This is a genomic window from Pradoshia sp. Z4_20, from assembly GCF_058216035.1.
Genome location: NZ_JBZAJD010000004.1, coordinates 172,645 through 230,315 on the forward strand (window position 1 = coordinate 172,645; position 57,671 = coordinate 230,315).

Annotated in this window: 54 protein-coding genes, 1 other RNA gene and 1 pseudogene (2 of these 56 only partly in view); 15 read left to right on the top strand and 41 right to left on the bottom strand. The window is 35.5% G+C overall.

Annotated elements, in window-relative coordinates; translation table 11 throughout:
- The 4 genes from AC4BHP_RS12220 to AC4BHP_RS12235 all read right to left on the bottom strand — a co-directional run.
- A protein-coding gene (locus AC4BHP_RS12220; RefSeq protein WP_490552470.1) for a PH domain-containing protein crosses the window boundary here: on the bottom strand, positions 1-476 show its 5' portion. 967 nt of this gene lie to the left of the window's left edge; 476 of the gene's 1,443 nt are visible here — the first part of the coding sequence; its start codon is at positions 474-476; its stop codon lies off the left edge, out of view.
- A complete protein-coding gene (locus tag AC4BHP_RS12225; RefSeq protein WP_490552472.1) occupies positions 473-991 on the bottom strand; it encodes a PH domain-containing protein in 519 nt (172 codons plus the stop codon). The genes AC4BHP_RS12220 and AC4BHP_RS12225 overlap by 4 nt, the downstream gene beginning before the upstream one ends.
- 157 nt (positions 992-1,148) lie before the next feature.
- On the bottom strand, positions 1,149-1,994 hold the full coding sequence (locus AC4BHP_RS12230; RefSeq protein WP_490552474.1) for an aldose epimerase family protein: 846 nt from the start codon (positions 1,992-1,994) through the stop codon (positions 1,149-1,151).
- Between the two features lie 138 nt (positions 1,995-2,132).
- Entirely contained in the window at positions 2,133-5,231 is a 3,099-nt protein-coding gene (locus AC4BHP_RS12235) for an efflux RND transporter permease subunit (RefSeq protein WP_139892234.1), read from the bottom strand.
- A gap of 111 nt (positions 5,232-5,342) precedes the next feature.
- On the opposite strand from AC4BHP_RS12235, the gene AC4BHP_RS12240 reads away from it, so the two are divergent.
- Positions 5,343-6,176, top strand: coding sequence for a TetR/AcrR family transcriptional regulator (locus AC4BHP_RS12240; RefSeq protein ID WP_490552477.1), 834 nt, complete (start codon positions 5,343-5,345; stop codon positions 6,174-6,176).
- Between the two features lie 180 nt (positions 6,177-6,356).
- Positions 6,357-6,989 carry a YesL family protein gene (locus tag AC4BHP_RS12245; protein ID WP_139892232.1) on the top strand — a complete coding sequence of 211 codons (633 nt, stop codon included), beginning with the start codon at positions 6,357-6,359 and terminating at the stop codon, positions 6,987-6,989.
- 139 nt (positions 6,990-7,128) lie between these two features.
- On the opposite strand, the gene AC4BHP_RS12250 is transcribed toward AC4BHP_RS12245, so the two are convergent.
- From AC4BHP_RS12250 to AC4BHP_RS12260, 3 genes are all read right to left on the bottom strand, one after another.
- The gene (locus AC4BHP_RS12250) at positions 7,129-7,950 is read right to left on the bottom strand and encodes a carbohydrate ABC transporter permease (protein WP_139892231.1); all 822 of its coding nucleotides are present in this window, start codon (positions 7,948-7,950) and stop codon (positions 7,129-7,131) included.
- Positions 7,951-7,966: 16 nt separating this feature from the next.
- The gene (locus AC4BHP_RS12255; RefSeq protein ID WP_066106306.1) at positions 7,967-8,845 is read right to left on the bottom strand and encodes a carbohydrate ABC transporter permease; all 879 of its coding nucleotides are present in this window, start codon (positions 8,843-8,845) and stop codon (positions 7,967-7,969) included.
- A gap of 70 nt (positions 8,846-8,915) precedes the next feature.
- Positions 8,916-10,211 carry an extracellular solute-binding protein gene (locus tag AC4BHP_RS12260; protein ID WP_490552480.1) on the bottom strand — a complete coding sequence of 432 codons (1,296 nt, stop codon included), beginning with the start codon at positions 10,209-10,211 and terminating at the stop codon, positions 8,916-8,918.
- 138 nt (positions 10,212-10,349) lie between these two features.
- Between AC4BHP_RS12260 and AC4BHP_RS12265 the strand changes: the two genes are divergently transcribed.
- Together AC4BHP_RS12265 and AC4BHP_RS12270 are read left to right on the top strand one after the other, a co-directional pair.
- Positions 10,350-11,549 (top strand): ROK family transcriptional regulator, encoded by a 1,200-nt coding sequence (locus AC4BHP_RS12265; protein ID WP_066106300.1) that lies wholly within the window; start codon positions 10,350-10,352, stop codon positions 11,547-11,549.
- Positions 11,550-11,627: 78 nt separating this feature from the next.
- Positions 11,628-13,235: a glycoside hydrolase family 43 protein gene (locus tag AC4BHP_RS12270; RefSeq protein WP_490552559.1), complete on the top strand. Its 1,608-nt coding sequence runs from the start codon at positions 11,628-11,630 to the stop codon at positions 13,233-13,235.
- A 237-nt stretch (positions 13,236-13,472) separates the two neighbouring features.
- Here AC4BHP_RS12270 and AC4BHP_RS12275 read toward each other — a convergent pair whose 3' ends face one another.
- Positions 13,473-14,171 (bottom strand): DUF3862 domain-containing protein, encoded by a 699-nt coding sequence (locus AC4BHP_RS12275; protein ID WP_490552481.1) that lies wholly within the window; start codon positions 14,169-14,171, stop codon positions 13,473-13,475.
- A gap of 183 nt (positions 14,172-14,354) precedes the next feature.
- Between AC4BHP_RS12275 and AC4BHP_RS12280 the strand changes: the two genes are divergently transcribed.
- Positions 14,355-15,056 (top strand): hypothetical protein, encoded by a 702-nt coding sequence (locus AC4BHP_RS12280; protein WP_490552483.1) that lies wholly within the window; start codon positions 14,355-14,357, stop codon positions 15,054-15,056.
- Positions 15,057-15,204: 148 nt separating this feature from the next.
- Positions 15,205-15,843 (top strand): hypothetical protein, encoded by a 639-nt coding sequence (locus tag AC4BHP_RS12285; RefSeq protein WP_490552485.1) that lies wholly within the window; start codon positions 15,205-15,207, stop codon positions 15,841-15,843.
- A gap of 156 nt (positions 15,844-15,999) precedes the next feature.
- On the opposite strand, the gene AC4BHP_RS12290 is transcribed toward AC4BHP_RS12285, so the two are convergent.
- Positions 16,000-16,848 (bottom strand): SAM hydrolase/SAM-dependent halogenase family protein, encoded by an 849-nt coding sequence (locus tag AC4BHP_RS12290; protein WP_066106884.1) that lies wholly within the window; start codon positions 16,846-16,848, stop codon positions 16,000-16,002.
- 659 nt (positions 16,849-17,507) lie between these two features.
- Here AC4BHP_RS12290 and AC4BHP_RS12295 point away from each other — a divergent pair.
- The gene (locus AC4BHP_RS12295; protein ID WP_139892228.1) at positions 17,508-18,431 is read left to right on the top strand and encodes an aldo/keto reductase; all 924 of its coding nucleotides are present in this window, start codon (positions 17,508-17,510) and stop codon (positions 18,429-18,431) included.
- A 145-nt stretch (positions 18,432-18,576) separates the two neighbouring features.
- Here the strand turns inward: AC4BHP_RS12295 and AC4BHP_RS12300 are convergent, their stop codons facing one another.
- The 4 genes from AC4BHP_RS12300 to AC4BHP_RS12315 form a co-directional block, all read right to left on the bottom strand.
- Positions 18,577-19,449: a hypothetical protein gene (locus AC4BHP_RS12300; RefSeq protein ID WP_490552489.1), complete on the bottom strand. Its 873-nt coding sequence runs from the start codon at positions 19,447-19,449 to the stop codon at positions 18,577-18,579.
- Positions 19,450-19,797: 348 nt separating this feature from the next.
- Positions 19,798-21,150 (bottom strand): TniQ family protein, encoded by a 1,353-nt coding sequence (locus AC4BHP_RS12305; protein ID WP_490552491.1) that lies wholly within the window; start codon positions 21,148-21,150, stop codon positions 19,798-19,800.
- Between the two features lie 2 nt (positions 21,151-21,152).
- Positions 21,153-22,349, bottom strand: a complete 1,197-nt coding sequence (locus tag AC4BHP_RS12310; RefSeq protein WP_490552494.1) for a TniB family NTP-binding protein — start codon at positions 22,347-22,349, stop codon at positions 21,153-21,155.
- Positions 22,350-22,363: 14 nt separating this feature from the next.
- Positions 22,364-25,162, bottom strand: coding sequence for a TnsB C-terminal domain-containing protein (locus tag AC4BHP_RS12315; RefSeq protein ID WP_490552496.1), 2,799 nt, complete (start codon positions 25,160-25,162; stop codon positions 22,364-22,366).
- Positions 25,163-25,488: 326 nt separating this feature from the next.
- Here AC4BHP_RS12315 and AC4BHP_RS12320 point away from each other — a divergent pair, with 326 nt between their 5' ends.
- Positions 25,489-25,974: a helix-turn-helix domain-containing protein gene (locus AC4BHP_RS12320; RefSeq protein ID WP_490552498.1), complete on the top strand. Its 486-nt coding sequence runs from the start codon at positions 25,489-25,491 to the stop codon at positions 25,972-25,974.
- On the opposite strand, the gene AC4BHP_RS12325 is transcribed toward AC4BHP_RS12320, so the two are convergent.
- Positions 25,969-27,300: a TniQ family protein gene (locus AC4BHP_RS12325; RefSeq protein ID WP_490552500.1), complete on the bottom strand. Its 1,332-nt coding sequence runs from the start codon at positions 27,298-27,300 to the stop codon at positions 25,969-25,971. The genes AC4BHP_RS12320 and AC4BHP_RS12325 overlap by 6 nt on opposite strands.
- 324 nt (positions 27,301-27,624) lie before the next feature.
- Between AC4BHP_RS12325 and AC4BHP_RS12330 the strand changes: the two genes are divergently transcribed.
- Both AC4BHP_RS12330 and AC4BHP_RS12335 read left to right on the top strand, forming a co-directional pair.
- On the top strand, positions 27,625-27,933 hold the full coding sequence (locus tag AC4BHP_RS12330; protein ID WP_490552502.1) for a hypothetical protein: 309 nt from the start codon (positions 27,625-27,627) through the stop codon (positions 27,931-27,933).
- A gap of 48 nt (positions 27,934-27,981) precedes the next feature.
- Entirely contained in the window at positions 27,982-28,233 is a 252-nt protein-coding gene (locus AC4BHP_RS12335) for a hypothetical protein (RefSeq protein WP_490552504.1), read from the top strand.
- Between the two features lie 374 nt (positions 28,234-28,607).
- On the opposite strand, the gene AC4BHP_RS12340 is transcribed toward AC4BHP_RS12335, so the two are convergent.
- From AC4BHP_RS12340 to AC4BHP_RS12380, 9 genes are all read right to left on the bottom strand, one after another.
- Positions 28,608-29,504 carry a hypothetical protein gene (locus tag AC4BHP_RS12340; protein WP_490552505.1) on the bottom strand — a complete coding sequence of 299 codons (897 nt, stop codon included), beginning with the start codon at positions 29,502-29,504 and terminating at the stop codon, positions 28,608-28,610.
- Between the two features lie 328 nt (positions 29,505-29,832).
- A complete protein-coding gene (locus AC4BHP_RS12345; RefSeq protein WP_490552507.1) occupies positions 29,833-30,369 on the bottom strand; it encodes an RNA polymerase subunit sigma in 537 nt (178 codons plus the stop codon).
- Between the two features lie 199 nt (positions 30,370-30,568).
- Positions 30,569-31,000, bottom strand: a complete 432-nt coding sequence (locus AC4BHP_RS12350) for a hypothetical protein (protein ID WP_490552509.1) — start codon at positions 30,998-31,000, stop codon at positions 30,569-30,571.
- Positions 31,001-31,132: 132 nt separating this feature from the next.
- Positions 31,133-31,477, bottom strand: a complete 345-nt coding sequence (locus AC4BHP_RS12355; RefSeq protein WP_490552511.1) for a cupin domain-containing protein — start codon at positions 31,475-31,477, stop codon at positions 31,133-31,135.
- 160 nt (positions 31,478-31,637) lie between these two features.
- Positions 31,638-32,555, bottom strand: a complete 918-nt coding sequence (locus AC4BHP_RS12360) for a sigma factor regulator N-terminal domain-containing protein (protein WP_490552513.1) — start codon at positions 32,553-32,555, stop codon at positions 31,638-31,640.
- Positions 32,555-33,046 (bottom strand): RNA polymerase sigma factor, encoded by a 492-nt coding sequence (locus AC4BHP_RS12365; RefSeq protein WP_490552515.1) that lies wholly within the window; start codon positions 33,044-33,046, stop codon positions 32,555-32,557. The genes AC4BHP_RS12360 and AC4BHP_RS12365 overlap by 1 nt, the downstream gene beginning before the upstream one ends.
- Positions 33,047-33,352: 306 nt before the next feature.
- Positions 33,353-33,706, bottom strand: a complete 354-nt coding sequence (locus AC4BHP_RS12370; RefSeq protein ID WP_490552517.1) for a hypothetical protein — start codon at positions 33,704-33,706, stop codon at positions 33,353-33,355.
- Between the two features lie 154 nt (positions 33,707-33,860).
- Positions 33,861-34,238 carry a hypothetical protein gene (locus AC4BHP_RS12375; RefSeq protein WP_490552519.1) on the bottom strand — a complete coding sequence of 126 codons (378 nt, stop codon included), beginning with the start codon at positions 34,236-34,238 and terminating at the stop codon, positions 33,861-33,863.
- A 164-nt stretch (positions 34,239-34,402) separates the two neighbouring features.
- Positions 34,403-34,996 (bottom strand): DUF2441 domain-containing protein, encoded by a 594-nt coding sequence (locus AC4BHP_RS12380; protein WP_490552521.1) that lies wholly within the window; start codon positions 34,994-34,996, stop codon positions 34,403-34,405.
- Between the two features lie 258 nt (positions 34,997-35,254).
- Here AC4BHP_RS12380 and AC4BHP_RS12385 point away from each other — a divergent pair, with 258 nt between their 5' ends.
- Positions 35,255-35,806: a hypothetical protein gene (locus AC4BHP_RS12385; protein WP_490552523.1), complete on the top strand. Its 552-nt coding sequence runs from the start codon at positions 35,255-35,257 to the stop codon at positions 35,804-35,806.
- A 622-nt stretch (positions 35,807-36,428) separates the two neighbouring features.
- On the opposite strand, the pseudogene AC4BHP_RS12390 reads toward AC4BHP_RS12385, so the two are convergent.
- From AC4BHP_RS12390 to secG, 16 genes and pseudogenes are all read right to left on the bottom strand, one after another.
- Positions 36,429-36,596, bottom strand: a pseudogene (locus tag AC4BHP_RS12390) (DNA polymerase III subunit beta); the annotation flags it as partial.
- 217 nt (positions 36,597-36,813) lie between these two features.
- Complete coding sequence (locus tag AC4BHP_RS12395; protein WP_490552525.1) at positions 36,814-37,014, bottom strand: hypothetical protein; 201 nt, start codon at positions 37,012-37,014, stop codon at positions 36,814-36,816.
- Positions 37,015-37,697: 683 nt separating this feature from the next.
- Positions 37,698-38,441: a hypothetical protein gene (locus AC4BHP_RS12400; protein WP_490552526.1), complete on the bottom strand. Its 744-nt coding sequence runs from the start codon at positions 38,439-38,441 to the stop codon at positions 37,698-37,700.
- 122 nt (positions 38,442-38,563) lie between these two features.
- The gene (locus tag AC4BHP_RS12405) at positions 38,564-40,597 is read right to left on the bottom strand and encodes a hypothetical protein (RefSeq protein ID WP_490552527.1); all 2,034 of its coding nucleotides are present in this window, start codon (positions 40,595-40,597) and stop codon (positions 38,564-38,566) included.
- Positions 40,598-40,854: 257 nt separating this feature from the next.
- Complete coding sequence (locus tag AC4BHP_RS12410; protein ID WP_490552529.1) at positions 40,855-41,196, bottom strand: hypothetical protein; 342 nt, start codon at positions 41,194-41,196, stop codon at positions 40,855-40,857.
- 71 nt (positions 41,197-41,267) lie between these two features.
- Entirely contained in the window at positions 41,268-42,239 is a 972-nt protein-coding gene (locus AC4BHP_RS12415) for a hypothetical protein (protein ID WP_490552531.1), read from the bottom strand.
- Between the two features lie 113 nt (positions 42,240-42,352).
- Positions 42,353-43,837 carry a hypothetical protein gene (locus tag AC4BHP_RS12420; RefSeq protein WP_490552532.1) on the bottom strand — a complete coding sequence of 495 codons (1,485 nt, stop codon included), beginning with the start codon at positions 43,835-43,837 and terminating at the stop codon, positions 42,353-42,355.
- Between the two features lie 6 nt (positions 43,838-43,843).
- Positions 43,844-44,923: a nucleoid-associated protein gene (locus AC4BHP_RS12425; protein WP_490552534.1), complete on the bottom strand. Its 1,080-nt coding sequence runs from the start codon at positions 44,921-44,923 to the stop codon at positions 43,844-43,846.
- A 20-nt stretch (positions 44,924-44,943) separates the two neighbouring features.
- On the bottom strand, positions 44,944-45,120 hold the full coding sequence (locus tag AC4BHP_RS12430) for a hypothetical protein (protein ID WP_490552536.1): 177 nt from the start codon (positions 45,118-45,120) through the stop codon (positions 44,944-44,946).
- 580 nt (positions 45,121-45,700) lie between these two features.
- Positions 45,701-46,063, bottom strand: a transfer-messenger RNA (tmRNA) gene (gene ssrA, locus AC4BHP_RS12435).
- Between the two features lie 138 nt (positions 46,064-46,201).
- Complete coding sequence (gene smpB, locus AC4BHP_RS12440; RefSeq protein WP_066106290.1) at positions 46,202-46,666, bottom strand: SsrA-binding protein SmpB; 465 nt, start codon at positions 46,664-46,666, stop codon at positions 46,202-46,204.
- 69 nt (positions 46,667-46,735) lie between these two features.
- Complete coding sequence (locus AC4BHP_RS12445) at positions 46,736-47,113, bottom strand: RidA family protein (RefSeq protein ID WP_066106287.1); 378 nt, start codon at positions 47,111-47,113, stop codon at positions 46,736-46,738.
- A 137-nt stretch (positions 47,114-47,250) separates the two neighbouring features.
- Positions 47,251-48,633 carry an L-cystine transporter gene (locus AC4BHP_RS12450; protein WP_148630672.1) on the bottom strand — a complete coding sequence of 461 codons (1,383 nt, stop codon included), beginning with the start codon at positions 48,631-48,633 and terminating at the stop codon, positions 47,251-47,253.
- A 202-nt stretch (positions 48,634-48,835) separates the two neighbouring features.
- A complete protein-coding gene (gene rnr / locus AC4BHP_RS12455) occupies positions 48,836-51,211 on the bottom strand; it encodes a ribonuclease R (protein ID WP_490552539.1) in 2,376 nt (791 codons plus the stop codon).
- 41 nt (positions 51,212-51,252) lie between these two features.
- A complete protein-coding gene (locus tag AC4BHP_RS12460) occupies positions 51,253-51,993 on the bottom strand; it encodes an alpha/beta hydrolase (protein ID WP_490552541.1) in 741 nt (246 codons plus the stop codon).
- Between the two features lie 141 nt (positions 51,994-52,134).
- Positions 52,135-52,353: a preprotein translocase subunit SecG gene (gene secG / locus AC4BHP_RS12465; RefSeq protein ID WP_373925489.1), complete on the bottom strand. Its 219-nt coding sequence runs from the start codon at positions 52,351-52,353 to the stop codon at positions 52,135-52,137.
- Positions 52,354-52,530: 177 nt separating this feature from the next.
- Between secG and AC4BHP_RS12470 the strand changes: the two genes are divergently transcribed.
- Entirely contained in the window at positions 52,531-53,064 is a 534-nt protein-coding gene (locus AC4BHP_RS12470) for a hypothetical protein (RefSeq protein WP_490552543.1), read from the top strand.
- Between the two features lie 91 nt (positions 53,065-53,155).
- Here AC4BHP_RS12470 and AC4BHP_RS12475 read toward each other — a convergent pair whose 3' ends face one another.
- A complete protein-coding gene (locus AC4BHP_RS12475) occupies positions 53,156-53,761 on the bottom strand; it encodes a nitroreductase family protein (protein ID WP_066106273.1) in 606 nt (201 codons plus the stop codon).
- A gap of 42 nt (positions 53,762-53,803) precedes the next feature.
- Positions 53,804-54,652 (bottom strand): VOC family protein, encoded by an 849-nt coding sequence (locus tag AC4BHP_RS12480; protein ID WP_490552546.1) that lies wholly within the window; start codon positions 54,650-54,652, stop codon positions 53,804-53,806.
- A 174-nt stretch (positions 54,653-54,826) separates the two neighbouring features.
- Here AC4BHP_RS12480 and AC4BHP_RS12485 point away from each other — a divergent pair, with 174 nt between their 5' ends.
- From AC4BHP_RS12485 to AC4BHP_RS12495, 3 genes are all read left to right on the top strand, one after another.
- Positions 54,827-55,162 (top strand): winged helix-turn-helix transcriptional regulator, encoded by a 336-nt coding sequence (locus AC4BHP_RS12485; RefSeq protein ID WP_139892222.1) that lies wholly within the window; start codon positions 54,827-54,829, stop codon positions 55,160-55,162.
- Positions 55,163-55,473: 311 nt separating this feature from the next.
- Positions 55,474-56,940, top strand: a complete 1,467-nt coding sequence (putP, locus tag AC4BHP_RS12490; protein ID WP_139892221.1) for a sodium/proline symporter PutP — start codon at positions 55,474-55,476, stop codon at positions 56,938-56,940.
- Between the two features lie 277 nt (positions 56,941-57,217).
- A protein-coding gene (locus AC4BHP_RS12495) for an aldo/keto reductase (RefSeq protein ID WP_139892220.1) crosses the window boundary here: on the top strand, positions 57,218-57,671 show its 5' portion. 389 nt of this gene lie beyond the right edge of the window; only the first 454 of its 843 coding nucleotides appear in the window; the start codon lies at positions 57,218-57,220; its stop codon lies off the right edge, out of view.

Genomic DNA, 57,671 nt, shown 5'->3' on the forward strand with positions numbered 1-57,671 from the left:
TCTTCTTTTGCTTCATCTAACCGATTGGAATTTTTCCTGTATACTAAATCAAGGATGCGATCCGCTTCCTCTGAACTAACAGCCTCAAAGATTAGAGTCGATTCGTCATCCGTAGTCCCGGTTTCAAGTTTAATCGTTGTTAGCCCAAGCAGCTTATGAATAAAGTTTGTTTGAATATGATGGTCCTGAATTCGTTCATAGGTTGTTGTACGCAGCTTTTTAACCAACACACCCTCATGAAGAACGATCGCTTCTTCGTTCAATTCATAGGTATTTGAATACCATTTTAATGGAATGTATATAAGGGCCCAGGCAACAACAGCCCAAAATGCATATCGCGCCCATACAACCCAACCGGTCTCTGTGCCAGCATTTAAAATAAATAGGAAGATGATAATAAATAAGAGACTTTTAATAAATGAAACGATTTCTATAAGAATCCAGGCAGGATGCTGTCTTTTTTTAGAGTGATTCATAACTCCTGCTCCATTCCTTTTTCATCACGGTCTTTAACCTTCGCGAATATCGCAATTTGCTCCCTTAAAGCGATCGCTTGTTCAGCTGGTATCGCTGGAATCGTATGATTTGTAGTTGTGGTTCCTATTTCAACATCATAAAGCTGATACTTTCGTAAGAAGGGGCCTTGATGTGTCGATACATATTCTACTTTTGCCATCGGAATCACAATGTGCTCTACAATAAAATGGCCACGCTTCAATTGAACGTATTCCTCGTCAATCTCGTATCTCCAGGTTTTATATTTATAGTACGGTTCAAATAAAATTTCATAAATAGCTGAAAGCACTGTCAAACCTATAAGCACGATTATAGTATAGGTGATCCACGTTTTCCATTCATACATTTCAGATAGATACCATAATACCCCAGCTACGAGGATAGTGGCTCCATGCCCAAGTGTTTTGGACAGCCTCCAAACCAATATACTGTCCTTCGATATTCTCTGCGTCGGTTCTTGAATCTGTAAATACATTGCTCCACATCCCTGCCTATCTTTTACTATCTATACGTGAGGATAGATAGTTACTCTGTAATGCTCCTATCCCTTATTTCGACAAAAAACCTTCTATTCCTTTCAATCAGACAAAAAAACCCGGTAACTAGCCTTACCGAGTTGTATCCTTCCAGGTTTATCCCAGCTTGATTGAGATACTGCATTTAGCCTGTAACTCTTCATGTGCAGGTAAACGAACAACACCTTCCATTTGTTCAAATCCACCAGGTAATGCCATCCATGGTTCAAGACATACATATTGATCGGGCCGTTCTGACCACACAACAATGGTAGTAAAATCGTTACTATACTCAACTTCTATAATGTCTTGATTATTACTTAGTCTGGATATCCCTTCAGATACCGGATTGAAATTCTTTGCATCCTGAATAGGTAAATCTTTTAGATTTTCTTCGTACTTTTTTGTTATGCCATCTTCATTATCAACATATTGAGTTGCTGGAATTTCATAACGACTGTTTGGATGATTCGCATTAAAATAAGGATGAAAACCAGCATAGAATGGCATGGTTTCTGATGATAAATTTTTGTAGGTTTGGTAGATACTTAGTTTTCCGTCTTCCAATTTATACGTAAATTCTAGAGAAAAATGAAAAGGGTATTGTTTAAAGCTTTCTTCATCATCCTGCAGTTGTAAAGTAGCCCAATTTGAAGCTTGATCGATTACTTTCCAAGCTTTATTCCGGGCAAATCCATGCTGTCGCATTGTATATGTATGTCCGTTTAATTGATATTCATTGTTTGGTAATGGACCACAGATTGGAAACAGAACCGGGTTTCCTCCGCGGATATTTTTTGCTGGATCCGCAAACGTTTCCTCTTGTAAATATAAAATGTCCTTTCCATGAAGAGTTAGCTGAATTAAGATGCCCCCTCTTTCCGGACATAAAACCGCTCTTGAATCTGTGGCTTTTTCCGTAAGAACGATTACGTTATAACCCGCCATTACTTCCATCGTCATTCCGTTCACTCCTTAAACCTAAATTGATTTATATTTGTGAATTATACCACAATTCATACTCATATTGATTAATGGCTAGACAAAAAAACACAGTTTCGTTAGCAAACTAGGTTGCTAGGAAACTGTGTTTTTAGTTGTTTAGTCTTCTACTATATCCTTACGATTCTTCTTAAGCATTTTAGAAAGTACCTCATAAACAATCGGTACTACTACTAAAGTTAATAGCGTGGAACTAATCAAACCGCCAATAACGGTAATAGCCAGGTCTTTTGAAACAAGACCTCCACCGCCGCCATCACCGAGTGCCATTGGTATCATTGCACCAATTGTAGCAATAGCAGTCATGAGAATTGGGCGCAATCTTGTTGCTCCAGCCTCAAGAATGGCTTCACGCATCTTCATTCCTTCACGTTCCATGTGAATGATACGGTCAACTAACACTATGGCATTTGTAACAACAATACCAATTAACATTAACAGACCCATCATAACAGATACAGAAATGGTTTGATCAGTTAGATATAATCCAACAAATGAACCTATTACTGCAAATGGCAAGGAGAACAGAATGGCAAATGGCGCCAATCCTTCACGGAATGTGACAACTAGGATAAAGTAGACAATTGCAACTGCTGCAATCATGGCCACCCCTAGCTGTGTAAATGTCTCAGTCATATCTGCTGCAACGCCCGCAACTCCCGTCGTTACACCCTTAGGTAGATCGAGTTTATCCACTTCTTCATCTGCTGCAGTTGAAGCCTTGGATACATCTTCACCGATAATGGTTGCAGACACAGTCGCATAATACTCACCTTCAGAACGAGCTAATGTGTTGAGTGTTGTGCCTTCTTCAACTTTTACTAACTCGGATAAAGGCATTGCCGTACCCTGTGCAGTTGGTATTGGCGTTTTCAGTAAGTCATCCATTGATTTCGGATCAGCTTTCGCTTCACGTTGAACGACTACCTCTATATCATTGCCATCATTTTCAACTGTCGTTAATACTTCTTTTTGATCAGATGCATTTAGTGCCATAACAATTTGGCCAGTAGTTAAACCATATTGCAGGACATCCGCCTGATCCACATTTAATACGTGCTCAACATATGGATCCTCGGCATCAGAAGTCACATCTTCAACTTCATCCACATTACCGAGAGCGCCTTCCACTTGTTTAACAGCATTCTGCAGATCATCCAAGTCCTTACTGTAAATCGTGTAGCTTACTTCATTGGATGACATGCCGCCCATAGCTGCAAAGTCTTGCAGCTTCCATTCACCTGATTGGCCGATATTAAGTAAATATTCTTCAACTTCTTCTTTTGCCTCACTGAAGTTTTCCATATCAGGATCAAAGATGAGGAACATTAATGCTCCGCCAGCACCGCCGCCCATAGCCATAGATGCTGCCATATCAGCAGAATCAGAATCGTTTACGGATATCTGGATTGTATCTATATCTTTCCGATCCATTAACTTCTCTTCGACTTGCTCAATGTTTTTCAATGTATCTTCCTGTAACTCACCAGTAGCTGGTGTGTACGTAATATACATTGTTTTCTCTTCCTGTGATCCCATAAAGCTGAATCCAATTAACGGTGTTAAGGCTATTGAACCAACTAGCAGAACAACAGCGATAATGGAGGTGATGATTTTATGGTTCAGCACCTTCGCCAATACACCTTTATACCATAATGCTAGTTTACCTACTTCTTTATGCTGACCTTCTTTTCTTTCACCATATATTCCTTTACGGAATAAGAAGTGAGATAGTGCCGGAACAATTGTAATGGCCACGATTAACGATGCAATCAAGGCAAATGACATTGTTAAGGCGAATGGCATGAACAATTCTCCTACCATACCACCAATGAAGACCATTGGGGCAAATACTGCTATCGTTACTAATGTTGAAGACAATATAGGCTTGAACATTTCAAGCGTTGCTTCACGAATCAGTGCACGCCCTCTAAGCTTCTCTTCTTTCAAGTGCATTCTTCGATAAATATTTTCCACAACGACAATGGAGTCATCAATTACCCGTCCAATCGCAACCGTAATCGCACCAAGTGTCATGATATTTAAAGTAATATCCATCCAATTCAAGAGCAACAATGCCATGAAAATGGATACTGGTATAGAGATAATGGATATAATCGTAGATTTGATATCCCGTAAAAATAACAAGATAACCAGAATCGCAATTAATCCGCCAAATAAAGCTTTTTCAATCATCGTAAATACAGAGTCTTCAATTGGTTTACCCTGGTCAAGCGTAACATCGATCTTCAATCCATCGATTGCCTTCTCCTGGTCATCAATTAAATCTTTAACAGCATTCACGACTGTCACGGTATTTGCTTCCTGCCCTTTAACGATTTGAATCGCTATGGCATCCTTACCGTTCGTACGTGAAACGGATTCTACTTTACCAACCGTTTCAATTTTTGCAATGTCACTCAATTTCACAAATGGCGTTGGATTTTCCGCAGACGGTGTAACTGGAATGACCATGTTTTTCAGGTCATCAACTGTTTTTAGTTTACCATCTACATAAACCGCTTCTTCGCCTTCCTCAAACTCATAAAGACCGAGTGAAAGCTCCATATCACTCGCCTGAATCATTTCCTTCACTTTGTCTTCAGTCAGTCCCAATTGCTTCATCTTTTCCTGATCGTAACTGAAGTTTACTTCTTCTATATGCTGTCCTGTGATAGTTGCAGAAGCTACACCATCAATATCTTCAATCTTAGGCAGGATTGTATCTTCAACAGTCGAGGTTAAATCTACAATGTCCTCTTCCTCACTGCTGATGGATAAGGATAGAATCGGCATCATATTCATACTGATTGCCATAATAGATGGTTCTTCAGCATCCTCCGGCATTTTTACTCCGTCAATAGCTGATTCAAGCTGACGCTTTTTCTCATCCATATCTACTCCGTACTCATACTCTACCTGAACCTGAGATACACTGGATGATGAATTGGAATATACGGCATTGACATCTTCAAGTCCTTCTATTGCCTTCTCCATTGGAATGGAGACTTCATTCATTACTTGCTCTGGAGCAGCACCGGGATATACACCCATTACAATTAAGTAAGGAATAGATATATCTGGAATTGACTCCATTTTCATTCTTGTACCTGAATAGATTCCTGATGCTGTAATAATAATCGTTAATAGCCACACGGCCAGTTTATTTCCTAAAACAAAGTTGACTAACCCCTTCACCCTTACACCTTCCTTTAACTAAAAAAATTCAAACAATTGACTCAATTCCTACAATTAATTATAATAATGACTGGTTGGTCAGATGTCAACTAAATGAACAGGGGTGTCGGCATGGTTAAAAAACAATTAATAATGGAAAGGGCCTTTGAGCTTTTCGCAAAGAATGGAATTGAAGCAACATCTGTTCAACAAATAACGGAAGTATGCGGAATCTCAAAAGGCGCATTCTACCTATCTTATAAATCTAAGGATGAATTAGTTTATGCACTTATTGATTACTTCCTGAGCGATATGGCAGCGAATATTGAACAGGCGGTCAGTGAATCTAATTCAGACCATTCACTGCTTTATCATTTTTATTTTAATATTTTTAGTTCGTATCAAAGCCATTCCAACTTTGCAAAGGTTTTAATAACAGAACAATTTACCTCCTGTAGTATGGAATTATTTGAACAGTTATCAAAATATGATCAATTTATGAACTCTATTATATTCTCTATTGTTGACCGACAATTTCCAAATGTGGATGATTCGATGCGACCAGATTTGGTTTATACCATTAAAAGTTTCTCTAAACTATATGCAGAGCTATTCATATCAAATTATCCTTTTGAGCTTGATACAGTATGCAAATCGTTAGTTGAAAAGGTAACCACTCTAGCTAACCAGGCAGACATTCCGCTTATTTCAGCAGAATATTTAACCTATACAAGCTCAAAATCTATCATTCCTACCAAGGGGGAACTGGTGGATTTGCTCACTGCAAAAAAGGATGAAATATCAGATCAAACCATACAGCAATCATTAGAGCTATTAAAAGATGATTTATTGAACCCCCAATATCCAGGAGTCATCATTCAAGGGCTACTAAAAAACTTAAAGGCAAATTCCCACACTAAATGGACTGCTTATTTATATGAAACATATTTGGAGACATTACAATAAATTTCAACAACCGGAATTATTCATAAATCCCAAACGCAGAAAATGCCTGGGATTTTATTTATACTTATTGATAGTTCCATATCAAATATTCTATTTATTCTATTAATATTTATTACACCCTGCGATATTGCAGTATAATAAATAGAATAAGATGATTTCACCAGGGAGGGGTTTTCGTAATTGAAGGATTTAGGAAACAGCCTTTATACCATATTGGAATGGGTTATGAGGTTTGCTTATGTAAATATATTATGGATTTTATTCACGCTGGCCGGTGTAATTGTTTTAGGGATATACCCCGCCACCACAGCCATGTTTTCTGTAATGAGAGAATGGTTGAGAGGGAATTCGGATTTACCTGTGTTCAATACTTTTTCGTCCTATTACAAAAAAGACTTTTGGAAAAGTAATCATTTAGGAATTTATACATCCATTATCTTTTTATTGATAGGTATTGATCTTTTTTACATACAGAGCGAGGCAAGCAAGCTTATGACCTGGACTCATATCCCGATATTTGCTTGCATTCTATTTTTTATCTTTTTACTTTTTTACCTGTTTCCTGTGTTCGCTCATTATGATTTAACGGTACGATCCAATTATAAACAAGCATTCTTCATTATGTTAATTAGCCCAATCCAAATTATCATGATGGTCATTTGCCTTGTTGCATTTTCAATCATCTCGTTCATCTTCCCTGCACTTGCATTTATTTTTGGTTTAAGCTTTTATTCCTTTATTACATCATGGTTAGCCTCTTCCTCTTTCAAACGTTTAGAGGCAAACAACAAAATCAAACAGACTGATTTATAACTCTGTCAGTTAATTAAAACGCAAAGCACAAATGCTCCTTTATCGCACTTGTGCTTTTATTGATTTCATTGAATAAATTCCTTAACCATAAAAACGACATACTCCCCATGCCAGGTGTATGTCGCTTTGGTTTATCCTATTATCCTTTTACTGCGCTAGCTGATAATCCTTCAATTACTTTATTACTAAAGAAAATAAAGGCAAGCAATAATGGTAGGAAACTGATAATTAATGTGGCACCGATGGCACCCCAGTCAGTCATATACTGTCCAATAAAATTCTGAATGCCGACTGTTAAGGTTTTATATTTATCAGAGCTGATAAACGTATTAACAAAAACGAATTCATTCCAATTGTAAATCATATTGATGATGACTGTCGTAGAAAGAATAGGCATGGACATTGGCAGGACAATCCGGAAAAACATCCGGTTGATTGAGCTTCCATCTATGATCGCAGCCTCTTCAATTTCTCTTGGCAATGTAGTATAGAAGCCAAGCAGAATCATCATCGTAATCGGTAAATTATATGCAGTGTAGGTAAGAACAATCGACCATGGATTATCAATTAAGTTTACGTTCAAAAACATATTGAACAATGGAATTAATGCTGAGTGAATTGGAATCATCAACCCAATCATAAACAAACCAAGCACCAGCTTACTGAATTTCCAATGCATCCTCGTAATCGCATAAGTTGCCATACTTGCAAAAAGAACTGTCAAAATAATGGCTACTCCTGTAATCCAAATACTATTAAAAAAGTATAATCCTATGCCTCCATCCCAAACCTTCAAATAGTTTTCCCATCTAAATTCGGAGGGAAGAGCAAAGGGCGAACCCGCAAATATCTCCTGATTGCTCTTTAATGAAAACAGGAAAAGCCAAATAATTGGGAACACCTGAAAGACCGCAACAACTGTCAAACAAATATATAATACTATCTTTCCAAAACGAGCCATTCTTTTCCTCTCCTCTCTAATATTGGATTTCTTCCTTGGATGCAGTCAGTTTATTGATAATAAACGTCACAATTAACGTAATGACCAGTAACAGGAAGCCAATTGCACTGCCGTAACCAAAATTAGAGGATGAGAAAGCCAGCTTATACATATAGGATGCCATTACTTCACTGGATCCGTTCGGACCTCCGCCTGTCATAACATAAATAAGATCGAAATATTTAAGTGAACCAACAATAGCCAGTACAATTGTAACTTTTACAACTCCCATGATCAGCGGCAATTTAATCTTCATGGCAATCTGCCATGGAGTAGCACCGTCTATTTTTGCTGCTTCAATTAAAGATTCAGGTATATTTTTTAGGGCTGCATAATAAATCAAAATATAAAATCCTGCATACTGCCATAGGATGGGGATAAAAATAGCATATAAAACGATAGATGTATCAGATAACCATAATGGTGGATTTTCAACCCCAAACCAAACCAATATCGTATTTAATATTCCGTTCGATGGATTGAACACTTTAATCCAAAGCTGCGCAATAGCCACTGAAGATAGTAGCATTGGAATCAAATAAATTTTCCTTAATAAATTTGCCCCTTTTATTTTGGAAGCAAGAATGAGAGAAATAGCTAAATAGATAACTAAACTCAATGTTGAAAAGATAGCCAGTAAAATGGAATGCCAGGCACTATCCCAAAATTTCGCGTCCTGGATTGCATTTATATAGTTCTCCAATCCAATAAACTTCATGGCTCCAATGCCATCCCAATCCATAAGTCCATAATAACCTGTCAAAATAAGCGGGATAAAAATCAGTACACTGACCAATAACAAAGCCGGCAGAATATACATAGCTATAATCCACTTATTGGACATCACCTTATTCATAAAAACCACCTCATCTGTATGTAGGAAAAGGATTCATCGTATCAGGATGAATCCTTTTTCCTTTGTCGTTTTACTTTGAAGAAAGCGCCTTTTCATGCTCTTTTGCAAATTTCTCTGGAGTTGTTTCCTTGCCGAATAAAGCTTGAATTTGATCTAAGTGAACCTGTGCTGCATCGGAGCTTAATTGTACATCCGCATATAAGGTAATATTAGTTGCTTTATTTAATTTCCCTAAAACATCTACATACATTTGCGGCAAATCTAGCTTCTCAGCATCAATTTTAGTAGCTGGTATTACGCCGGCATCCGTGACAGATTTTTCTCCCCACTGCTGAACAAAGTAAGATACGAAATCCTTCGCCTCTTCTTTTACTTTAGAGTCTTCAGAAACAAACAATCCTACTCCAGGTCCACCAACATAACTGTTCATATCCCCTTTTCCATCAACAGATGGGAAGTCAAAGAAACCAACCTGATCTTTAAATTCCTGAGGTACATCTGGATTTGTTGTGTAGTTTGGCAAATCCCATGTAGCAATTAGATACATAGCGGCTTGGCTGTTCATGAACATACTTTTTGCTTCTTCATCAGATAAACCGTTGAATCCGTTTACAAATCCATTTGCATCAACTAATTCCTGTACTTTTTCAGCGGCAGATACAAGCGCTGGATCTTCGAAAGAACCTGAACGATCAATGGCACCTTTCAATGCTTCAGTCCCGCCAATTCGATCTGCTAAATACATATACCATAATGAACCAGTCCATTTATCCTTATTACCTAGCGCAATTGGCTCAACTCCATTTTTATCAAGCGTTTTTGCGGCCTTTACTAACTCATCAAATGTTTTTGGAGCTTCTAAGCCATTATCCTTAAACATTTTCTTATTATAGAAGACAGAGGCTATATTAAGCTCCAGTGGCAGACCGTACGTTTTACCATCGATTTGGTAAGCTTCCGAAGTACCAGCTACAAAAGAATCCTTTAAATCTCCTTCTAGAATGTCATCCAGCGGCGCAAACTTTTTGCCATCCACGTATGGTTGGAGGTATCCTGCTGACCATGTCATTCCCACATCAGGAAGTTCATTGGAAGCAGATAAAACTTTAATCTTATCCTTGTATTGTTCATTGCTAAGTACTTCAAGCTCAACCTTAACATCCTTATGTTCCTTCTCATAATCAGCAACGATTTTCTGAACAATTTCATGATGTTGTTTAGAGCTTCCTTCCGGCCATAGGTGCATAAACTTAACAACTTTCTTTCCATCACTGTTTGACTTTTCAGTTTCTGACGAACATCCCGCTAGAACTAAAAATAAGGCCAAGAACCCAGCAAGAAATGAAAACGCTTTCTTTTTAAGCATAATTAAACCCCCAATAGTTAATTTTACTTACTATTAAACTTAAATTTAGAATATCATGGAATACTTTGTTTGTCTACTAGATAAACAAAGTATTAGATGTTACTATTATAGTAAATGTGATAGAAATGAGGCGGACCATTGAAAACGTATAATCAGCAGGTTGTAAAAAAAGAAAATAAATCTTTGGTCATGCATGTTATTAAGGAATCTCCTCCTTTATCACGCACAGATGTGGCCAATAAAACCGGCCTTAATAAAGGAACAGTCTCTTCATTGGTTTCCGAGCTTATAGAGGAACAGCTCGTATCTGAATCCGGACCTGGCAAATCCAACGGTGGCCGACGGCCAGTTATGTTATTCTTCAATGAAAATGCAGGCTATTCCATAGGAGTTGATCTTGGAGTTAACTATATTTTAGGAATCGTAACCAACCTACAGGGGAAAATCCACAAAGAAAAACTGGAAAAATTCCAGGAACTAACCTATGAAGATATTAAAAAAAGACTGTATGAAATGATTGATTGTATGATTGCTTCCATTCCTGATTCACCATATGGTTTAGTCGGGATTGGTATTGGTGTACCGGGCACAGTTGATACAACTGGAAGAATTTTAATGGCTCCCAATTTAAACTGGAAAAACATCGATTTGAAAAATATGGTCGCAAAGAAATACTGTGTACCTGTTAAAGTTGAGAATGAAGCAAACTGTGGGGCATATGGCGAAAAAAAATTCGGTGTCGGAATAAACTTCACCAACATGATATACATCAGTATTGGGTTTGGAATCGGCGGCGGCTTAATCCTGAATAACCAACTTTATCAGGGCAATAATGGACTTTCAGGGGAGCTGGGTCACATGACAATCGAAAGAAGCGGAGAAAAATGCCGCTGTGGAGACCATGGATGCTGGGAATTATATGCATCAGAGAGAGCCCTAGTCAGTCAGGCGAAGCTCATGATGAATGATCCCGCCATTACACTCGAACACTTAATTGATCTTGCTGAAAATGAAGACCTAACAGCAATTGAATTATTCAGTGAAATAGGGAAATCGATTGGGATTGGCATTAATAATATCATTAATATTTTTAACCCTAATCAAGTTATTCTTGGCAATCGCCTGGCCGCCTGTGAAAAATGGATTCACTCTTCATTAGTAGAAACCATAAAAAATCATTCTCTATCTAATCATCAAAAGAACTTACATATACAATATTCAAGTTTAGCGAGTCATTCTTGCGCACTGGGCGTAGCTGCTTTTTCAACTGAACATTTCTTAGATAACGACCTGTATCATCAAAGTATTCAGACCTATCCATTAGTGCATCAATATTAGCTGCTTTCTTTGCTGACGCAATCAAGATTACACATTTATGAAAGCGCTTCTGTTTTTTTATATATTAAGGAGGCTACAATAATGAAAATTCAAAACCCTATTTTAACTGGCTTTAACCCTGATCCAAGTATTTGCAGACGTGACGAAGATTATTATATTGCCGTTTCTACGTTTGAATGGTTCCCCGGGGTCGGTATTTATCACTCTAAGGATTTAAAAAATTGGTCATTAGTTTCCCGCCCATTAAATAGATTAAGCCAATTAAATATGATGGGAAATCCTGATTCAGGGGGTATTTGGGCTCCTGCTCTCTCCTACCATGATGGGAAGTTCTGGCTCATTTATACAGATGTCAAGGTGACAGGCGGACAGTGGAAAGACAGCCATAATTATCTCAGTACCTGTGAAACGATTGATGGCGAATGGTCTGATCCAATCCATCTTAATAGCTCTGGCTTTGATCCATCTTTATTCCATGATGATGACGGCAAAAAATATCTTGTGAATATGGTCTGGGATCATCGCCTTGGAAACCATAGTTTCTATGGAATTGTACTTCAGGAATATAGTGTAGAAGAGAAAAAGTTAGTTGGAGATAAAAAAATTATCTTTAAAGGAACCGACATCAAACTGACAGAAGCTCCGCATTTATATAAATGGAATGGCTACTACTATCTGTTAACGGCAGAGGGTGGAACAAAATATGATCACCAGGCAACCATTGCCCGCTCCAAAACGATTGATGGACCATATGAAGTACATCCGGAAAATCCGTTAATTACATCGTTTCCTTATCCAAGAAATCCATTACAAAAAGCGGGCCATGCTTCTATCGTTCACACTCATACAGATGAATGGTTTTTAGTTCATTTAACCGGACGCCCTCTTCCTAAAGAGAATCAGGCATTGCTGGATCCAAGAGGGTTTTGTCCGCTCGGCCGTGAAACAGCCATTCAACGATTGACTTGGGAGAACGATTGGCCGTATGTAGTGGGCGGTAATCAGCCTTCTCTTGAAATAGAAGGACCTAAGATGGAGGAAGTAAAATGGGAAAAAGATTATCCTGAAAAAGATGATTTTAACGAGAAATCATTGAATCTTAACTTCCAAACTTTACGGATTCCTCTAGGAGATCATCTCTCATTGGAAGACAAACCAGGTCACTTGCGATTGTACGGTAAAGAATCACTCACTTCAAAATTCACACAGGCTTTTGTGGCAAGACGCTGGCAGCATTTTAACTTTACAGCTGAAACTAAATTGGCTTTTAACCCGGACACATTCCAGCAGGCCGCCGGCTTAGTAAACTATTACAACACGGAAAATTGGAGCGCCCTTCAGCTTACATGGAACGAAGAGAAAGGTAGAGTTCTAGATTTAACCGTATGTGATAATTTCACCTTTGATCGACCATTGAGTGGTAATGAAATTCCGGTACCGGATGAAATTGAATATGTTTATATACGTTCCGAAGTCCAAACAAACACATATCACTACTCCTATTCATTTGACGGAGAAGCTTGGACACAAATCCCAGTAACCCTATACTCTTATAAACTATCTGATGATTATATCCGCGGTGGCGGATTCTTTACTGGAGCCTTTGTAGGCATGCAGTGCCAGGATACATCCGGAGAAGGCAAGCCTGCAGATTTTGATTACTTTACTTATAAGGTCAATGAATAATTTTAGTAGGGTAAAATAGACTGCATTAGCTTAAGAGAGGATATCCAGACCGGATATCTTCTTTTTCAGAATTTAGCTCGAAACTTAGCATAAAGAGATTTCCCCCACAAAATAGTATATACTTTCCATTCCTGAGGATAGATTTAAGGCAAAACTAAAATAGCCGCTGGACCTGATTAACATGGATTCCAAACGGCTAGTAATTATCTATTCATGTAAGGTTTACATTAGTCCCTATTACTCTAATCCAAACTGTGATTTACTTTGTAATTTTTCTCCTTGGAACATAAGAATAGCATTTGCCCCCAAGCTGCCTTTACCCTTATAGGTATACATCACTGTATGATAATCAGTACCTTTTTCACCAGTTTCAGAAGTGATTTCTCCTTCCCCACCAATGATGTTAAAAACTTCTTGCGAAGACATACCAGTTTCCAATTGATTATACTCATTGAGCGTGATTTCTACTTCAGTATTTTGATCCAGTCCTGCCTGAGCTTTATTAATCAGTTTTCCACCTTGGAACATCATAGTAGCAGCTGACATAAAACCATCTGTTTCAAATTCATAGATAATAGTATGAAATTCACTGCCTTTCTCTCCAGACTCGGACATTACGGTACCTTCCGCTCCAATAATTGCTACTACCTCATCATAGGTCATTCCAATTTCAATTTTATCGAATTTTTCCTTGGTTAATACATTATTGGTCCCTGCTTCTGTTTTAGTCTCCTGTGTATTCTCCGCCTCAGCTTCTGTAGCTAATGTCTTTTGTTCACTCACAGACTCCTCAGACTGCTCTGTACTTTCCTGAGTTGTTGCCTTGGTTTCATTTTGCTCATCTGTTGTCTGCTCAGCTCCTCCACATGCAGATAAGGTAAGGATGGCAACTAGGAAAACAATTCCCAAAGACCCAACTTTCTTATAAATTTTCATAGCAACAAACCTCCTTAATGTACTATATATCCTATGTAATTTATTATACTAGAATAATTAAGAATATTCATACTTTTACCCTTCGACTTTATGCTCTACTGTATAAATACCTCGTAAGCAGATTTCCTATGTTTAAGTCCTTACTGTTTTAGGAAAGGTATAGGTTAACGAGGAGGTTTTCTGATGGATACATTTTTGTATATACTATTTGCTTGTTTTTATGCTGGATTGCTCATTATGATGCTTCAATCCATAAAAAAGAGTGGTGTTAGCATAGTATCGAATGTATTAATTCTGGTTATTGTTCCGCTCACCTATGATAATGCCATTCTTGGCATCGGAAAGTGGATTGGAGTAGGGGAAGTTTTAGAGAATTTGAATGCTGCTCGTTTCTGGTTGCATGCGATTTTTACACCGTTGTTAATTTTATTTTCCTGGGACGTACTTAAACGCGCTGGGGTCAAGTGGGTGAATACCACCTCAGCCATGCTGATTACAGTTGCCTTTACACTAATCGCTTTTTTGATAGAACTATTTACAGTTGTGTGGGATCTCTCACTAAAAGCGGAAAAAAGCTATGGAATTCTAAGCTATACTTCAACCAGTTCCCCTCAAGGACCGCCAATCATGATTTTAATGGTCACCCTGGCACTTCTTGTGTCATCCATTATTCTTTGGAAAAGGACCGGTTGGTATTGGATGTTCGTTGGGACCGCACTTATGATTATCGGGAGTATGGTCAAGATCCCAATTGAAAGCGGCGCAATCACCAATGCGTTTGAATTAATCTTACTCATCTCTCTTGTGTTAACAAAAAGGTATCAGGATCGTTATCAGGGGAAAAAAGACTGGTCTCCAGTTGAATATCTAAAGAGACCAAGCTGATTTTCATCGGCTTGGCTTCTTTAATTTTCGATTGTTAAAATCTTAAACACAACTTAAGAGGTTAAACTACATTACAAAAAAATAATAGATGCGCATTTAAAGGAAATATAAGACAATAAAATAAATCATAGTTATTGGGGGAGTTCATTTGAATTGGCTAGAACCTTTTAATAGAGATTTTTTTATTGATGAAGAAGAGGATAGCTCTCCTTTCTTCAGGAGCAAATCCATTGATGGTAATGGAGTGCCAAAACAATATTCCCTTCTGACGCAATTTTTCCTATTATTAAGTGCACAGTTGAGCGATAGCGTTACTTATTATCCGATAAAAAATGGCCTTATCAAGGATAAGGAGCTGCGAGAAATCATCTTGCACTTCGATGAGCGAAAAGAATTTATAGTGAATGATAAACCGATTGAGATCATGTTGGCTAAGCCCAATAATGATTCTTTAAAGCATCTCATGTCTAATCCCTTAAACCCTGTTATTAAGAGCCTTTTTCCACAAAGCAAACAACTTCAACAAGTTCAATTCTCACCTTCAAGTCCGTATAGAGTAATTCCAGAGAAAATCAATTCCTACGAGGACAAGGAGTTTGGTCTAGTACTAGCCTATTTAAAAGAAAACACGGAAAGCCCTTCATTTGGTTTTCAACTCTCAAATTGGATTCTGAATGATTCCCTAAAAAATTCGCATGCTCTGCGTTATTTCTCTCATCACACACAAACACTTTGCCTGTGGATAGATGAATCAAAACGAATTATCTCCATCGAAATGCAATTTTAGCATTAGCTGAAAGGAGAAAAACAATATTAAACAACACTAGCAGTAAAATATCTAACCTAAAATAACCCCTTGTTCTGAAAAACACACCAACCATGCTTAAGTCGCATAATACGTCTCAATGATGTATTTAAGGAAGGTTAGACAAACCTTCATCAATTATGGCGCTTTACGAATGGTAATGCGCCAATTACTGCCCGTACTAATGTGATAAGTATCAGCGAATGATTTTTGATTTAGGGCCAGCCCCAGATTATCAAGTGAATTAACATAAAGAATGGCTTCCTCTAATGCACTGTCTGCAAAAGATCTGCCATATACAACCTCTTCCTCAAACCTCACTGTTCCATCCTTTTCAATTTGAACCCAGACCTTATCTCCCAGTGAGATTTCCAGTTTTCTAAAGAGTTCTCGCGAAATATTCGTCCATAGATTTCCAAATCGAATATCAAGAATTTCAATAATACCGGTAATCTTATGATCATGTATGTATGCCTCATAAAGGGGTAGTTCAATAAGGGAATCAACAGGTATTTCCGGCCCCACTTCCTCAAAACTAATCACCCCAGCTGCAATCCTTGCCCCTGTATACGCATAAACATCACGCCCGTGGAAAGTGTAGGATTCTCCTGAACGCGGCAAACGATTTACCTTCTCATCTATCACTCTTGCTTCCGTGATGCCAATTTTATTTTTGATATGGGATAGGGTACCGTTATCAGGCGTGACCACATAGTGTCCACCAGAGGTCTTTGCAACGATACTTCGGCGATCGCATCCTACACCCGGATCTACCACCGATACAAATACCGTTCCTTCCGGCCAATAAGAAATAGCCTGCAATAGACGGTATGAGCCTTCCCATATATTAAACGTTGGAATATCATGCGTATTATTACTAATCTTTAAAGATGGCTCGACAGAAAGCGCTACTCCATACATAGCACTTACAGCCCCATCACTTAATCCAAAATCTGATTGAAAAACTAATAAACGTTTCAACTTCATCCCACCCATTTCTTTGTCCAAAATAAAAAACACCACGTCCTTACCATGATGAGGACGTGGTGTGACTTCACGTGGTTCCACCTTAATTCGCTGCTTACTCACATAAACAGCCTTCGTAAGCGTAAAAACGAATCAACGCTTCCTACACTCTGATATGGATAACGAGTACCAAATCTCGTCGAAACCTATTCATATAATTAATAAATTATACTTTCAGCACGAGGCTCAGAGGCCATTTTCAATAATGGTACTTCCCGCTCCTTTTCAGCTGCCGAAGCTCTCTAAAAGAGAAATATCCAGAATCTACTCTCCTCTTCCATACTTTATAATATTTTGAATTATTAAAATTATAATGAGCTTGATTATGCTTTGTCAATATACATTATCCAAATATGGAAACAATAATCGATAAAACTGATGAATTCCCTATTCTTTTTGTACATTGTCTATATCTTATAAAGTGTGTCTACATGCTCGTCTAAATTTCGACTGTAATTCTTTTAACACAGGAATAGAGTCATCCATAAAAAAATTTTCTGAATTATAGTAAAATGGGGACAGCGTACAGATTACGATGAGGGATACACTGTTTTCCGGTATAATCAGTCGCTAACATAGATAGAAAAATAAGAGTTTTTTTAATGGATGGAGGAATAAGCATGAAAAGGATAAAACTTGGTAGCAGCAGTTTAAGCGTTCCAGCTATTGCTGTAGGCTGTATGAGAATTGATTCTATGAATGATGACAATTTAGCAGCACATCTTACTTTTTGTATGGAGAATGGGCTGAATTTCTTTGACCATGCTGATATTTATGGAAATGGCATTTGTGAATCCAAGTTTGGTAAGGCCTTAAAGATTGCGGGATATAACAGAGAAGATGTAATCCTGCAATCAAAATGCGGGATCAAGCCGGGTACTATGTATGACTTATCAAAAGAGCATATCTTAACGTCTGTCGATAAAATACTAACACGCCTGGACACCGATTACTTAGATGCACTGGTACTTCATCGTCCAGACGCTTTGGTAGATCCTGAGGAAGTAGCTGAAGCATTCGATACCTTAGAGAGCTCTGGCAAAGTCCGTCAATTTGGCGTATCCAATCATAAGCCAATGCAAATTGAATTGTTAAAAAAATATGTAAAGCAGCCAATCATTGTAAACCAACTGCAACTAAGCCTCCCCTTTTCGAACATGATTGCTAATGGGATGGAAGTGAATATGCAAACAGAAGGTGCCGTTGAGAGGGATGGTAGTGTCCTAGATTATTGCAGACTCCATGATATAACCATCCAAGCTTGGTCACCTTTTCAATATGGTTTCTTTGAAGGCGTTTTTATCGGGAATGATGAGAAGTTCCCCGAATTGAACGAGACTCTTACAGAGTTAGCTGATAAATATGAAACAACTCCAACCGCTATTGCAGCAGCTTGGATTTTGCGACACCCAGCAAACATTCAGTTGATTGCTGGTACAACTAATCAAAAACGGATGGCTGACATTATTCGGGGCAATGAATTACAGTTAAGCCGTGAAGAATGGTATCGCCTTTATTTGAACAGCGGGCATATATTGCCTTAAAACCTTCCGAATAAAATGAAGAGCCTTAAGATACACTTAGGAAGACACTTTCCTTTCCAGTGTTATCCTATTTGAATTGAGGCTCTTCTTATCTTATTAGAAAGTCATCAATTTCACTAAAACTATTCTCTATCTATACCAACACTTATTCTTTCGTTTCATCAAAATTGCAAGCTATCGCTAGCATGTCAATGGGGTCTGCCACTTCGGAGACCGTATAAACGACTGTACCTTCCTGCCAAGAAATACGGTTATTGTCTGCTTTTTGCGAATCTATATCCGCTTTTACAGAACCATATTCATGGGGCACTGGCAGTTGGTTGCTTTCAAGATAGGAGACCATTTGTTTAGCGAGCGGGACGTAGTCACTGTTGCCTTCTATATTGGAGGCTTGGACTTGTAGATACCATCTTCCTTCATGCCAATTTAGCCACTTATGTCCTGCCCCTGCGTCCTCATATCCTTGGATGGAATGACCCAGATCTATAGGATTCCCTGCCTGGATCCCCTCAGGCTGTATATAGCCGATTTTTGATTTAGCCTCTTCTTCAGTTTTATACTGATGGACTTCTATTACAGCAATCGGTTTTGCAATGGTACTATTGTTCAACTCTTTACTGTTGACTGGTATCATTTTTTCGCTTTCAAAAAATATAACGCGATACATATCAGATTCCGAAAGGGTCGCCGCACTTAGATTCTTGTCCTCAGACGATAGCGGAAGATGTATGGGTAGCTTAGGAGATATTGAGCCTTTGATTTGTTCCTTGGCATCTTTTATTACTTTTTCCTGAGATAATGAGGCATCATGTGAGTCGTTTTGTTCAGCTTTTACAGGGCTTCCGTTGGCAGATTCGCTGTCTTCCTTCTGATCCGTTGAAGATTTTTCTGTTGTTACAGGTTGAGCTGATTCTTCATGTTTCTCCCCTGCTTTTTTATCCGTAGCTGCATCTTCATGCGAGCATCCAGCAAGGTAAATGCTTGTTAAAGCTAGCACGATACCCATCTGTTTCAACATTTTACTCACCCCTTTCTTTGTCGTCTACCACGTTATGATGCCAGATAATCCTATATACCAAAAAACGGTATAATTATAACAAGACTGATTCCTCAAAAAAAAGCATAAACCTTCCGAAGCGGAAAATTTATGCTTTATGTCATTGTAACTTTAGTCATAAAACGGCAGAAAAATAATCATAAATTGGCAAACCTTGATCTATCAATGCTTTCTTACCTTTTTTCTATATTAAATTATCTTCAGAGCTATTCATTGCACCAAGAAAATGCAAATAATTAAAGGTATTTCTGACTTGATGCCATTTTATCATCTATTATCTGACTCACTGCCAATTAAACCATTCGTAAATTACTGTCCATTTAATTCTTTAATAATATTTTTTAATGCCTCATTTACCTGGGGAATTCTGAATATTCCTGGTTTATCAAGTTGCTTTTTTATATGATGCGTATTTACTTTTTTCCCTTGATTAGATAATTCCATTGCAATATCCCTTACTTCCAGAACCAAATTCTCTATTTTCTGTTGTCTCTCTCTCTTTTTTTGGAATCTATACTGATTATATCTAAATTGAATAATTTCCGCTTCATATGGAAAATGTTCTTTAAAGCTGGTTATTTTTAGTCTCTTTTTTATACTTGTTAAAGACGGAGGAGGATACTCTTCTTTTATAATTTTATTTATTAATTCTAGCTTTTCTTTTAGTATTTCGTCAGTTGTAGGTAAAGGCTTCTTTCTTGACGTATACTCTATAAACTTTGAATATCCTTCTAACATAGTCATACTTTTAGCCTTTAGTTGTGTTACATTAATATTGTTTTCAAGTAAATCAACCAGTGAAATATCAAATTTATAACAAATAAATAGCAAACTCTCTATACTTGGTCGTGTTTTATTTGAATACCATTTTTGGGCTGTTTGCTTATTTACACCTATCTTTCTAGCAAACTGATTTCTATTTCCATCTGAAACAGTGTCAATTAGACTCTTAAGAATTTTGTTGGTATTTATTTCCCGCAAAACAGATGGAATTCTACTAATCATTTTCCCCAATTCTTCTACTTTAAATATTTCAAATCCTACTTCCTCTTCTGAAAAAAAAGACGACTTAAGTTCGAGAGAACCTAACCAGCTTTGACACTCAGAGCAATACCCTGGAATATACCTTAAATTAAATTTGATAGGCGTTTTTTTACAAACGTTGCAAATCGTATGGAGGGGCACTTTGTGTTTTAAACAAACCTTTACTTCTTTCATAGACCAAATTAAGGGATCATAAAAAAAATCATTATTGTTCCTCTGTTCTATTAAACATAAAGAACACCATTTTGCATTTGAATTAAACACATAAGGATCACAATATACATTTTCCCAATTATTCAACGTTAAATATTCCAAATCATTCCGTTGAGTAAGTATATTTAATACCTTCACAATTTTACGAGACCATTCACCAAAACTATATAACCTTCCTGAATAACTCCAAAATTGCCTTTTAGTAAAGTGTATTTTTGGTGTATATTGTATATTCATTTGTTCAACAAGAAAGCTAACCATATCACCCAATCTTACTGAATGGGCTACTGCTAATCTTGCTATATAACTTTGAAGTGACTCTACAAATGGGGTACCAACCTCAATTGGCTCTAATCTATAAAACATATCACTTAGAGGCTTGTCTATCTCATTATTTGCATACAATTTTAACCACCCCATTCATCATCATTCATAACTCTTTCCTCCGGAGGTGTTATTGAATCCCTAGAAGGATTCCTCTCTCCGGGTTTTCTCTTTGACTTCTTATCCTTTTTCCTCTGGGCAACAACAACACTTGTTATTGTACTTGGGATTGATGTAATATCTTCTTCCTCCACATAATCTTCATATTCTTTAAACCCTAACAAACCCATAAGTTCCTCATTGGTCGTTTTTACTTCTAATTTTTGTTCTTCTTTAATAACAATCTTAGCAATTTTTTTACAATCATCTAAGCTCTTTGCATATTTTTCAAAGTGACTTAATTCAAGTGTCTCCAAATCAGGATTTTTCTTTACTTCATATATATATGTTTTTTCTAACAATTGATTTAAGTTACCTATACATCCTATTGATCTTGTATAAAAGAACTCCCAATTATCCACTAATTGTGGAGTTCTGGGTAATGGGAGACGATTTTGAAAGGTCAATAAAGCAGTAATAAACATTTGAATCTCATTTGGTTTATAGCGAGGAAAATGCTTATTAAATCCCCTTTTAATTAATTGATCACTTTTGTTGATTAAGTTGGTCAAATCATAATTCCCTAATAATACAATCGGGATACCCGACATATTTGTAAGGGATTTCACGATATTCATTTGTTCCTTTTCATTTGAAGTACGTTTTACCAATGCGATACTTTGAGCCTCATCTACTATAAGTACCTTTGTTTTACGTTCTTTCAGAGCTTTAATTACAGCACTTTTAAGGATATCAATCCTTTCGCTACCTGATACTGTCATTTTTTTAATACCATCTACTTCGATTTCCTTATAGGCCACTTTCTTTTCAATCAATATCTCGCCCATCTTTTCTAAAATTTGAGTGTAAAATTGTTTCCAATTAAAATTTCCCGTCTCTGGCGAATGGGCTTCAATCTTGACAACTGGTATAAAGGAGGGGTCTTGGTATATTTGGGCTTCATACCGTTTTTCAATTTTTTCAACCAATTTTGAACCGAAAAAGGTTTTACCAACACCCGTAGGACCGTAAATAAAAATTAGAGATTCAGTAATGGGATTTTCAACTATTTCCATAACATCATTGAATATCTCAATCAACTTTGGATGACTGATAGATAAACTTTCTACGTAAGCGATTCGTTTTTCTATAGAAGCCTTAATTAATATTTCTTTTTCCACCTGATTTCCCACCACTAAAACTCCTCATAACCGTCAATTTCGTTACTTTTTAGCTTTCCAAGAAAATTAGTCAAGTCAATATCTGCCTCAGTATTTTTATCCTTGTTTTTTCCTTTTCTCCCATCCCTCTCCTGCTGTCCTGATATATCGGTAATAGACTCTTCCTGTTGTCCTCCACCTTTAGATATATCTGTGTTCTCATTAGTTAATTGCCCAGTTTTCTTCTTTTGCTTTAAATCCAACATTTTTTCCATCTCTCTGTCTTTCTTCCGTTGGTACTCAATAGCTTGAGTAGTTTCTGCTCTTTCTAAAAACTCTGCTATAGCGATATCAGATATTCTTTCTTTTTTTCCATTAGTTTTGTTCCTTTGTTTCAACTCTATCGAAATTAACTCAATCTCTTTCTCTGTTCTACCGTCTAATAACCTAAAATAATGTTGCGATCTTAATTCAACCCATACTCTATTCACAAAAGCATAAGCTCTTCCCATATTAAAAGGATCATATCGCACTAACACTTCCTTTTTATGAAATGAAGGACTTGAAAATTCTTGACACCAATAATAAAATCTATTTATTTTTACACCACTACCAACTTGAACAAGCCTTGTACTATCAATGGTCGGAGTTGGCATAGAGAGCATTCGAAAGGTTTCATAGTCCGTTATATAACTATTTCTCCTTTTACCTGTTGCTAAAATATTTTCCGAATAAAATTTATCGGGACTCGTCCCTAATGTTGTATGGTGGGAATTATTGTAAACTTCATAAAAATATTCTTCCATAACTTGATAAAAAGCAGGCAAGGTCCAAACTGCATTGTTCTTTGGGTTTGTGCTTTTAGTGACTTGTCGCACATTCTTGGTCTGTTTGGTATTACCAACTAAATTATGAATAAATTGTTGATTATTCGTTAAAAATAAACGTTCTAATACATTACCATTACGCGGTTCGGCTGGTGGTCTATTTTTCTTTAATGTTTTACACCATAATAATAATTGTTCAAAGTAGACACTTTGAAAATCTTTCCCATTATCAACCACTATAGATGAGGGCATTCTTTTGTATTTACCTACCATTTCTCGAAGTACCATCATTGAGGATCGATAACTGGGAGCATCAAATGTTAGATAAAAAGCTAATATTTTTCTAGAAAAAGCATCAACTGCTAACGTAAGATAGGGTTTTCCTAAATTGTCTAATTCTTCTGTTACCAATTCAATATCCAATTGAGTATGGTCAATATGTACTACTTCAAAAGGTCTGCTTCCGTGAACAGGTACAGTTTCATCTAAATAGGGGTAGAATCTCTCCTTTGAATCATATGCAGCTCTATGTCCCTTACGTTTCAATGTTTGCTCGTAAATAGGTCGTTTTTTTATCTCATTAGTAAATGTATTTAATGAAGGAGGTTGATACCCTTTCTCAAGACATTTCTTAACTAACTGGTTATAAACGGTTTTGGTATTTTTTTGCGTAAAGTTTTCATAAACTTCATCAATCATTTCTCCCATTAATTCGATTACTTCTGTTTCCACTTTTCTGTTTCTATTTCCTCGAAGATGCTTCTTGTTGTATAACCCTACCAAACCAAACCCATATGTTACTTCTGCTTCTTCATACTTTTCTAACCATCTGTATAATGTACGTTCTGGGATTCCAATATCCTCAAATTTTTCTCCTTCTATAGCTCTTCTTACATATTCATATCTAATTAATGCTTCATTTATAACATCCTTTTCAGCTGACAATAAGAGGGCCTTCAGTTCTTTATCTTCTTCTGATTCTATATTCGATTCAATTCCTTTTATATATCCTTTTTCAATCATACTGTGTATGTAAGATAATTCAAAATCCGTATTTTTACCGTCTTTCTCAACAATCACTCTATCATTGATTACCATTTTGATTTCTACCAATTCCGTACCCCACTGCATTATGGTTCCACTGGCTATATTTAAAGTGTGGATAGAAAAATCTACTTTACGTGGAGATGGTTGACCAGATAGAATTCTATTTGCTCTCATCGCTGATGCCGACGGGAATAACTGTAGTTTTTTCGGATTTTGAATTTCGTCATTGTATATGTCGATTACTATCTCATTGTTAGCTATCAACTGATAAACATCGTCCACCGTATATACTTCCTTGCCCTCTTTTGCTTCATTTATTAGCTCTATGAGAAACATAGATGGCTTCGAATGAATCATTTCCAATAAGAAGGTCTTAATATCATCAGAAACTTGACCAGGCATTTCTAAATATTCCTTTAGAAACATAACGTTTTTCTGAAATGTCCAACTTATGCCTTCAGAGGAACGAACTCGAAAGGATAAGCCGTATTCTTCAGCAGCCTTTTCTGCTGGAGGCATTCTCCATTTTCCTTCATTATCTTTTATAAATAAGTGTGGTCTTTCTAAAGCTAACCGCTTTAGCTCATCTTCTTGTTTCCACTCTTCCCAACCAATCCAAGATTCTTCAATAACAAAGAAATCAGGTGTATATAGATGACCTCCTTTTTTTCCATTTTTCTTTATATAATGAAGCTTCAATTGGTTTGGCTGATCATAATATTCAAGGACATTATCATCTATCTCCTTTTCCCATATCCCAGCCAGTTCTAATTTATGACTTTCAAATTGAATTCCTACCCCCATCTTTTCACTTGAAAATATCCCCGAAATATTACCAGCTAACCTTGATCCTTTAGTTCTTCGGACAGGATTTGATGTTCTAATTTTATTTATTATAGATAAAGCTTCATTTGACAAACTCTTGTTAGAAATCCAATCTTCGAAATTTTCCTTTTTCATAGAGACACCCACTTTTAATAGATTTTATAAGTAAGGAGTTGAAAATGATTAAGATTAAAGACGCAAAGTTGTCGAGATGCCTTTATTAATTGTAGTTTAACGACAATTTTTCTATAAAAAAAAACGGGTTTTCCAATTTTATTCTAATCAAAATTTAATAATTAGAAAATTAAGTAAATTGTATACCAAATTATCCCACTTGTAAAATGATAATTTGCTGTTAAAATACATTAATTTTATTTTAATTTATATATTTTTATTGATAAAAAAACGTTTTTTTTGTAATCTTAAAAATAACCAAAAAATATAAATAGGAATGATGATAAATGAAGATGAATATTGGGACATTTATCAAAACACTAAGAAAAGAACGAAAATTAACCCTAAAAGAGCTTGCTTCTCTATCAAAGATGAGTTTTTCACAAATTGCCAAAATAGAGAGAGGCGTTCATCTTCCATCAAGGGAAACTATAAAAAAACTTGCATCTGCCCTGGATATTAATCAGGAAGAATTATTAACATTGGCAGGATATATTCCTCATAAAACCAATTTAGAAAAGTACGATATATCACCGGAAATTAGATATAATGCCTTAATAAAATACAAGGGGACTTGTCAAATTTGTGGTGCTAAAGCTCCTTCCACTCAAATAGATGTATTTTTTATAAATCCGTTCGTTAAACCAGCAAAAAACAACATAGATAACCTAATCACATTATGTAGTCAGTGCAACAATGCTAGAAATAAACTTATAAAAGAAGTAGGTATAGATTGTGATTACTTATTTAAAAATAAAACATCGTTTTTATAAAAAAAACTTATATTCTTCTATAATCTTCTTTAAATCCATATATCTTTCTTTAAGAATTTGTTCCTGAAGAACTTTTTGCCCTAATAACACTTCCATTCTTCTATAACTTGGATATTCCTTTTTTTGAATCAGATAGAAAAATATTTCATCAATTTTTCCGACTAAATTGCTAAAACGCTCATTTTTCTTATTGATAATATATTTTTTATTCTGTTCAATAATTTTTTTACACTCAACAGGAAAATTCTTTGGAAGTAGTGTTCTATCACAACCAACCATTAGAGAAATACTTTTAATAGAGATAAATATATTTTTATCTAAGATATAATGAAGTAATTTGCCAATAGATTGCTGATCAAACCTTTTTTTTTCATCTCCCTCCCTTTTCCTTGTATTACCAATCATTATCTTGTCTTTTATCTCATTTTTCGTCTCTTTTAGAAAAAATTCCTGCAACGAAATGCTCAAAGTAATACAGATTTCCAAAATAGCATTAATAGGAGGGCGGTTAATTCCTCTCAACCAATATCTAAAGGTAGTAGGGCTAAACCCAAGTCTAGCGGAAGCCTCCATAACCTTATCACTAAAAAAATTAGTTAAAACCCAACTTAATGAACAAGATACCATTTCTCTTTTTAGTTTTATTTCTTTCTCCTCTAAAACCCAATCTAATAGGTCTCGAATTAAATTTGCTTGTTCAATTAGCTTATCTATTTCCTCACTATCTTGATTACTTCCATCACAATCATAATTATTCTCACCTAACCAACTTAAACATTTAGAACAGTAACCAGGTATAGAAGACCTGTCCAAAAAATATAACTTTGCTTTACAGAAAGGACATTTAACCTCCAACTTCCTGTTATGCTTTGAACAAGCTTTTACTAACTCAAAACTCCATAGCAGAGGTTCATATACCACCCCATTTGACTTCATTTCTTCAAAACAAGTAGGACACCAAGCTTTTTTATTTCTTAAAAGTCCCCTAGTCGGAAAAACTTCCGCAAAACAAAGCATTGTTGTATTCTGTAAGTCATCTCTCGTGGTTAAGGAGTTCATAACTATTACAAAGTCTCGAGCTAATTGGCCAACTCCATTTATTGCATTAGCTGATTTGTAAAATCCATCACCTCCATTTTTGGCTATATTTTTTAAATAAGTCTTATCCAAATCTGGTGTCAAAATCTTCGAGACTATTGTACCTGCAAGTATAGAATGTTGTTTAGCTAGTCTATTAATATAACTGGTAAGTGACTCAATATAAGGAGTATTACTATTTTCTGGTTCTATTTTGTATAAGAGACTTCTCCCCTTATGTTCAGCCATAACGGAAATCCTCCAGAATAAATTTGATTACAATTATCACCAACAATCTTTTGTTTTATTCATAACACGCCTACTTGTTATCCTTCAACATTTATATAGACAAATGGTTTTGCTCACAAATTTATTATCCTGTAGGTAAAACGTTGAAATATTAACCTTTCAACAAACGTGGCAGATTAGCGGAAGAAGGATTTCTACAAGCAGTAGTTTTATTAGAGATTAGTTTTACAAATCATCGTCATCGCAAGAAATTACAAAATCCACAAAATAGACAACAGGTTAAAGACATATATTGTCGAATCCTTACATCAAGGAGGTGTGAAAATGCGTACATTTATCACAGTAGACAAAGCAAGAGAAGAAATTGAATGGCTTACGAATTATATTGAACTAGCTGAGAATTACAAGGCTGATACAATTGATAAGTTGATGTTAAGGGAATATGCCTATTTAGGAAGCACTCAAAGGGTAGCTGAAGAATTGAGCAGAAGAAGAATTAAAATTAACAAGCGTGATGTAATACCACAGGATGTAACAGCAGTAATTCGATCTATAGCGAAAGATGACCTTCACAAGATTATAAAGCGTGGGTTTAATTATAAATATAAGAATAAAGAGAGAAATAAAAGGTGATTAATCCCTTTTATCGAATGTATATGGTAAAAGGGAGGGTTGATAATTATGGATGTACAGGCTTTTGAGGTTAAAGAATTTGTAGTTCCTGTTGAGGTTTCACCTATATATGCAGATAGGAGAGAAGTAAAGTCAGTTAAGTATATGTGGGTTTTAAAGTTGGCAAAAATAAACGATACTTATTTTGGATCAGCTATTTGTAGAGATGCAAATAGTAAAGAATGGGCTGATTTAGAAACCCAGAGCGAAGAAGAAGCAATAAAAAAATTGAGAGAACACTGTAAAAACAACTCAAGATAACTTACTGTCATTTAACAGTGTTGCATCCTTCTAAAGGGTTCCGTTTTGAGATTCATTTCTAAAAAAGCTCCGAAATGACAGTCCTTTTGACATCGTAAATGGCATATAAATCAAAGAAAACTCGCTCCTAAAATGGCGAGTTTTCTTTTGTTATAAATACTTCTTATTTAACTAAAGCCCCCGTTAGTTTAAGTACATTTCTTCACAATAATTCAAAAGAGAAGCTCCTTAATTAGCCCTTACCACTCTTGCAGCTATAGACGCTTATGAAAATCCTAAAATAAATAGAGGCCTTGTTAAAAGCAAAAAGCGTAATCTAATAATCTGTAATAAAAACCGCTTACCCAATTTTAAGTACGAGCGGTTTTTATTACCTAATTTACTTTATGGAATAAATTTAAAGACTCTTCCACAAAAGAAAGTTCGAAATTTCCAGCAAATTGAATCTCATAGTGTCTTTGGTTGAATGAGGTCACGGCTAAATATAGGCCCTCCTGGTCTTTATAAATTGTCCAATTCATTTTGTTTATGTCTAATACATCCTGTTCCATTGGGGTTTTTTTGTTCTTATGAAAAGCAGAATCGAGAGGTATCTTATTCCTATACTCTAATACCAAAATGGAATTTTCGTCTTGTTCAGGTAACAGATAAATCATCTTGACCGAATCATAGTTTTCTAAGGAATTTAATAAATTTAATTGATAATTGTCATCGTTCGTAAAGGCATAAAAATCAGGGAAATTTTTCTTTGCGTTGTTAAACGCTATGGATAATTCATCTGTGTCTGAAACTGCACTTTGAATAGTATCAGGATTTGTTTCTGTTACCTCTTTATCCTTTTTAAACAGCAAATAGCCTTCTTTATTTGCTCCATCTTCATAATAAGCACCTTTGGCTGCGATGAGGGATTTGTCTTTCACATCCATCTGATAAATAGGTCCAGGTGGTACTTCATTAGAATCCCCAGATCTCTTAATCGCCCAGTCTCCTATCCGCTTCACTTCTCCAACCTTTTTCCAATGAGAGCTTGATTCAGGCACTACTCCACCAGTCTTCATATAATAATATCCTTCAAAAACAATATAAGCATTCTGTTTCTCACTTTCTGTTACCACTTCTACTTCTTTTACTCTGTTGTTTTGTTCTTTTCTTTGTACTGATTGAGCATTCTCTCCTTTCTTTTCAGCCGAAATACTCTCAAAAAAAGCAAAGTATAGAGTTGAAAGTATGGCTAAGAATAGAACAATCCATACACCTATTCTTTTATTCACGATTCTCCCCCTTTCCTTTATACGAATAAGTATACATTAAAAAAATACAAATATGGGTTTATTTGTAAAATAATCATTCGGAATTAGTTGGGTTGGTAAAGGGTTTGGTAATTCGAAAAATTCATTCGAATAAAGGAGTTAATAAGTAAACTAGCCATTTCAATTCATAAGCCAGACCATCAATTTTTTACTTAATATCCATATCTCCACTAGTAACACTGTTTCATTTCATTTGTAAAAGTGATACCCATAGATAGGACATCTTCCCGAACCCCTGTACTTTTTGAATCATTATTGAGCTCTGTTTGAGAACAACCAAATGAAAGATCTATTGAATTGGTGTAAATGCTACTTGCCAAATTCCATCTTTATTTTTAATCATCTTAAACCCACTTTTCCCTTTGCCAGAATCATATTCAATATAGCCTTCGTAATTATTCGTCTGTATGAATTCTCCTTTGTCTATATTTTTGAATTGTTTTTTGACCTGTTCACTAGTTCCTCTGTCAGTTACGGGAATTTTTTCATCTTCTTCTTTTGACCATTGAATATACTCTTTTCTGTCTGTATATAAAGCATACTGAGCATCAATTTTTTTATCTAATTTTGTTTGAACATATAACTTCGCAATACTGATAGGTTCTAACCTCCTTAAATGTTCTTGATTTAAATCTTTTTGAAAATCAGTATAAACTTTCTCCTCCTCCTTAGTTAGTTCAAAAAGGTTAAATTCAGCGGCAGAGCTATCAACAATTACTTTATTCTCAACTGTCTTATCTTCTTTGATATCTGTTTTCTCAAAATTACAAGCTGTTAATAGGATTGTTCCAGAAATACAAGCAATACCTAAATATTTACTAATCATTTCTCCTTTTCCTTTCCTATTTCATTTAGATCTGTCTCTAAACAGATCCTTCACTCATTTGAAGTTCAACAGAAAAAGGCATTAATCCTCCTTTGGATCAATGCCCCAATTAGTTTCTTTGTACCAATTCTTTTCTATCCTATGTGTAATCATCCTGCTCTAATCCATATTTAATCTTTTGAGTTAATATAAAATCTGCTCATTTGGTATAATTTCGATTAAAAGTTGAAACCAATTGATTAAAGGTATCGAGAGCAGCCTCTCTTTTCTCTTTGCTTTTATTGTATTTGGGATTACGAGTAAATACAACCTCATCATAGGCTATGCGTATTTCACCCAATGTATCGACAAATACCATCTCATTATCTGAAAAAGTTTTATAATCATTGTTTTCAACACAGACTACTTTCAATTCATAAGCCAGATCATCGATTTTTTCCTTAATATCCATATCTCCACTGTTAACGCTGTCTTTCATTTCATTTGTAAAAGTGATACCCATAGATAGGACATCTTCCCGAACCTTTGTACTTTTTGAATCATTATTGAGCTCTGTTTGAGAACAACTAGTCGCGAGACCCACTGCCATAATTAACACACAAAATTTTAGAGTTAGAATGTTTTTTTTCATTATATTCATCCCACTATCATTTGGTATTTCTTTGTTTTATTTATTCGATAACCTTATTGAGTTAACCTGCTCCTTTAGTAAAAAAGTGACTGCTCCTAAAATTGCACCGTCAACAACAAGTCTTAAATATTTTTATCCTATTGGGTTTACCAATCCCTCTGACTGAAGGACTAATGCTGTTAATCCCAATTCACTTCCACTAATATGCCCTTCATCTTTATTCCAGAAAACTCCCTGTCCATTTTTAATTGTCACTCTTTGTTTATTTTCTCCTTCTACCCATCCTTGGCCTTCAACTACTAAGAAAAGCTGCGGTACTGGTGCTTTGTGATAACCAACAATACCTCCTTGCTCTATGGTGATAAAGCCTATATTAGTAGGTGTCTCTGTTTTCATAAACTTTGAATAGAAAGAAGATACAGAGTTATAATTATTAATTTTTTGAGCTACCTCTTTTCCAAAATTAAAAATTTCCATACATTCATCCCCTGTAATTTTTCATTTCTATGTTTTAACTATTCGACAATCTTATTGAGCTAACCTGCCCCGTTTCAACAATAAGGAATTCAACAAAAAAGAGCTTTAATCCTCCTTTGGATCAACGCCCCTGTTAGCTCTATAAAGATATACATATTTATTACTTTTCAGGTTTAATGTAAGGAACAATTTGTGCTGTGGCACCGACGGAAGCACCACGAATGAAATTTTGATTTTCTAGAGCTTTGAAATTTTTCGTTTGCCCAGTGAGCATTACTCCTAGTATTCCCACATTATCAAATGATTTGTTTTTATTTTTATTTAAAAAGTCCTGAATCATATCATCGTCAGCACTATATTGCTCTAGGTCATCAATAAAACTGTTATACCTTGCTCTCGGTGAATCAGAGGGATCATATCCAAAAACCGGCATTCCAGCTGGTCCTTTACTCTCATCCATAATTTCTGAGGTCATATATAACCATACAATGTTTAAATTATCGGGTATTTTTTCTTCTATTTCTTGAAAGGTATACGGTTGATTGAAAGAAATGGCAACTTCTGCAACGTGATTATCCATTTGCGAAATTTCCTCTAATTCATTTGGAACACCTCTATAGTAATTTTTAATGGACGGATGATAAAATGTTGCAACTTTGTTTTTTGTTTGTTTGTCATACTCATAAAGATTTGTATCAGACCAATAAAAGCCCGGTGTTAATTCGTTATGATCTATTTGTTTTCGAATCCAATCATACGAACTTGTTAGTGTGCTCCATTGAACTACATATCCATTAATATTTTTAGAACGATTTGTTATAATGTTTCCACCAAACATTGAAGAATTATTTGTTACTTGAGAATCGATTTTGATATTAGGTTCGGCAATGGCATTATGTAAAAATAGTGCTTCGTGCAGGCTTGTCGAACTTTTCGCCGCGAAGTAATTACCTGTTTTATAGAGTATTGGTAATAGAATTGGTAATAGAATTAATATGACAATGATTGAAGTAGTAATGATCTTTAAAAGTTGTTTTCGTTTAGCCTTTTTCAATGCTCCATTTAATGAATGGTCCATTATCGTTTTCCTCCTACTTTTGAGTAGATAAATTTGCGTGCACGATATAGTTTTTGTTTAACACTGTCTACTCGAATATCCAAAATAAGAGCAATTTCCTCATAAGATAAATCATAGTAATATTTTAAAAAGAAAATTTCCTTGTATTCTTTTTTTATGTCCTTTAATAAATAAATAATCTCATCCTTATTTAAAATCGTGTCGATTTCGCAATCAACGTGCTGGAGCTTTGAATAGATTTCTTCGGTTAAGTAAATGTTCTGTTGCTCTTTTTTTCTTTTCAAGTCAATATATTCGTTAAGTGATACTCTAAAAAACCAAGGACGTAAATTACCTTCCGTTAGGTCATCCAAAATGGCGTAAACTTTGTAAAAGGTATTTTGAATGATATCTTCTGCATCTTCTTTCTTGGCCCCTTTCATCAGTAATAATACGAACACTTCCTCTCCCAAATTGATAAGATAGGAGGCTAATACATCTTCCCTTTTCATAATTTTTCCTCCCCATACTTATACAACGAATGAAGAATAATAAATGTATACACTTATATAAATTTAAAAAAATAATTCTTCTTTACTTCATCGACAACTTTAATAGCCTCCTACCAAACTAACTAGTAGGAGGTTACTGCATCCTCACAAAAAGGGTTAATAACTTGGTTACTTCTACATATAGCATTTACCCTAATTTATGCATATTTCCTATAGAACTAAACTGCCCCTTTTCTACAATAAGGAATTCAACACTAAAAGGCATTAATCCTTCCTGGATCAACGCCCCCTTTAGTTCAACAACCCTTAATCATTTTTGTTGTAATCTTCTTCAGTCATTTTTGCTAAACTTCCATTTTCTCGCTTTACGATAATAACCTTACTATCTTCGTTAGAAGCGTATATCTCATCACCTACTCCTAAAAAATTTGAAGATAGATTTTCTTTAGGCTTAACCTCCTTTTCTACCCTTTTTTGTACTTCACCAATTTTTTCACCAGGGGTAACTTCATTATCTTTAATATCTCCTTGCCAGTAATAGTCCTTTTCATTCACCATTAATATACCTGCATATGAATCGTTTGATGAAGAACTACTACATCCTCCGAGTACACTCAACACTGAAAGCAGTATGATAGTAATAAAAGTTATTTTTTTCACTATAAAAAGTTCCCCTTTTTTTAATAGACGACAAGTTAATCAAATCGTTTCATTTTTATATCTTATTGTACTAACCTGCCCCTTTAGCTGCATAAGAAGTTCAACAAAAAAGAGCATTAATCCTTCTTGGATCAATGACCCCGTTAGTTGAATACTATCCTTTTATTCTGGTGGCGGAATTGAACTCACTAATTCCTCTCATAATGCCTCTTATAATTAACTGCCCTAAGATATAAACAACAGAAATGAATATAATTGCGAAGTCTCTTCCGAAAGGTTTAAACCAACTTCCATCATCAACAATAAAAAAATAGCCAAACAACAAAGAAATAACTGTCATTATAAAATTGACTCCAAGATACAAAGGGAATTTTATGTTTCTCGATGTTATGCCTACAACAATTATGAACAATAGAAATACGGGAAATAAGAAAACAACATCGTGCTCCCCAAGATGACAGTAGTTATATTCGTATAAATGAAATAAGAATGGAACTGGAATAAGTGCTAAAATGATTTTAATAAAATTCATTTTATGTATGCCTCCATATAATCTAAGTTAATATTATTATTTCAACATCTTTGTCAGGATTCCTTCTTCAACTAAACTGCCCCTTTAGCTGCATAAGAAAAGACCATCGATTTGACAGCCTTGATTAGAGAGAATAATTTTCCGAACCTCTCTTGCTATATCTACTAAATTACGTAATCGTGTATAATTTCCACAACTTCAATTTTTCCGTTAATCAGTAGTTCAGGAAGCTCGTTTTTTACATTACCTTTCCAATATTCTCTGGCTTGTTCAATTTTTCGAGAAAAAGAAACTCCATCTGCTTTTGGTAAAAGGTCTCCATCACCCTCAAAATAATTTCCTATCACTCGCAGTTTTACAATCTGAATAACTTTACGATTGTAAGTATCAAATAATTCTTTCCACTTTAGTGCTTCTTCATAGTTTTTCGCTGCGTATAAGCAAGATAATCTTGACGGATATTCAGGATATTCTTGCAGTCTAACCATCTCTGTTATCACTTCTCTGATAGCTCTAATCGTTTGATCCGTATAATCTGCAACTACCTTGGCATCCTCTTTATCCAAGTGCAATCCTTCATTTGAGAAATGACTGTATAAAATTCGGATAAAGTCTTCGTCTTTAGAATTAAATATTTCTCTTTCAAAAAAGAAACGATATAAGGTGTTTTTTTGGTTCTTATCAAAGTTAATGATTTGTCCGATATTCATTTTATTATTAGTAACAATGTGATAAGCATAAAACTCCGTCCCCTTCATACTTCTGCCTCCAGTTGAACTAATCAAGTTGGCTATATAATGCAACTCATCCTTCAAATCCACTAAGAATAGTTTTAAAATTGTTCTGTAACCTGTTACGTTACTATAATAGTTCAACAAAAAGGCCATTAATCCTTCTTCAACTAACCTGCCCCGTTTCTTCAATAAGGAATTTCAACGAAAAAGAGTGTAAACCCCTCTCATTCAACGCTCCATTAGTTTAGAATATAGGATATATCAACTAAATGAGGTGGGGTATTGTACGAAACAGAGACAAAACAAAAGGAAACTGAAAAAAATATTATTGATGTGACAAAAACATCTGATTATATCATTGTTTATATTGGTTTTTCTTTAATTGCTTTAGGAACACTCAATGCGTTTATAGATGTATCAGAAGTTTTTCTAATAGGAGCTACTATTTCAGGTCTTTTCTTTACGATAACGGATTTTCTTGTAGTAGGGAGTAGATTTTTTAAAAGCTATTATAGGCATATCATCAATATTTTGATAGCTGCTGGAGTCTTCTCTTTCTTTTTATTACCGATCCTCCTCCTATCCTATCCTCTCCTGCTCGATTTTTTTAGTTTCTTTTCTGAGGTAGGAACGTATTATGCTCTTGGATTAGTCATCATTGGGATGGCTGTGAAGTCAAGACTCAAAAATTTCGAAATAACAAGGGATATCATCAAGGAAATTCGTAGAATGAATAAAACCGATGAAGAGATGGTTGTTAAAATCCAGGACCTAATAAAGATGAATGAAATACTGCAAGAAGAGAATGATAGACTGAAAAAAGAAAAGCTGTGAAAAAAGACTTCTGTTTTTAGAAGTCTTTTTCTTTGGCTTTTTTCATATAGATTGGTGCATTTGAATAATAAGGGGAAAAGCATTTTTGGGATATCATTAAATGGAGATACTTTCTTTAACTAAGGGCAGATTAGTGGAAGTTCTTTTTTTGTATAACTGAAAATGATTTAGGTAATAATAAAGGTATAATAAATAACGACTAGCATTGGAAGTGCTGACCGTTATTTATCCATCTTTAGCGATGGAATTAACTGAATTATTTATAAGAAGATGAACCATCACCTACTTGGTCGGCAGGGTGGTTCTTTTTCATTTTCTGGTATTCAACAATACTAATGAAATTGGTACCAGAATAGGATATCAATATTAGGACCAAGATAATAATTCGCTAAAGCAATTAATTATGTTTCATCCTTCATTTGCTTGGAATTTTGGTATGATAATATCATTAATTAGGAAGTACAACTAAACTGAGGTGAAATCAATCAAACTTAAATATTTTATGCTGGATATGGATTCATATTAACACCAGCATTTCTAAGGCAGACATTTTGGGTAAGTATTTAACAAATTCATCTAGTTCTGATCTTGAATAAAAGCTAAATGCTTCAATTTCGTGTCAATCAACTGTACTTTCAGAAGGTTTTTTTACGATTTCAGCAAAGAAACGAGCTGCTAATACAATCGATCCAGCCTCTTTGATTTCAACTGATTCATTGCCATCTTCTTCAGTTGGGATAAAAGATTGATTGAGATATCAGAATCACTTCCTGGTTAAAGTTACCCCTTCCACACATACGAAAGGAGTAACTGCAATTACTGAAACATTACAATTAAAAGGACGATGACGAGATAGATTAATAATGACAGAAACATCAAGGATAAAAATACCTAATAAAACATCTAGTCATCGGCAACCACTAAAAAATGTGGCTTAGCAAGTCTGTTCAGTAGAATTAAATAAAAGCCCTTTCAGGATTGTTTTCAATCTCCTGAAGGGCTTTTATTTAAAAGAAGGTAGTTGTGCCTAGAACAGCGATTATAGCTGTCGAGAATCGCTTGATAGTAGTATGACTGACTTTCAATTCAAACACGATTTCTTTTGCAGCTTGCTTTTCCTTGCTGGTGATTGAAACTTTGTGACCTGTACTTGATGCTTGTACCTCGAAGACTTTGTTTCCTCTTTTGATTTTAAATATTGTTTCCATACTTACCATCCTCTTTCATTTGTGATGTGCTAACGGCAACGCGTTAGTCCGAAGCCTCCACCACTGAGATAAAGCTCCTTTCTATATGGGTCTGAAACTAAAGGATGGGTATAACTATGCTTTACCTTTTCATTGTACATTGCGGAATGGTGTTTCCCAATAGAAACTGGAAAAAATTTTAAAAAAATAAATGTGTTAGTCGATGATTGACATATTGATAGGTTGATTTATTATATTTGTTTAAGTATTATAAGATTTTCCCGGGATCAATATATAAACGAGCATTGGGAACTCTTCAAAAAAATGACTTTTTCAAGAATCATTAGAACCACATAAGCTGCAAAGCTAATTTAAAAAGTTAAAAGCCCGTCAAAATGACAGGCTTTTTATGGTCCTACTATCTATTTGAACCAAGGTAACCGGATATAAATACGAACCGAAATCAGTGAAACATCTCAAGCCCTTTAGAGGGGATTATTCCAAAGAAAAAGAATTAACCACTGAGTGCAGCTTTCAGATATGTTCATAAAGAAGCTGAGAATGCTATAAAAGTGGATAACTATGATATCCTCCCTTTTTTAGATTCAGAATCTGATATAGCAAATAAAGAAGGAATCTCTGTTTTTATAGTTCCGCTTTAATGTAAATGGTTCCATTTTGTTTCCTAGTTATAAAAGTACATTCTAACCAAAGTACTTGCTCCAAACTTCTGTATTATTACAAACTATACTTTCTATCGTTTGTCGGTTTACTAAAACTAATTTAAAACTATAATCTCTACCTATACCTGCAAACCAATCTATAAAATTTTGGGTTGTATTGCGATTGGTAGCTAATATATAGTAATCCAACTGGTGCATACCAACTTTAGCTAACTCTGAAAAAATTTCAGTCTGATTCATATTATTATTAATACTATTTGAATATTTACATTGCAGTATACATTTCTTTGTTGAGGAGCTTTTAGGAAAAGGGTATTCAATTAATTCATAATTTCCATCTCTCCCCCTATCTGTACCTTGGGAGATAAATGTAAAATTAGTATACTTATCATCCTTTAAAATTATCTCCCTACATAATTCTTCAAATGCATAGTCTTTTGTAGTACCACCAGCAGGAATCTTAATATTTGACCAATCGATTACTCGCCTCAAATTAATTGCTGTTTCGTATTCATCCTTATTTATCTCATTAGTAGTAACATCATTAAGCTCAAATGAAAATATCAGCCGTTCAGAAGGACGAGGATTTAGGTTCTCAAATAATACTTCATAATACTCTGTTTCACTTAGGCTAATACTTACAGAGATTTTATTTAGACCTTGTAATATTGAATTATCACCACCAGTAAAACCAAATAGTTTTATTATAGGGTCACTTTCTGTTTGAGGTCCTAAAATTGAAGCTGTATCTTTTCCCGGTGTCAATAAGTTCCTCTTCGTTTCCGATGGTAGATACACAGTGCATCTTGCCTGACCAGTGATAACTCCATCTATATTTATGATGTTACAGTTTTGACTTTTAACATAATCTAAAAGGGGGATGTGATTCACTTTATTATTTCCCCCCTTACCTGCTTTTCATCCGGTCTAACCGCTGCATACCATAATACTAATTCATCTATGTCCTTAAACGAAGAATCAGAAATTGTAGTGTAAATACTGAATAAGCAATCAGAAACCATTGATTCTAGTCTAGGTAACAATAAATTGACCGCATTATGTTTCTTTCCTTGAATTATTCTTTTCTTAAGAAAAGAGTAATTTTCTATGTCTCCCTTTAACCAGCTTCTAGCCTCTGAATATGTAAAACCACTTTCCGAAACATTCGGTCCTGCAAGTATATAAACAGCTCTATCAATCCAGTTTTGTGGCTGTTCTCCATCTTTAGTTAATAAAAATTCCAGACAGTCTATAAGTTGAATAAATTTGCTTGAATCATCTGTAACTCTTTCTATAAGATAATACTTTTCTAAAGACTGCTTAACTTTATTTGCTATATAGGAATTAAAGGAGTGAACCAAATCTAAGTACTCACCCCAAGGCTTACCTGCTGGATTGAAGTCCCCAACTAATTCTACTGGTAAAATATTATTCCCATCTACATAATGACTTAAATTTGTTGTTAGGTATGTAAATTTATCGTTGTTCTTTTTCGAAAATAACGTGAAACTCCCCAACTTAAAACCATAATTTGGTTTCCTTTCAATTAATAGAGTAATTGAAGAAAGGATATTTTTAATTTTATTTCTACCTTCTAAAATTGCATAATCTGAATCTTGTGGATGAGCCTCTATATCTTCTATAATTGCCCAACTCGAATCTCTAGTTGGGTCTGGTAACCCTAAAATTGAGCCTTTTTTGGGGAAACTATTTTCAATAAAAATCATCGCTTCAATAGTAGGCATTATAGTACAATTTCCTACCTTAAAAGATTTATCTATATTGACATTTATTAAAGGAATAGCTATAAACCAGTTGTTCACCTCCGAGATAGCATCCCAATACTCGAGCCAATTACCCTTCTTCTGTGAGAAAAGCAGATTAATTATTTCATAAAAGGATTCTTCTTTTTCTCTAGATGTTAAATTTATAAAATAAGAACCCCCAATCCTCAGTACTAACTCGTTTCCATATTGCTTATATCTATGTTTAAGGTGATTATCCTCAGTTAGAATTAATTTATTCTCTAGATTTGACTCTCGTATTACTTCTTTAATATTTTCGACTATATACGGTGTTTCCTTTTCAACAAATATTCTTGCAAAGCTCCTAATTTCATCTACACTGCTACAATGAGCTAACAATTGCTCTACATACTCTTCTTTCGGTATATTTAGATTCACTTTCTCAATAGCTTTTGGAAGTATATTTTTATAAATCAAGTCATTGATTTCTTCATAAGTCTTACCAATTCTTAATGTGTTGACATAATCCCTTGTTATAGAACGGTTCAAATCTTTTACAATGTTTTGATACATTTCATATTTATCATCTTTAATATAATTGATGGCTTCAGCAGCTATATCATATTGCAAAATTTCCCGAAAATTACTTGTCCACTTATCTTGAAATTTCAAACTCCAATCAAATCCAAATCCTTCAACAATTAAGTAATCCCTAATATCTAAAGCCATATGGTAGAGAGTTCTTCTTTTAGTGGAGTCCGGCTTGCCAATGTGCTTGATTTTTATGTTTGTATCTAATACTTCCTTTAAAGAAGGTAGGACTTCTCTAACAATAGAATCATTATTTTCTTCAACAAAAAAATCTCCTGGTTCCTTAATAGTAGTTGATAATCTCCTTAATAATTGTGTAAGTAAAACAATAAGTAAGTTCTCTTGATCACTTGAAGGAACACGTTTAATTAATTTATCTATTATTGAGCTTTCAAGAAAGTGGTTACTGAGACTTTCAATTAGGAACTCTTTCATTACTTCTTTAGTATGTGGTAAATGTTTCAATTCTTTAAGCAAACTGACTATTAATATATCTTCTAAATTATCAAATACTTTATCTTGTACAACTGAAATTTCTTGAACATAACCAGAGGCAAAATTTACGGTATTAAACTTTCTAAACATTGGCTTCCCTCCAAAGTGTATATAATTAATATACAATTTACCTTTAAAATGGTAAAAATAGACATAAGGTAATTATACAATAAATATATCTATAAATTTGTCAAAGCCTTTAAAAAAAATAGCCCAGCTATTGCTAGGCCATCTCTTCTGTATCTTTTTTTACCATAGTAATTCCCTAATTTAGGTTCAATTTCGAAACAACTTTCTTTTCAAACAATATTATTTATCCCTATTTGGAAGAGGTAATTAATTGCAGTTTAAAAAGATCCCCATAGTCTTCTTAAGAATTTAGCCCCTTCTTTTGTATATTTTAATGCTTTATCCTTTTTTATCTCTTTTTGATTTTTTTTAGTAAATCTCAATACTACCGAAGTATATAATTCCGGATATTCTTCTGCTTTTTTATGTACTTCCCACGGAAATTCTTTAGGGGTAATTTTCCCCCTGTTGGTTTCTAGTTCAATTATATCAACAAAAATGACATCTTCTGCTTTTGTTTTTAATAATGGTGGGCCTGCTTTAAGTGCTTGTTGATATGTTGGTCGTCTAATAATTACTTCCTCACCATTACCAATGATCATTTCTTCATACTTAGACATTAGGATTTCCTCCTTACTGTTAAAAATTTGGTTAGATTAAACTTTATTCTTTATCCCCGTTCTATAACTGATTAAGGTGTTTCGCTAAAAGCTATATCAATGAATTCCTTCAATATTTCTATAGTCACTAATTCAGCTTTTAAATTTATCCACCCTTGATAGGCTGGGCTCCAGCCAGTATGTTCAGGACTCTTTTCTTTTGAAATTGAAAGCATTTTTAGCTGTTCTTGAACAACTCTTCCACGATCAAAGTTTTCAAATGATAATAAAAGAGCGTGCATACGGCTATCAATTTTCGCAAAATACCTCTTTCTATTTTTCCGAGTATAAGATATTCCCGCACTTTTAGATTTTTTATTGGATAAGTCATTTGAGTATTTTGTTGTAATATAATTGTCTATCTCTCGAACTAACTCTCTTGTTTCAATTGGGAAAGACTGAAAGTAGTATTCTTTGGATTTCTCTTTTCCTAGTCCGTTTATATAACAAAACCCTAAAAATTGTTCTATTAAGAATCTTGTAATACTGTATTTACTTCCTTGTAGTTTACTTAATTGTGATTTCATAAATAAAATGACATCATCCCAAGTAAAGTGCATAGAGTCTATTACCAATTGGTTACTTAAAAAAAGTTTTTCGTGTTTTTTCATTTGGAAGTTCGTTAAACCATTATCAAGTTTTACTTCTAAGAGTATACAGAATTCACGGGTGGTTGAAATTATCGCAGCATCAGCCACACCCATTTGATTGACAATATCGGGTATTGAATCATTGGGTTTATTATTTGCTATGCCTATCACAATAGTATTTTTAAAAAGGTAGTTAAATCGTTTCTTTATTTGCAAATCATAAATTATTTGATCCGTCTCCGAACACTTGATTTTTATCTTTTCTTTTATAAAGTTATAAATTAGTTCCTTATGAGAATGTTGAAACACATTTATCAGTACTTTTGTAACATTGTTTTCACTTTGTAAAGTATTATCCCCACTCCTATATGAATGAAATATATTATCGTATACTTTAATCGCCTCACTTAGCATATAACCCTCCATATAATTTTATAGCTTTAAATTAAATGGCCAAGCATAAGCTTGACCATTTCTAAAACCGATGTATGTTTTAAATACCTATAATAAAAGTTAATAAAGTTTTTCTAAAAATGACTGAAAAACCAATTTAGTATATTGAAATCAAACTGAAAATAGACACCAACAAATATGGCAGTAAGAGAAGTCAGTGAATTTATTACCCAGGTTGCAATACTATAATGTCTAAAGATTTCTAATTGTCTTTTAATGTTATTGCCTACAATTTCATTAATTCTTTCTTCAAAGAAGATTTTCCTATAATCAATTATTCTGCTATCGTAATATTCTTTTTTCAAATTTATATTTTTAAATGCATAAATATAATAATAGGCAGTCAACAGAATAACAAAGCCACCATAGATATAGAGTATTATTGGCAATAATAATTGACTATTCGTCCGTTGTGAAAACCCAATAATTGCAGTAAGACTGGCAGCTAATATCCCAAACATATTACTTGTCATTAGACCTGTTATTGAATTTATTTGCTTTTCAATTTCATTAGTTGTATGTCTTACAAAGTCTTCCAGTTGCCTTCTTTCGTTTAAATACTTATCCATACTTTTATCAATGTAGATCTTGTAATTTTCCTTTATTGCTAGAAAAATATCATATATATTTTCAACTAAAAGACTTATATCCTCTGATCGTTCTTTATTAATGTATAGACTAACAACGTTTTGCGTTAAAGCTAGTTTATCTGTTGACTTCTCAGAATATAGCCATTCATATAATTTGAAAAGGTGATGTATATTGTCTAACGGACCACTATAGTCCACTTTAAAATGTACGTGCCGTAATCCTTTAAAAGTACTGTAATAACTATTGTCCTTTGAGCTAAATTCAGTAAATGAGGCAATAAAACCTATACTTATTGAAATGAAGCATCTATTAACATAATCAACTAATTCATTTAATACCGGGTTGGTTGAATTATTAAGATAAAAAGCGGTCGGGGTAATTTTTGTACTAGCAGAAACCCAGTGAAGATTTTCATCCCTTTCCTTTATTTTTTTCAGTTCATCTTTTATATCCACATTAAAGCTGTTTGCAACTCTATTTAAATCTGATGTTATCGTCAGCCAGCCATTTGAAATGAACAGATCTTGATCCGATTGAAATATGTAGATAACAGTATACCTTTCTATATTGGGGAATAAAAAAGCTTCTAAATCCACAATAGAAAGTTTCTTTAACTCCTTTAAAAGATTTGCTGGAGAAGAATAAATTACGTTATTATAATCTTCTATATTATCCTTTTTCAAAAGAAAAATTTTTTTAAATCGAATTATACAAGTTAAAGAATCATTAAATAATTCTAGGTCTCTCTTAAGTTCATCCTGTTCTTTCGGGATTGAAAAGTTGGCATTATCTGATGAATCTTCAATACTTATATGAAAAGGATTATTAAATTCAGAACTAAACTTAGATATAAATTCTTTAAGATTATCTTTAGTTGTGCTACTTTGATATTCTATATCTGTAACTGACTCATTATAGTGGCTAAATTTATACACTTTTAGATACTCAAATAATAGAGATAAGTTCATATCAAGTTACTCCACACTTAATATTTTCAAACCCTTAATAGTTACGTCTGCTACGTATTCACCTGAATCGTTTTTGTATCTCTTCCATTTAAAATGATCTTCGTCTTCAAAAACGCTTGGCTCAATATTTAATTTCACTCCGTTCAAAGCTAAAATTCTTTGTTTCTTATATCTTTTTGCTACATCTTCTGATTTTTTAAACTCTCTTCTTGTTACCCCTTGTTGTTCAAAGTATTCTAGTAATTTTTCTATATGTAAATTATCCGCTTGCTGTTCATTATCGAAATGAGATGCTGCAAAAGTTTCAATATTAATATTCTCACTAGTTACCACTAAATTTATTGCACTTTCATAAATTTCTTTCCTTTTACTTTCCGTAATAGCTTCATATTCTTCATATATCTTTTTTGCTCCGCGAATAAAACTTTTTGTATTAGTATTTTCATCGTCTAATAGGGAAATATTCAAGAAACCTTGTCGAAAAAACTTTGATATATCATTTTCATCTTTATTTGATTGCTGCCTGTCTAAAACAATTAAATCATATTGTTCTTCATCAAGGTTACCAGGATCTTTTTTTATTACAAAAGATGCTTTTTGAAGTCTACGCCCCAATTCAGGCCAGCCTTTTTCTAGCCTTTTTATAGATATATATCGTTTTCCATCTTTAATTGATGTTTCAGAAATATATTGATCCTTATAGTCTAATTTCAACATTCCAATCAAATATTTGCCGTTCGATTCAAATAAACAAATCACTAAGTCTGCCGCAGAAATACTCTGATTTCCCATTGTCTGAAACAAGTTTCGTGCTAGAGCGTTGGAATTTTCCACAAAGGTTTCTGGAGCATTAAAAATTTTATCGCAATGTAAATTTACATTATTGCTATTTGAATCAATAAATTTTGCAAAGCGAATTCGAACATCCTCTAAACCACTTCTTGTATGTGTTTCAATTACTTCCTTTAGATCAGTGGTTAATTCTAACTCTAATTCCGATAGTTCTAAACCATTTGGATAATTATTTTGATTATCCAAACGATGAATTATTGCTTTTTCTAGTGTTAAATCACTGACTTTTAACAAAGATATGCCCCCCAATATCTTTAGGTTATTTCTTCATATTCCAAGTTAACGAATTCCAGTTCCTCAGTAGAATAATACTGTAAAATCCCATTTGATTTTAAAGCATATTCTAACGCCTTTTCACCCGTTTCTGCAGAATATATTCCAAGTTCAATCCATTTATCATCTTTTTCGACATAAATTCTAAAATTACTCATATTCATACCTCCCTAACAATAATTATTCCCTTAATTAATGTTATTAAAATAGGAGGGATAAATATGTTATCTTATTTATTAGGGTTGCAAAAACATTGATTTATTTTTAATTTTAACATACCATAACCCCTTTTATAGGTATTTTTGGTAAAAAAGGGAATTTTACTTACAGTACACACGATTCATCTTCTAACTGTTTTTCCTTAGGACCAATGGCTGTGATAATTCATTGGAAACTGGATAAACAATATATAAAACAATGATATAAACATTGAATATGACAGAACTTATTCGTTTGAGAATTTGCCAGCTATTATTGATGACATTTGTAATTTTCTCTCCCAAGCGGAACCCCTTAAAGGAGAGTTATGGATCTTGCGAAGAAAAGTCTTTATAAATGTGAAAAGACAACTGTCCTTAGTCTAAACAGTTGTCTTTAATCTTCGTTTTCTATTCTTATTTCGCATTAACACAAGCATAAAATGGCATTGAATATACAAAAGCATAAAATGGCAATAGTGCCATTTTATGCTTAAAGTAATAGTCATATATAAAACAAAAACCACCAAAATTATGTATTTGGTGGAGACGGTGGGAGTCGAACCCACGTCCAAAGATAACGGCACTTATGCATCTACGAGTGTAGTCGATATATTGGCAATTCGCTGTGCCTTATGCCTATCGACAGGCGTCCGGACAGCTAGTCTGGTTATTCTCTTCCTTCTCCCTCAGACGGTGAGATCCGGCGTAGTCCACTAAAGTTGAGTCCCTTACCCTACCACATGGACGATGGAGGGAGGAACAGCTTATCGACTGTTATTAAGCAGCGAAAGCTAAGTTGTTGTTTTGTTTGCCAGTTATAGGCTGTGACGTTTTAACGAGGCCGATCCCCTCGACTCGCAACATAAGCTCGAACTACCCCTGTCGAATCCGTAACGTCCCCATGATAAGAATGTGGATCGTACGAAATGAAGAAGCGTACTTTGAGCGTTGCTTCTATTCAATTGTGGTACATAAGTAATTATAACATAATGAATATGAAATTCAATTGTAAGAACTTGGTGAGAGTACCAGTCAAAGCTTAACGCTGACGTTCTTTGAACGCTCGTTCGATCTCACGCTTTGCTTCTTTTCTCTTCAAGTCTTCACGTTTATCATAATTCTTTTTACCCTTACCTAAACCGATCAAAACTTTTGCAAAACCGTTCTTTAAATACAGCTTCAATGGAACAAGTGCATATCCCTGTTCTTTTGTGGAACCAATTAATTTACTGATTTCCTTATTATGCAAAAGTAGCTTACGCACACGCAATGGGTCGTGATTATAGCGGTTACCCTGCTCATATGGGCTAATATGCATTCCCATTAAGAATACTTCCCCATTAATAATCCTTGCATATGAATCCTTTAAGTTCACACGACCATTTCGAATCGATTTTATCTCAGTTCCCTGCAAAACAATTCCTGCTTCATAGGTTTCCTCGATAAAGTAATCATGGTACGCTTTTTTATTTTGGCCGATTACCTTTCCTGAACCTTTTGGCATATAATTGCCCCCTCTCTCTTTATATGGGTTAGGTGAATAAAGAGCCCAGAATATCAGGCTCTCCTTTTATCATACTACAGCAATGGCTTCTATTTCTACAAGTCCGTCTTTTGGAAGCCGCGCTACTTCTACCGCACTCCTTGCCGGAAAGCTGCCGGTAAAGTAGGTTGCGTATACTTCATTAACTGCTGCAAAATCATTCATATCATTCAGGAAGACCGTTGTCTTCACAATTTGGTCCAAACCAAGGCCTTCTTCGTTTAAAATGGCCTGAATATTTTTAAATGCTTGGTGAGTTTGTTCCTTCACACCATCTTTTAATTCGCCCGTCTCAGGATCTAATCCTAGCTGGCCTGATGTATAAATAAACCCATTCACTCGAATGGCTTGAGAATATGGCCCGATTGCGGCCGGTGCTTTAGCTGTTTGAATCGTAATCTTACTCATTCTAGTATTCCTCCATTTCGCTAAATTCCATACCTTTAGTATTCGATTGAAATGTCCTCTTATCCTTCCATCAGGAATGGGATGCGGACTTAAAGAAAAAAGGAAGATGCAACAATTACGCATTCTTCCTTACTCTTTTATGCTTCAAGTGAATTCATTTCAACCATTTTACCATTGTATACTTCTTTGTTCAATTCGCCTGTCATACGGCCGGTTACTAATCCTGCTGTTGCTGAACCGCTGACATTAAGAGCTGTTCTTCCCATATCAATTAATGGTTCTACAGAGATCAGTAAGGCAGCTATACCAATTGGCAGGTTCATGCTGGATAATACGATTAATGCGGCAAAGGTAGCTCCTCCGCCAACACCAGCTACACCAAATGAACTGATAGCTACAATGATGACTAATTGAATAAGGAAAACGGGATCTAGCGGATCAGGTGCAATCATTACAGCCAGCATAGCCGGGTAAATTCCTGCACATCCATTTTGACCAATAGACGCTCCCAATGAAGAAGAAAAGTTAGCAATCCCTTCAGAGTTACCAAATTGTTTGGTTTGAGTCTCTATATTAATAGGAATAGCTGCCGCACTGGACCGGGATGTAAAAGCAAACGTAAGTAATGGACCCATTTTCTTAACATATTGCATTGGATTTAAACCGCTAAAGAATAATATAACTAAGTGGATCAGGAACATCACGATTAATGCTACATAGGAAGCAATAACAAATGTAGATAATTCAATGATTCCTTGTACATTTGTATTAGCAATGGTTGTAGCCATTAACGCTAAAATACCATACGGTGTTAAACGAAGAATCAACGTAACGATTCGCATGACAATTTTATATAAGGCATTAATGATTTTCTCAAATGTTTCAAATTCTGCAGGTGCCTTTCTTCTAACACCAATTGCCGCAATTCCAACAAACGCTGCAAAAATAACAGTTGCGATTGTAGAAGTAGGTCGTTGGCCAGTCAAATCAAGAAACGGATTTGTTGGGATGACCTGCAAAATACGTTCCGGAAAGCTTTGGTTCTCTACTTGAACCATAGTTTCTTCTAATTGAGCAGAACGCGCCTCTTCTGCTTCGCCAGATTCAAGATGGTCCGCTGATAAATCAAACGTTAAGGCACTGCCAATTCCAACAGCTGCCGCTATAGCTGTTGTTAATACCAGAATTCCGATAATGGAGAAACTGATTTTACCAACTCCAGCCTGCCCTTTTATGCGAATGATAGCCGATATAATCGACACAACGATCAAAGGCATGACAATCATTTTCAAAAAGCTAACATACCCTGTTCCAACAATACTGTACCAGTTTTTTGTATCTGCCAATACAGCACTCTCAGGATCAAATGCCAATTGAAGGAATACACCTAAAAGAATTCCTAATCCAAGACCTGTAAATACTCGTTTTGCAAAAGAAACATGTTTCTTTTGCATATAGAAAAGTACACCGACTAATGCTAACAAAATAAGAATATTTATAATAACTAAGGTCGTATCCAATTCAATCTCTCCCCCTTTTAATTCATACTAAATACATATGTATTATATAGATTGTACTGTCTATTGTACAGTATTATGACTAGACAAGCTGTTTTTCTATATCATCAATTCTTTTTTATCTATATACCTCAGCATGGTAAATATAACCACAAATCTAACACAAAGAAAAGAGAGCCAACATAAGTCAGCTCTCCTCTGCTTATTATCGTTTTTTCTTCTTACCGGATTTGCGCTTGGCAGCCGGTGCGTTTTCGTAAAACTTCTTTTTCTTTCTTGGGCCTTTTTTATCGGAGCTTTCTCCAGGCTTACCTTTGCCTTGGCCTTTCGGACCGCGCTTGTCTCCATTTCCTCCCTGTGGTTTGGAAGAATCCTTGCTGCGGTTTTTACCCGGTTCTGCTCTAAAAATACGTTTTTCACCGGAAACTCGTTCACGGTTGTCTTTCATCCCAACAATTTCAAAGTCAATGGTACGCTCATCTTTATTTACATTAATGACCTTTACGGTGATCTCGTCTCCGATTCGGAAAACCTTAGCTGTACGTTCACCAATCATCGCATATTGACGGTCGTCAAAATGATAGTAATCATCAGTCATGTAGCTGACATGGACAAGACCTTCAATTGTGTTGGAAAGCTCAACAAACATACCGAAGTTTGTGACAGAGCTAATAATCCCGTCAAACTCCTCGCCAACTTTATCTTCCATGTATTCAGCTTTCTTCAGATCATCTGTTTCACGCTCAGCATCAACCGCGCGTCTTTCCATTGAGGAAGTATGCTGCGCAATCTCACCAAGTCTTTCATTCCATTTTTCCTGCGTCTCTTTGCTTAGCTCCCCATTTATTAAATACGTACGAATTAAGCGGTGGACAATTAAGTCCGGATAACGGCGGATCGGTGATGTAAAGTGAGTATAATAATCGGTCGACAATCCAAAGTGTCCCAAGCTTTCAGGATCATACTTTGCTTGTTTCATGGAGCGAAGCATGACTGTCGATACGACCATTTCCTCCGGTTTTCCCTGTACTGCTTCAATGATTTCCTGCAAAGCACGCGGGTGAATGGAATTGGCTGTACCACGAACGATATAGCCAAAGTTCACGATAAAGTCGAAGAATTTTCTCAGCTTCTCTTCATTAGGATCTTCGTGAATCCGATAAAGGAAAGGCACGTCCATCCAATGGAAATGCTCAGCTACTGTTTCGTTGGCTGCCAACATAAATTCTTCAATTAATTTTTCTGCAACAGAACGTGTACGAAGAACAACATCGGTTGGTTCTCCATTCTCATCAACAAGGATTTTCGCTTCTTTAAAATCAAAATCAATGGCTCCTCTGCGCATCCTTTTTTCGCGAAGAATTTCAGCTAATTTTTCCATTTCCTCAAACATTGGAACAAGCGGTTCATAGCGCTCAATCAATTCTTCGTTCTTATCAACAAGAATCTCATTCACATCTGAATACGTCATACGCTCCGTTGTTTTAATTACGCTCTGGAAAATCTCATGGGAAACAACAGTTCCTTCAGAATCAATTTCCATTTCGCATGATAATGTTAAACGGTCAACACGTGGATTCAATGAACAAATCCCATTTGAAAGACGATGCGGTATCATCGGAATAACTCGATCCACGAGATAGATACTTGTTGCACGCTCTGCCGCTTCCTTATCAATTGGCGATCCTTCGGTTACATAATGAGAAACATCGGCAATATGTACACCCAATTTATAATTTCCATTATCAAGTCTCGTTACTGTAACAGCATCATCCAAGTCCTTCGCATCCGCACCATCAATCGTGACAATCGTTTCATTTCTAAGGTCACGACGATTGGCCAGATCTTTTTCATCTATGACTTCAGGTGTTTGATTAGCTTGTTCTAACGCATCTTCTGGAAATTCTCCTGGCAAACCAAACTTATGAATAATCGATAAAATATCAACACCCGGGTCATTTTTATGCCCTAAGATCGTGATAACTTCACCTTCTGCCGACATTCTGCCTTCTGGGTAATTTGTTATTTTAACAACTACTTTATGTCCTTCAACGGCACCGTTCTTCGCCTCGTTAGGGATAAAGATATCATTAGCCATTTTTTTATCATCTGGGATTACAAAACCAATCCCTCTTGTTTCCGTGTATGTCCCTACGACATTTTGGACACCGCGTTCAATGATTTTAACAATGGTACCTTCCCGTCTTTGGCCTGATGACTGTGAAGAGACACGGACCATAACAATATCACCATGCATCGCATTATTTAACTCATGCGGAGGAATAAAAATATCATCCAAGCCTTTCTCTTCAGGTAGCACAAAAGCAAATCCCTTAGCATGACCGGATACCTTCCCTTTTACAAGGTTCATACGTTCTGGCAGTCCATAACGATCAGAACGAGTTCTCACGATTTGACCATGCTCCTCCATATACACAAGAGCCTTCACAAAATCCTTGAAATCCCCGGAGTCTTCTACCCCCATTGCTGCCTCTAATTCTTGTACGGTCATGGGTTTGTAAGCTTCTTCTTTCATATAAGAATATAGCTTTTCTACATGTTGACGTATCATGTCATCCATCACAAACCCCTCCTTTCTTTCCTTTATCATTAATCTATCTATTAATTTGCCCAATCAAGACTCTCTAAAAACGCAAAGACATCCTGATGAAGCTGATCACGTTCTTTATCCAGTGTTATCACATGGCCTGATTCCTCATACCATTTTAATGTTTTTTGTTCAGTATTTGCAGAATTATAGATAATATTAGCGCTGTCAGTATTGATCATATGATCGTGGCGTGCCTGAGCAACAAAAAGCGGGACATCCACTTGATTCACGTGATCTCTTACATTGCCAATCAATTCTTGCAAGGCTTGCAGGGTATTCATTGGACGAAAACGATTCATTTCTTCCTCAATTTGTTCCTGACTTTTACCTTCACGCTTTTTATACTGACGGGCATACTCAAGTACCCCATCATACATAACTTTTTCACTTTTTATATACATAGGTGAACACATGGTTACGATACCCTTAACAGGTACAGTGTAACCTAATTTCAAGGAAAATACCCCTCCTAATGAAAGGCCTGCTACCGCAATTTCCTTATGGCCCATTGCCCGCAATCGATCATAGGCTTTCATACAGTCCTTCCACCAATCAATTGGTCCGGATTCTACCAATTCCTCAGGAGGTACTCCGTGCCCTTTATATTGCGGTGCGTGGCATGTATATCCCCTGCTTTCAAGATATCGGCCTAGCATCCTCACATCAGCGCTATTCCCTGTAAAACCGTGAAGCAATAAGACTGCCCGGTTTCCTCCCTCAAATGTAAATGGTTTTGGCTGAGTTAATTTCATATAAAAAATCTCCCTTTGTTAAAACTTATACTATGTACTATTAGTTTACGATGTCAGAGGAACAAAACGCTATTAATAAGAACGATTTACACATCAAAAAAAGCCTGGCAAAGCTGCCAGGCAATGTTTGTTTTCGCACTATTACTTTGCAAAGAAAGAAACCAAAATGGTTAAAACAAAAAATAATACGGATAAAACAATAGTAGCGCGGTGTAAATATAAATCAAGTCCTCTGGCCTTTTGTTTACCAAAAAGCTGTTCAGCACCACCGGAAATTGCGCCGGATAAACCTGCACTTTTACCGGATTGCAGTAAGACCACAACAATTAAACTAATACATGTGATAACCAATAATACCATGAGCGTAGTATGCAACACGAACAAATACCTCCTAATTACGGTCTTATCAATACTATCACTTTACCATAACCACCTTTTTTTCACAATAACTAACAAGGAGATAATAGTTAAATTCACCGCAGGCAGGGTATAATCAAATAAGAGGATTCAAAACCCGTGATAGAGGGGGACATGATTATGTTTACCGATTGGTTATATAAAGTAAATTACATAAATATGATTGGATTTATTTTTGGCAGTTTAATGATGTTCTTCGTATGGAATGCCCCCTTAATGGGAGCTCTTGTACTCGCGGCCGGTGTACTTTTAATTCTTTCTAAACTTAATGGAAGGCCATTCATCTATTTTATGACCTATTTTGTACATCTATGTTTGATTGGTTTATTGATTTTTGAACTCTTATCTATAGAATGGTTGTCTATTAACCCCATCCTTTTCGTAGTGTGTATAGCAGCACTGATTAGCATAATAGCAGTCATTATTCGCTCGAATACGAGCACTCTAAGCCTCTTTTGGTTGGCATTACATATCTTAATACTTGCCTATGGATTTATTGGCGAAGGCACTTTCTGGTCGACTGTTTGGAGTCCGGTATCTGTCCAGGCAGTATTTAAAACCTTCTATTCTATATTAATCGCATTTTTCCTGATTGGCGTATTTCTCGATCGTTTTCAAAACGAACTAAAGAGAGAGTATCGCGATAGAAATTAATTGAAAAGACGCTCACCTTTTAGCGCCTCAAGGTAGATATACAATCTAACTTTTGGAGTTAACTAAAAATGGAGCGTCTTTTTTAGTTGATTTATTTATACACTTTCACACGATCTTCAATTGGATTGAATTGTTTTTCACCGGCAGGAGCAACTGGTTTACCAAATGGCATTTGGGCGGATAATCTCCAGCTTGCAGGTATATTCCAGGTTGCCTTCACTTCTTCATCAATCAACGGATTGTAATGCTGAAGTGTAGCTCCTAATCCTTCCGCTTCAAGAGCTGTCCAAACGACGAGCTGCAGCATTCCGGAGGCTTCATTAGACCAAATAGGGAATTTATCTGCATATAGATCAAATTGTGACTGCAGCCCCTCTATGACCGATTGATCTTCAAAGAAGAGTACAGTGCCATATCCAGCATTAAACATATCCATTTTTTCCTGAGTGCCACCAAAATTTTCGGCAGGTACGACTTTTCGTAATGTTTCAGTTGTGATACTCCAAAACTTATTACTTTGTTCTCCAAATAATACGACTACTCTTGCGCTTTGTGAGTTAAAGGCAGATGGTGTATGCTTGACGGCGAATTTAACAATCTCCTCTACTCTTTCTTCAGAAATTACCTTTTCATTACTAATCGCATACAGTGAACGTCTTTTTTCAATTGCTGATAAAAATTCATTTGTATTTGTCATGATTTATTCCTCCCCAATGTTTTTATACATACTAAAATCTATTTAGACAGATAACCGAATAGATAAACCAAACGGGTCTGTTGTTACCCAAATTCCATTCTCTTCTCGAACTTCAGCACCTATATTATTCAAACGTGAAATCACTTCTTCTCTTTGTTCATGATTAGGATAATGAATAGTGAATGTTTGGAGTCCCACACTTTCTTTTGAAGCAGCCGGTATATTCCTGCCATTCCATACATTTAAACCGATATGATGGTGGTAGCCACCTGTGGACAAAAACAATGCCTGATTTCCATAACGAGTAACTACATTAAATCCCAATCCCTGGAAATAAAACTCCTCCGCCAGTTCAAGATTGCCAATATGCAAATGAATATGCCCCATTGCCGTATCAGACGGAAGGCCTTTCCACATCGTGTCTTCTCCTGCTGCCAATACTTCTTCTGCCTTCAAAGGCTCCGTAACCATATGAACCTCTTTGTCTTTCCATATCCATGAGGAAGCTGGGCGATCTGCGTAAATTTCAATTCCATTCCCATCAACATCCTGTAAATATAGTGCTTCACTAACATGATGATCTGAAGCACCCAATGGGTAATTAATTTTTGCAATATGATGCAAAAAGCTTCCTAAATCTGCACGTGAAGGCAACAATAAAGCAAAATGGTACAGCCCGGTTTTATGTGCCTCTTTTGGTATAACATTTTCAGGTTGAATCAAAGTTAATAATGGTGTTTCCCCATCAGCTGTTAAAACTGTACGATTCTCCTCTTTCTCCAGCACTTTAAAACCAATGATGTTTTCGTAAAAGGCGAGCGATCTTTCCATATTAAGTATCTTCAATTCAAGACTTTTCACAAACGTATTTGTTTTCTGATGAAAGTTCATATTACTCTCTCCCAAATGGCATTTTGTTTTTTTATAATTTAATCAGTACATAACTTACTTTATGTAAGTAATTATACTTTAGTAATAAATTTATATCAAGTAAATTATTTCCTATAAATAATTATATGATTTTTCAATAATACGATATAATATAGACCAGAGGGGTGATGTAATATGAATCAATCTCACATTTGTCCTAAATTTGAGAAAGCTATGGATATCCTCAGCCGCCGTTGGTCAGGGTTAATTATTTATCAACTGCAATCCGGTCCTCAGCGTTTCTGTACGCTGGAATCCTCAATTGGTATCAGTGGGCGAGTACTATCTGAACGGCTAAAGGAATTGGAAAAACAAGGGATTGTCAAACGCGAAGTTTATCCGGAAACGCCGGTCCGAATTGAATATTCCTTAACAGAAGCAGGAGAAGCCATGAAGCCTATGATGCAATCCATTGCAAAATGGGCCGATGAATGGATGAAAAAGGATTCTCCAGAAACTGATCAAAAATAAATGCCGATTGCGCTGGCCGCTATCGGCTTTTTCTTTTTTTTTATTAGAATAAGAGGTTTCTCCTATTCTCCCATCCCATCATTATTTTTATTTTTCACTTGTTTAGGTGCTAGTTATAAAATGCCCTAGTACAAGCGTTAATTATATAAGCATTCATCTAAAAGCTATATATTCAGTATCTTGAGTTTTTGATCTATATATATAAAGTGAATTATTTTGACTTTTCTGATAAACTAAATAAACGATTTTACTTCTAAATGATAAGTAGAAAGTGCAGGACAAATTAGACAAGAGATAAAGGGGGAGCACAGTTGGATTATGCATTATTAACATCAGTCATTATTTATATGATTTTAATGCTCGGAATCGGATATTTTGCCTATAAAAGAACATCGAATTTATCTGATTATATGCTTGGCGGCAGAACACTCGGACCTGCCGTAACAGCTTTGAGTGCAGGGGCGGCTGATATGAGTGGCTGGCTGTTAATGGGATTACCCGGAGCTATGTATCTATCCGGTCTTAGCGCAGCATGGATTGCCATCGGTTTAACGATAGGAGCCTGGGCGAACTGGATTTATGTAGCTCCGAGACTGCGTACGTATACACAAATAGCCAATGATTCGATTACAATACCTGGCTATTTAGAGAACCGCTTTGGTGATACATCAAAGATACTTCGCTTAATTTCTGGACTTGTTATTCTAGTATTCTTTACCTTTTATGTTTCATCGGGGATGGTTTCCGGCGGTGTACTTTTCCAAAGTACATTCGGACTTGATTACCATACTGGATTAATAGTTGTTACACTGGTAGTAGTAGCATACACTTTGTTCGGAGGATTTCTTGCCGTCAGCTGGACTGACTTTGTACAAGGAATCATCATGTTCGTTGCACTGATTCTCGTTCCAATCGTCACTCTCATTGAAGTGGGAGGATTAGGAGAGTCCATTGATACAGCACGATCCATTAATCCTGCCTTATTAGATATTTTCAGAGGAACAACGATACTAGGCATCCTTTCTTCCATTGCCTGGGGACTTGGTTACTTCGGCCAGCCTCATATCATTGTCCGCTTTATGGCTATTTCATCTGTTAAAGAAATTAAAAAGGCTCGTCGCATCGGGATGGGATGGATGATTTTCTCCATCATTGGTGCGATGCTGACTGGTTTTATCGGGATTACGTATTTTTCACAAGCAGGCACTCCATTGGATAACCCGGAAACAGTATTTATCGTTTTAGGCGAAGTATTATTCCATCCGATCATTACCGGATTTTTAATCTCAGCTATTTTAGCTGCCATTATGAGTACCATTTCTTCGCAGCTTCTCGTTACATCCAGTTCGTTAACAGAAGATATTTACAAAACATTCTTCAAACGATCAGCATCTGATAAAGAACTTGTTTTCTTGGGAAGATTGTCCGTTTTAATTGTCTCGATTGTCGCGTTATTTTTATCCTGGGAAAAGAACTCAACGATTCTTGAACTGGTTGGTTATGCTTGGGCAGGCTTCGGATCATCATTCGGTCCGCTCATCCTGTTAAGTCTCTTCTGGAAACGTATGAATAAATGGGGAGCATTGGCAGGTATCGTTGTGGGAGCCCTGACTGTTATTATTTGGTCTAGCATAGGTCTCTCTGATACACTCTATGAAATGATTCCTGGCTTTGGAGCAAGCACACTTGCCATCATCATTGTCAGCTTACTGACCGCTCCACCGAAGCAAGAAGTTAGTATTCAATACAAGCAATTTAATGATTTAATGAAGCAATAGAATTAAAAACATTGAGGCGAGCCTCAATGTTTTTTTATTGATTTTTAGCCCCAAATGACTGAACTCTTACCCCAAAAACGGAGTCGGCGGCAATCTGTTAGCACCGGCCAAAACAGGAGATTACGATCAGATTACTGAAATCGCAAAGATGTATATTGAAAAGGCTGAAGCAGCAAGGAAAAAATAAGAATTCATTCTATTAACTAAGTTGAACAGTCATCCTTTATAATAAAAGAATAGTTAGAAAAAACCAAATTAGACAGAGGAGGATTCAGATATGCCAACAAATCTCAAAGATACAGTCACCTTACATAATGGCGTTGAAATGCCATGGCTTGGATTGGGCGTTTTTAAAGTTCAAGAAGGTGAAGAGGTTATCCAGTCTGTTAAAGCAGCCATCCAAAATGGATATATCAGCATTGATACAGCTGCCATTTACGGTAATGAAGAAGGCGTAGGCCAAGCGATCAAAGAATCAGGTGTGCCACGCGAGGATTTATTTATTACAACAAAGTTATGGAATAGTGAACAAGGATATGAATCTACCTTAAAAGCCTTCGATGAAAGCATGGAAAAGCTAGGCTTGGATTACTTGGATCTTTATCTAATTCATTGGCCTGGTAAGGATAAATATAAAGAAACATGGAAAGCCTTTGAAAAACTCTACAAAGATGGACGCGTTCGTGCAATTGGTGTAAGCAACTTCCTGATTCATCACCTTGAGGATTTAA

Bases quoted from the DNA above. Each gene is read 5' to 3' on its own strand.
- AC4BHP_RS12415 (WP_490552531.1), bottom strand. From the start codon at position 42,239: ATGCTAAGTGAGGCGATTAAAGTATACGATAATATATTTCATTCATAT.
- AC4BHP_RS12405 (WP_490552527.1), bottom strand. From the start codon at position 40,597: ATGTTTAGAAAGTTTAATACCGTAAATTTTGCCTCTGGTTATGTTCAA.
- AC4BHP_RS12260 (WP_490552480.1), bottom strand. From the start codon at position 10,211: ATGCTTAAAAAGAAAGCGTTTTCATTTCTTGCTGGGTTCTTGGCCTTA.
- AC4BHP_RS12420 (WP_490552532.1), bottom strand. From the start codon at position 43,837: ATGAACTTATCTCTATTATTTGAGTATCTAAAAGTGTATAAATTTAGC.
- AC4BHP_RS12255 (WP_066106306.1), bottom strand. From the start codon at position 8,845: ATGAATAAGGTGATGTCCAATAAGTGGATTATAGCTATGTATATTCTG.
- AC4BHP_RS12365 (WP_490552515.1), bottom strand. From the start codon at position 33,046: ATGAAAAGGGAAGATGTATTAGCCTCCTATCTTATCAATTTGGGAGAG.
- AC4BHP_RS12350 (WP_490552509.1), bottom strand. From the start codon at position 31,000: ATGAAAAAAAACATTCTAACTCTAAAATTTTGTGTGTTAATTATGGCA.
- AC4BHP_RS12225 (WP_490552472.1), bottom strand. From the start codon at position 991: ATGTATTTACAGATTCAAGAACCGACGCAGAGAATATCGAAGGACAGT.
- rnr (WP_490552539.1), bottom strand. From the start codon at position 51,211: ATGGATGACATGATACGTCAACATGTAGAAAAGCTATATTCTTATATG.
- AC4BHP_RS12300 (WP_490552489.1), bottom strand. From the start codon at position 19,449: ATGTTGAAACAGATGGGTATCGTGCTAGCTTTAACAAGCATTTACCTT.
- AC4BHP_RS12345 (WP_490552507.1), bottom strand. From the start codon at position 30,369: ATGATTAGTAAATATTTAGGTATTGCTTGTATTTCTGGAACAATCCTA.
- AC4BHP_RS12410 (WP_490552529.1), bottom strand. From the start codon at position 41,196: ATGTCTAAGTATGAAGAAATGATCATTGGTAATGGTGAGGAAGTAATT.
- AC4BHP_RS12445 (WP_066106287.1), bottom strand. From the start codon at position 47,113: ATGAGTAAGATTACGATTCAAACAGCTAAAGCACCGGCCGCAATCGGG.
- AC4BHP_RS12325 (WP_490552500.1), bottom strand. From the start codon at position 27,300: ATGGCTGAACATAAGGGGAGAAGTCTCTTATACAAAATAGAACCAGAA.
- AC4BHP_RS12395 (WP_490552525.1), bottom strand. From the start codon at position 37,014: ATGGAAACAATATTTAAAATCAAAAGAGGAAACAAAGTCTTCGAGGTA.
- AC4BHP_RS12280 (WP_490552483.1), top strand. From the start codon at position 14,355: ATGGATACATTTTTGTATATACTATTTGCTTGTTTTTATGCTGGATTG.
- AC4BHP_RS12475 (WP_066106273.1), bottom strand. From the start codon at position 53,761: ATGACAAATACAAATGAATTTTTATCAGCAATTGAAAAAAGACGTTCA.
- AC4BHP_RS12355 (WP_490552511.1), bottom strand. From the start codon at position 31,477: ATGGAAATTTTTAATTTTGGAAAAGAGGTAGCTCAAAAAATTAATAAT.
- AC4BHP_RS12250 (WP_139892231.1), bottom strand. From the start codon at position 7,950: ATGGCTCGTTTTGGAAAGATAGTATTATATATTTGTTTGACAGTTGTT.
- AC4BHP_RS12470 (WP_490552543.1), top strand. From the start codon at position 52,531: ATGTTTACCGATTGGTTATATAAAGTAAATTACATAAATATGATTGGA.
- AC4BHP_RS12335 (WP_490552504.1), top strand. From the start codon at position 27,982: ATGGATGTACAGGCTTTTGAGGTTAAAGAATTTGTAGTTCCTGTTGAG.
- smpB (WP_066106290.1), bottom strand. From the start codon at position 46,666: ATGCCAAAAGGTTCAGGAAAGGTAATCGGCCAAAATAAAAAAGCGTAC.
- AC4BHP_RS12460 (WP_490552541.1), bottom strand. From the start codon at position 51,993: ATGAAATTAACTCAGCCAAAACCATTTACATTTGAGGGAGGAAACCGG.
- AC4BHP_RS12275 (WP_490552481.1), bottom strand. From the start codon at position 14,171: ATGAAAATTTATAAGAAAGTTGGGTCTTTGGGAATTGTTTTCCTAGTT.
- AC4BHP_RS12360 (WP_490552513.1), bottom strand. From the start codon at position 32,555: ATGGACCATTCATTAAATGGAGCATTGAAAAAGGCTAAACGAAAACAA.
- AC4BHP_RS12380 (WP_490552521.1), bottom strand. From the start codon at position 34,996: ATGAAGGGGACGGAGTTTTATGCTTATCACATTGTTACTAATAATAAA.
- secG (WP_373925489.1), bottom strand. From the start codon at position 52,353: ATGGTATTATTGGTTATCACATGTATTAGTTTAATTGTTGTGGTCTTA.
- AC4BHP_RS12330 (WP_490552502.1), top strand. From the start codon at position 27,625: ATGCGTACATTTATCACAGTAGACAAAGCAAGAGAAGAAATTGAATGG.
- AC4BHP_RS12485 (WP_139892222.1), top strand. From the start codon at position 54,827: ATGAATCAATCTCACATTTGTCCTAAATTTGAGAAAGCTATGGATATC.
- AC4BHP_RS12375 (WP_490552519.1), bottom strand. From the start codon at position 34,238: ATGAATTTTATTAAAATCATTTTAGCACTTATTCCAGTTCCATTCTTA.
- AC4BHP_RS12295 (WP_139892228.1), top strand. From the start codon at position 17,508: ATGAAAAGGATAAAACTTGGTAGCAGCAGTTTAAGCGTTCCAGCTATT.
- AC4BHP_RS12230 (WP_490552474.1), bottom strand. From the start codon at position 1,994: ATGACGATGGAAGTAATGGCGGGTTATAACGTAATCGTTCTTACGGAA.
- AC4BHP_RS12315 (WP_490552496.1), bottom strand. From the start codon at position 25,162: ATGAAAAAGGAAAATTTCGAAGATTGGATTTCTAACAAGAGTTTGTCA.
- AC4BHP_RS12320 (WP_490552498.1), top strand. From the start codon at position 25,489: ATGAAGATGAATATTGGGACATTTATCAAAACACTAAGAAAAGAACGA.
- AC4BHP_RS12290 (WP_066106884.1), bottom strand. From the start codon at position 16,848: ATGAAGTTGAAACGTTTATTAGTTTTTCAATCAGATTTTGGATTAAGT.
- AC4BHP_RS12240 (WP_490552477.1), top strand. From the start codon at position 5,343: ATGGTTAAAAAACAATTAATAATGGAAAGGGCCTTTGAGCTTTTCGCA.
- AC4BHP_RS12480 (WP_490552546.1), bottom strand. From the start codon at position 54,652: ATGAACTTTCATCAGAAAACAAATACGTTTGTGAAAAGTCTTGAATTG.
- AC4BHP_RS12430 (WP_490552536.1), bottom strand. From the start codon at position 45,120: ATGAGTAATTTTAGAATTTATGTCGAAAAAGATGATAAATGGATTGAA.